General features: G+C 71.5%; 52 protein-coding genes and 1 pseudogene (2 of these 53 running past the window's edge). 34 read left to right on the forward strand and 19 right to left on the reverse strand.

All coding sequences use genetic code 11. The features are described 5' to 3' along the window. From IE265_RS04665 to rfbB, 4 genes are all read left to right on the forward strand, one after another. On the forward strand, positions 1 to 85 hold the 3' portion of the coding sequence (locus tag IE265_RS04665) for an SDR family NAD(P)-dependent oxidoreductase (protein WP_190034019.1). It extends 686 nt beyond the left edge of the window; 85 of the gene's 771 nt are visible here — the last part of the coding sequence; its start codon lies beyond the left edge, outside the window; the stop codon is at positions 83 to 85. A 22-nt stretch (positions 86 to 107) separates the two neighbouring features. Then, complete coding sequence (locus tag IE265_RS04670) at positions 108 to 1,430, forward strand: cytochrome P450 family protein (RefSeq protein WP_190034020.1); 1,323 nt, start codon at positions 108 to 110, stop codon at positions 1,428 to 1,430. A gap of 64 nt (positions 1,431 to 1,494) precedes the next feature. Continuing rightward, complete coding sequence (locus IE265_RS04675; protein WP_190034021.1) at positions 1,495 to 2,865, forward strand: activator-dependent family glycosyltransferase; 1,371 nt, start codon at positions 1,495 to 1,497, stop codon at positions 2,863 to 2,865. Then, entirely contained in the window at positions 2,853 to 3,821 is a 969-nt protein-coding gene (rfbB, locus tag IE265_RS04680) for a dTDP-glucose 4,6-dehydratase (protein WP_190034022.1), read from the forward strand. The genes IE265_RS04675 and rfbB overlap by 13 nt, the downstream gene beginning before the upstream one ends. Before the next feature lie 316 nt (positions 3,822 to 4,137). On the opposite strand, the gene IE265_RS04685 is transcribed toward rfbB, so the two are convergent. Next, positions 4,138 to 5,127 (reverse strand): Gfo/Idh/MocA family protein, encoded by a 990-nt coding sequence (locus IE265_RS04685; protein ID WP_229916029.1) that lies wholly within the window; start codon positions 5,125 to 5,127, stop codon positions 4,138 to 4,140. A 159-nt stretch (positions 5,128 to 5,286) separates the two neighbouring features. On the opposite strand from IE265_RS04685, the gene rfbH reads away from it, so the two are divergent. Next, the gene (gene rfbH / locus IE265_RS04690; RefSeq protein WP_190034023.1) at positions 5,287 to 6,591 is read left to right on the forward strand and encodes a lipopolysaccharide biosynthesis protein RfbH; all 1,305 of its coding nucleotides are present in this window, start codon (positions 5,287 to 5,289) and stop codon (positions 6,589 to 6,591) included. A 15-nt stretch (positions 6,592 to 6,606) separates the two neighbouring features. Here the strand turns inward: rfbH and IE265_RS04695 are convergent, their stop codons facing one another. Next, complete coding sequence (locus tag IE265_RS04695; protein ID WP_190034024.1) at positions 6,607 to 7,425, reverse strand: AfsR/SARP family transcriptional regulator; 819 nt, start codon at positions 7,423 to 7,425, stop codon at positions 6,607 to 6,609. A 263-nt stretch (positions 7,426 to 7,688) separates the two neighbouring features. Between IE265_RS04695 and IE265_RS04700 the strand changes: the two genes are divergently transcribed. The 3 genes from IE265_RS04700 (at position 7,689) to IE265_RS04710 (ending at position 11,629) form a co-directional block, all read left to right on the forward strand. Next, positions 7,689 to 7,868, forward strand: a complete 180-nt coding sequence (locus IE265_RS04700) for a hypothetical protein (protein ID WP_190034025.1) — start codon at positions 7,689 to 7,691, stop codon at positions 7,866 to 7,868. Further along, the gene (locus IE265_RS04705; RefSeq protein WP_190034026.1) at positions 7,865 to 10,132 is read left to right on the forward strand and encodes a TOMM precursor leader peptide-binding protein; all 2,268 of its coding nucleotides are present in this window, start codon (positions 7,865 to 7,867) and stop codon (positions 10,130 to 10,132) included. The genes IE265_RS04700 and IE265_RS04705 overlap by 4 nt, the downstream gene beginning before the upstream one ends. Before the next feature lie 234 nt (positions 10,133 to 10,366). Further along, the gene (locus IE265_RS04710) at positions 10,367 to 11,629 is read left to right on the forward strand and encodes a sensor histidine kinase (protein ID WP_190034027.1); all 1,263 of its coding nucleotides are present in this window, start codon (positions 10,367 to 10,369) and stop codon (positions 11,627 to 11,629) included. A 120-nt stretch (positions 11,630 to 11,749) separates the two neighbouring features. Here the strand turns inward: IE265_RS04710 and IE265_RS04715 are convergent, their stop codons facing one another. Further along, positions 11,750 to 12,355, reverse strand: coding sequence for a response regulator transcription factor (locus IE265_RS04715; protein ID WP_190034028.1), 606 nt, complete (start codon positions 12,353 to 12,355; stop codon positions 11,750 to 11,752). A 549-nt stretch (positions 12,356 to 12,904) separates the two neighbouring features. Here IE265_RS04715 and IE265_RS04720 point away from each other — a divergent pair. Beyond that, a pseudogene (locus tag IE265_RS04720) lies at positions 12,905 to 13,681 on the forward strand (IS5 family transposase). Positions 13,682 to 13,721: 40 nt separating this feature from the next. On the opposite strand, the gene IE265_RS04725 reads toward IE265_RS04720, so the two are convergent. Beyond that, positions 13,722 to 13,913 (reverse strand): hypothetical protein, encoded by a 192-nt coding sequence (locus tag IE265_RS04725; protein ID WP_190034029.1) that lies wholly within the window; start codon positions 13,911 to 13,913, stop codon positions 13,722 to 13,724. A 90-nt stretch (positions 13,914 to 14,003) separates the two neighbouring features. Here IE265_RS04725 and IE265_RS04730 point away from each other — a divergent pair, with 90 nt between their 5' ends. From IE265_RS04730 to IE265_RS04740, 3 genes are all read left to right on the forward strand, one after another. After that, a complete protein-coding gene (locus IE265_RS04730; RefSeq protein WP_190034030.1) occupies positions 14,004 to 14,489 on the forward strand; it encodes a very short patch repair endonuclease in 486 nt (161 codons plus the stop codon). A gap of 166 nt (positions 14,490 to 14,655) precedes the next feature. Continuing rightward, positions 14,656 to 15,327, forward strand: coding sequence for a DUF262 domain-containing protein (locus IE265_RS04735; protein WP_190034031.1), 672 nt, complete (start codon positions 14,656 to 14,658; stop codon positions 15,325 to 15,327). Then, entirely contained in the window at positions 15,281 to 16,669 is a 1,389-nt protein-coding gene (locus tag IE265_RS04740; protein WP_190034032.1) for a hypothetical protein, read from the forward strand. Before IE265_RS04735 ends, IE265_RS04740 begins: the two co-directional genes overlap by 47 nt. Before the next feature lie 45 nt (positions 16,670 to 16,714). Here the strand turns inward: IE265_RS04740 and IE265_RS04745 are convergent, their stop codons facing one another. From IE265_RS04745 to IE265_RS04755, 3 genes are read right to left on the reverse strand one after another with little or no spacing between them, the layout of a single operon-like run. Continuing rightward, the gene (locus IE265_RS04745) at positions 16,715 to 17,578 is read right to left on the reverse strand and encodes a protein NO VEIN domain-containing protein (RefSeq protein ID WP_190034033.1); all 864 of its coding nucleotides are present in this window, start codon (positions 17,576 to 17,578) and stop codon (positions 16,715 to 16,717) included. After that, positions 17,562 to 19,394, reverse strand: coding sequence for a DEAD/DEAH box helicase (locus IE265_RS04750; RefSeq protein WP_190034034.1), 1,833 nt, complete (start codon positions 19,392 to 19,394; stop codon positions 17,562 to 17,564). The genes IE265_RS04745 and IE265_RS04750 overlap by 17 nt, the downstream gene beginning before the upstream one ends. Then, positions 19,394 to 20,806, reverse strand: a complete 1,413-nt coding sequence (locus tag IE265_RS04755) for a ParB/RepB/Spo0J family partition protein (RefSeq protein WP_190034035.1) — start codon at positions 20,804 to 20,806, stop codon at positions 19,394 to 19,396. Before IE265_RS04755 ends, IE265_RS04750 begins: the two co-directional genes overlap by 1 nt. Before the next feature lie 126 nt (positions 20,807 to 20,932). Between IE265_RS04755 and IE265_RS04760 the strand changes: the two genes are divergently transcribed. The 4 genes from IE265_RS04760 to IE265_RS04775 all read left to right on the forward strand — a co-directional run bounded on the left by IE265_RS04760 (position 20,933) and on the right by IE265_RS04775 (position 24,090). After that, on the forward strand, positions 20,933 to 21,622 hold the full coding sequence (locus IE265_RS04760) for a KpnI family restriction enzyme N-terminal domain-containing protein (RefSeq protein ID WP_229916030.1): 690 nt from the start codon (positions 20,933 to 20,935) through the stop codon (positions 21,620 to 21,622). 240 nt (positions 21,623 to 21,862) lie between these two features. Next, a complete protein-coding gene (gene dcm, locus IE265_RS04765) occupies positions 21,863 to 23,221 on the forward strand; it encodes a DNA (cytosine-5-)-methyltransferase (RefSeq protein WP_190034036.1) in 1,359 nt (452 codons plus the stop codon). Between the two features lie 109 nt (positions 23,222 to 23,330). Next, the gene (locus tag IE265_RS04770) at positions 23,331 to 23,687 is read left to right on the forward strand and encodes a transposase (protein WP_373302902.1); all 357 of its coding nucleotides are present in this window, start codon (positions 23,331 to 23,333) and stop codon (positions 23,685 to 23,687) included. Between the two features lie 58 nt (positions 23,688 to 23,745). Further along, complete coding sequence (locus tag IE265_RS04775) at positions 23,746 to 24,090, forward strand: hypothetical protein (RefSeq protein WP_190034038.1); 345 nt, start codon at positions 23,746 to 23,748, stop codon at positions 24,088 to 24,090. Between the two features lie 10 nt (positions 24,091 to 24,100). On the opposite strand, the gene IE265_RS04780 is transcribed toward IE265_RS04775, so the two are convergent. The 3 genes from IE265_RS04780 to IE265_RS04790 all read right to left on the reverse strand — a co-directional run bounded on the left by IE265_RS04780 (position 24,101) and on the right by IE265_RS04790 (position 27,283). Then, a complete protein-coding gene (locus IE265_RS04780) occupies positions 24,101 to 24,646 on the reverse strand; it encodes a hypothetical protein (RefSeq protein WP_190034039.1) in 546 nt (181 codons plus the stop codon). A 517-nt stretch (positions 24,647 to 25,163) separates the two neighbouring features. Then, positions 25,164 to 25,751, reverse strand: coding sequence for a KpnI family restriction enzyme N-terminal domain-containing protein (locus IE265_RS04785; RefSeq protein WP_190034040.1), 588 nt, complete (start codon positions 25,749 to 25,751; stop codon positions 25,164 to 25,166). 95 nt (positions 25,752 to 25,846) lie between these two features. Beyond that, a complete protein-coding gene (locus IE265_RS04790; protein ID WP_190034041.1) occupies positions 25,847 to 27,283 on the reverse strand; it encodes a PIN-like domain-containing protein in 1,437 nt (478 codons plus the stop codon). A 617-nt stretch (positions 27,284 to 27,900) separates the two neighbouring features. Here IE265_RS04790 and IE265_RS04795 point away from each other — a divergent pair. Genes IE265_RS04795 through IE265_RS04805 form a run of 3 tightly spaced genes read left to right on the forward strand, consistent with a single transcriptional unit; the run spans position 27,901 to position 30,097 of the window. Next, positions 27,901 to 28,965: an aromatic ring-hydroxylating dioxygenase subunit alpha gene (locus IE265_RS04795; protein WP_190034042.1), complete on the forward strand. Its 1,065-nt coding sequence runs from the start codon at positions 27,901 to 27,903 to the stop codon at positions 28,963 to 28,965. Next, on the forward strand, positions 28,962 to 29,156 hold the full coding sequence (locus IE265_RS04800) for a hypothetical protein (protein WP_190034043.1): 195 nt from the start codon (positions 28,962 to 28,964) through the stop codon (positions 29,154 to 29,156). The genes IE265_RS04795 and IE265_RS04800 overlap by 4 nt, the downstream gene beginning before the upstream one ends. Next, positions 29,153 to 30,097: a PDR/VanB family oxidoreductase gene (locus IE265_RS04805; RefSeq protein ID WP_190034044.1), complete on the forward strand. Its 945-nt coding sequence runs from the start codon at positions 29,153 to 29,155 to the stop codon at positions 30,095 to 30,097. The genes IE265_RS04800 and IE265_RS04805 overlap by 4 nt, the downstream gene beginning before the upstream one ends. Here the strand turns inward: IE265_RS04805 and IE265_RS04810 are convergent. Further along, positions 30,048 to 30,863, reverse strand: coding sequence for an IclR family transcriptional regulator domain-containing protein (locus IE265_RS04810; protein WP_190034045.1), 816 nt, complete (start codon positions 30,861 to 30,863; stop codon positions 30,048 to 30,050). The two genes, IE265_RS04805 and IE265_RS04810, sit on opposite strands and share 50 nt — an antisense overlap. Positions 30,864 to 31,047: 184 nt before the next feature. Here IE265_RS04810 and IE265_RS04815 point away from each other — a divergent pair, with 184 nt between their 5' ends. The 4 genes from IE265_RS04815 to IE265_RS04830 are packed head-to-tail and all read left to right on the forward strand — an operon-like array spanning position 31,048 to position 34,455. Then, positions 31,048 to 32,022: an ABC transporter substrate-binding protein gene (locus tag IE265_RS04815; protein WP_190034046.1), complete on the forward strand. Its 975-nt coding sequence runs from the start codon at positions 31,048 to 31,050 to the stop codon at positions 32,020 to 32,022. Then, entirely contained in the window at positions 32,019 to 32,792 is a 774-nt protein-coding gene (locus tag IE265_RS04820; protein WP_190034047.1) for an ABC transporter permease, read from the forward strand. Before IE265_RS04815 ends, IE265_RS04820 begins: the two co-directional genes overlap by 4 nt. 8 nt (positions 32,793 to 32,800) lie before the next feature. Continuing rightward, on the forward strand, positions 32,801 to 33,580 hold the full coding sequence (locus IE265_RS04825) for an ABC transporter permease (protein WP_190034105.1): 780 nt from the start codon (positions 32,801 to 32,803) through the stop codon (positions 33,578 to 33,580). A gap of 20 nt (positions 33,581 to 33,600) precedes the next feature. Next, positions 33,601 to 34,455 (forward strand): ABC transporter ATP-binding protein, encoded by an 855-nt coding sequence (locus IE265_RS04830; RefSeq protein WP_190034048.1) that lies wholly within the window; start codon positions 33,601 to 33,603, stop codon positions 34,453 to 34,455. A 220-nt stretch (positions 34,456 to 34,675) separates the two neighbouring features. Here the strand turns inward: IE265_RS04830 and IE265_RS04835 are convergent, their stop codons facing one another. After that, positions 34,676 to 35,344: an MmyB family transcriptional regulator gene (locus tag IE265_RS04835; protein WP_190034049.1), complete on the reverse strand. Its 669-nt coding sequence runs from the start codon at positions 35,342 to 35,344 to the stop codon at positions 34,676 to 34,678. 276 nt (positions 35,345 to 35,620) lie between these two features. On the opposite strand from IE265_RS04835, the gene IE265_RS04840 reads away from it, so the two are divergent. Genes IE265_RS04840 through IE265_RS04850 form a run of 3 tightly spaced genes read left to right on the forward strand, consistent with a single transcriptional unit; the run spans position 35,621 to position 38,127 of the window. Continuing rightward, positions 35,621 to 36,283, forward strand: a complete 663-nt coding sequence (locus IE265_RS04840) for a helix-turn-helix domain-containing protein (RefSeq protein ID WP_190034106.1) — start codon at positions 35,621 to 35,623, stop codon at positions 36,281 to 36,283. A gap of 32 nt (positions 36,284 to 36,315) precedes the next feature. After that, positions 36,316 to 36,846, forward strand: coding sequence for a toxin-antitoxin system, toxin component (locus IE265_RS04845; RefSeq protein ID WP_190034107.1), 531 nt, complete (start codon positions 36,316 to 36,318; stop codon positions 36,844 to 36,846). Positions 36,847 to 36,861: 15 nt separating this feature from the next. Next, entirely contained in the window at positions 36,862 to 38,127 is a 1,266-nt protein-coding gene (locus IE265_RS04850) for an MAB_1171c family putative transporter (protein ID WP_190034050.1), read from the forward strand. A 23-nt stretch (positions 38,128 to 38,150) separates the two neighbouring features. On the opposite strand, the gene IE265_RS04855 is transcribed toward IE265_RS04850, so the two are convergent. After that, positions 38,151 to 39,173, reverse strand: a complete 1,023-nt coding sequence (locus IE265_RS04855) for an alpha/beta fold hydrolase (RefSeq protein ID WP_190034051.1) — start codon at positions 39,171 to 39,173, stop codon at positions 38,151 to 38,153. A 229-nt stretch (positions 39,174 to 39,402) separates the two neighbouring features. Here IE265_RS04855 and IE265_RS04860 point away from each other — a divergent pair, with 229 nt between their 5' ends. Next, a complete protein-coding gene (locus IE265_RS04860) occupies positions 39,403 to 39,630 on the forward strand; it encodes a hypothetical protein (protein ID WP_190034108.1) in 228 nt (75 codons plus the stop codon). Between the two features lie 18 nt (positions 39,631 to 39,648). Here IE265_RS04860 and IE265_RS04865 read toward each other — a convergent pair whose 3' ends face one another. Together IE265_RS04865 and IE265_RS04870 are read right to left on the reverse strand one after the other, a co-directional pair. Beyond that, positions 39,649 to 40,383, reverse strand: a complete 735-nt coding sequence (locus IE265_RS04865; protein WP_190034052.1) for a 4'-phosphopantetheinyl transferase family protein — start codon at positions 40,381 to 40,383, stop codon at positions 39,649 to 39,651. Continuing rightward, positions 40,331 to 41,275: a metallophosphoesterase family protein gene (locus IE265_RS04870; RefSeq protein ID WP_190034053.1), complete on the reverse strand. Its 945-nt coding sequence runs from the start codon at positions 41,273 to 41,275 to the stop codon at positions 40,331 to 40,333. Before IE265_RS04870 ends, IE265_RS04865 begins: the two co-directional genes overlap by 53 nt. 492 nt (positions 41,276 to 41,767) lie before the next feature. Between IE265_RS04870 and IE265_RS04875 the strand changes: the two genes are divergently transcribed. Beyond that, positions 41,768 to 42,946 carry an ATP-grasp domain-containing protein gene (locus tag IE265_RS04875; protein ID WP_190034054.1) on the forward strand — a complete coding sequence of 393 codons (1,179 nt, stop codon included), beginning with the start codon at positions 41,768 to 41,770 and terminating at the stop codon, positions 42,944 to 42,946. Positions 42,947 to 43,171: 225 nt separating this feature from the next. Here IE265_RS04875 and IE265_RS04880 read toward each other — a convergent pair whose 3' ends face one another. Next, the gene (locus IE265_RS04880; protein ID WP_190034055.1) at positions 43,172 to 44,509 is read right to left on the reverse strand and encodes a 6-phospho-beta-glucosidase; all 1,338 of its coding nucleotides are present in this window, start codon (positions 44,507 to 44,509) and stop codon (positions 43,172 to 43,174) included. 473 nt (positions 44,510 to 44,982) lie between these two features. Here IE265_RS04880 and IE265_RS04885 point away from each other — a divergent pair, with 473 nt between their 5' ends. Next, positions 44,983 to 45,735, forward strand: coding sequence for an IclR family transcriptional regulator (locus IE265_RS04885; protein ID WP_190034056.1), 753 nt, complete (start codon positions 44,983 to 44,985; stop codon positions 45,733 to 45,735). A gap of 63 nt (positions 45,736 to 45,798) precedes the next feature. Here IE265_RS04885 and IE265_RS04890 read toward each other — a convergent pair whose 3' ends face one another. After that, positions 45,799 to 47,493: an FAD-dependent oxidoreductase gene (locus IE265_RS04890; protein WP_190034057.1), complete on the reverse strand. Its 1,695-nt coding sequence runs from the start codon at positions 47,491 to 47,493 to the stop codon at positions 45,799 to 45,801. 51 nt (positions 47,494 to 47,544) lie between these two features. Beyond that, the gene (locus IE265_RS04895; protein ID WP_190034058.1) at positions 47,545 to 48,459 is read right to left on the reverse strand and encodes an AurF N-oxygenase family protein; all 915 of its coding nucleotides are present in this window, start codon (positions 48,457 to 48,459) and stop codon (positions 47,545 to 47,547) included. 301 nt (positions 48,460 to 48,760) lie between these two features. Between IE265_RS04895 and IE265_RS04900 the strand changes: the two genes are divergently transcribed. The 5 genes from IE265_RS04900 to IE265_RS04920 all read left to right on the forward strand — a co-directional run bounded on the left by IE265_RS04900 (position 48,761) and on the right by IE265_RS04920 (position 56,078). Continuing rightward, on the forward strand, positions 48,761 to 49,756 hold the full coding sequence (locus IE265_RS04900) for a pyridoxal-phosphate dependent enzyme (RefSeq protein ID WP_190034059.1): 996 nt from the start codon (positions 48,761 to 48,763) through the stop codon (positions 49,754 to 49,756). A 118-nt stretch (positions 49,757 to 49,874) separates the two neighbouring features. Next, the gene (locus tag IE265_RS04905) at positions 49,875 to 51,101 is read left to right on the forward strand and encodes a sensor histidine kinase (protein WP_190034060.1); all 1,227 of its coding nucleotides are present in this window, start codon (positions 49,875 to 49,877) and stop codon (positions 51,099 to 51,101) included. Then, on the forward strand, positions 51,098 to 51,781 hold the full coding sequence (locus IE265_RS04910) for a response regulator (protein WP_190034061.1): 684 nt from the start codon (positions 51,098 to 51,100) through the stop codon (positions 51,779 to 51,781). Before IE265_RS04905 ends, IE265_RS04910 begins: the two co-directional genes overlap by 4 nt. Before the next feature lie 543 nt (positions 51,782 to 52,324). After that, positions 52,325 to 54,439 (forward strand): MMPL family transporter, encoded by a 2,115-nt coding sequence (locus IE265_RS04915; protein WP_190034062.1) that lies wholly within the window; start codon positions 52,325 to 52,327, stop codon positions 54,437 to 54,439. Between the two features lie 256 nt (positions 54,440 to 54,695). Next, positions 54,696 to 56,078 (forward strand): glycoside hydrolase family 16 protein, encoded by a 1,383-nt coding sequence (locus tag IE265_RS04920; protein WP_190034063.1) that lies wholly within the window; start codon positions 54,696 to 54,698, stop codon positions 56,076 to 56,078. A gap of 126 nt (positions 56,079 to 56,204) precedes the next feature. Here IE265_RS04920 and IE265_RS04925 read toward each other — a convergent pair whose 3' ends face one another. Next, on the reverse strand, positions 56,205 to 56,255 hold the 3' portion of the coding sequence (locus IE265_RS04925; protein WP_190034064.1) for a helix-turn-helix domain-containing protein. It continues 966 nt past the right edge of the window; 51 of the gene's 1,017 nt are visible here — the last part of the coding sequence; the start codon falls outside the window, past its right edge — the gene reads right to left on this strand; its stop codon occupies positions 56,205 to 56,207.

Genomic DNA, 56,255 nt, shown 5'->3' on the forward strand with positions numbered 1-56,255 from the left:
GTGGGCCGTCCAGCTCACCGACCCGCGGGCCGCCTACGCGACCGGAGCGGTGCTCGCGGTCGACGGCGGCCTGTCCCTCACCTGAACACGTCCCGAAGGAGACTGCCGTGCAGACACGGACACCCGCGGAAACCGAAGAGGCCCAGCAGACCGACAGCGAACTGGGCCGACACCTCCTGACCGCCCGCGGCTTCCACTGGATCTACGGAACCAGCGGCGACCCGTACGCCCTGACGCTCCGCTCGGAGAGCGACGACCCCGCCCTGCTGGCCCGCCGGATCCGGGAATCCGAGGCACCGCTGTGGCAGAGCGCGGCCGGTGCCTGGGTCACCGGCCGGCACGCCCTCGCCGCCGAGATCCTGGCCGACTCCCGGCTCGGCCTGCGGCACGCCGACCTGCCGGGCCCGCAGCGCCACGTGTTCTCGGACGCGTGGAGCAATCCGCTGCTGTGCCACATCGTCCCGCTGGACCGGGCGTTCCTGCACGCGTCGAACGCCGACCACGCGCGCTGGGAGCGGTCGGCGGCCCCCGTGCTGGGCGCGACCGCCGCCGAGGGCCACCGCAAGCCCGCCGACCGCCTGCACCTGGAGGCGGCGGACGGACTCGGCGACGCCTTCGACCTGATGGCGGACTACTCCCGTCCGGTGGCCGTCGCGGCCGCGGCGGCGCTGCTCGGCGTGCCGACCGCGCAGCAGGCCCGCTTCTCCGCCGCGTGCCTGTCGCTCGGTGTCGCGCTCGACGCCGCGCTGTGCCCCCAGACGCTCGCCGTGACCCGCCGCCTCACCGCGGCGATCGAGGACGTACGCGCACTCGTCGGCGACCTCGTCGCGGCGCGGCGGGCCGAGCCCGGCGACGACCTGCTCAGCACGGTGCTGCGTGCCGACGCGTCCGCCGAGTCGGCCGCGCGGGACGCGCTCGCGGTGGGCGTGCTGACCGCCGCGGTGGGCGTCGAGTTCACCGCGGGGCTCGTCAACAACGCGCTGGAGTCGCTGCTCGCCGATCCCGTGCAGTGGGCGCGTCTCGGCGAGAGCCCGGAGCTGGCGGCCGGGGCCGTGGAGGAGACACTGCGGCACGCGCCGCCGGTGCGGCTGGAGAGCCGTATCGCGGCCGAGGACCTGACGCTCGGCGGCCAGGCCGTTCCCGCGGGAGCCCAGGTCGTCGTGCACGTCGGAGCGGCCAACCGGGACCCGGCGGCCTTCCTCGCCCCCGACCGCTTCGACCTCACCAGGCCCACCGGGCAGGGGCAGTTGTCGCTCTCCGGGCGGCACACCGCGCTGTTCGGGGCGTTCGCGCGCCTCCAGGCGGAGGCCGCGGTGCGCGCTCTGCGCGAGCGCCACCCCCGCCTGACGCCGGCCGGCGGGGTCCAGCGGCGGATGCGCTCCCCCGTCCTGGGCGGAGTCCTGCGGTTCCCCCTGACCACCTCCGCGTGACGGCCCGCCGGCCCGGGCCTTCACGGCCCGGGTCCTCGGCGGGACCGCACAGAAAGGACCGACCATGAAGGTTCTGCTCACGTCCTTCGCGATGGACGCGCACTTCAACGGGTCCGTACCGCTGGCCTGGGCGCTACGGGCCGCCGGGCACGAGGTACGGGTGGCGAGCCAGCCCTCGCTGACGGGGAGCATCACGGCGGCCGGCCTGACCGCCGTCCCCGTCGGCGCGGACCACCGGCTGGACGAGATGGTCAAGGGCGTGGGCGACTCCGTGCTGTCCCACCACGCCGACCAGTCCCTGGACCCCGACGAGCCCGGACAGCTCACCCCGGCCTTCCTCAAGGGCTGGGACACGATGATGACGGCCACGTTCTTCACGCTGGTCAACGACGACCCGATGGTGGACGAACTCGTGGCGTTCGCCCGCGACTGGGAGCCCGACCTCGTCCTGTGGGAGCCGTTCACGTTCGCGGGCGCGGTGGCCGCGAGGGCCACCGGCGCGGCCCACGCGCGGCTGCTGTCGTTCCCCGACCTGTTCATGTCGATGCGCCGGGCCTTCCTCGCGCAGATCGGCGCCGACCCCGCCGCCGACGGCGGGGCGGCCGGGATGAGCGGGATGAGCGGGACGAGCGGGGCCGACGGGAGGGCCCACCCCGAGGACTCCCTCGGCCAGTGGCTGGAGTGGACGCTCGGCCGCCACGGCCTGTCCTTCGACGAGGAGGCCGTGACGGGCCAGTGGTCGGTGGACCAGGTGCCGCGCAGCTTCCGCCCGCCCTCGGACGGCCCGACGGTGGGCATGCGGTACGTCCCGTACAACGGGCCGGTGCCCGCCGTCGTGCCCGACTGGCTGCGCGTCCCGCCGACGCGTCCGCGGGTCTGCGTCACGCTGGGACTGACGGCCCGGACCTCCGAGTTCCCGAACGCCGTCCCGGTGGACGTCGTGCTGAAGGCCGTCGAGGGGCTCGACATCGAGGTGGTCGCCACGCTCGACGCGCAGGAGCGCGCGCTGCTGACCCACGTGCCGGAGAACGTGCGGCTGGTGGACCACGTGCCCCTGCACGCGCTGCTGCCGACCTGCTCGGCGATCGTGCACCACGGCGGCGCCGGCACCTGGTCGACGGCGCTCGTCGAGGGTGTCCCGCAGATCGCGATGGGCTGGATCTGGGACGCGATCGACCGGGCGCGGCGCCAGCAGGAGCTGGGCGCCGGCCTCCATCTGCCCTCGCACGACGTGACGGTGGAGGGGCTGCGGAGCAGGCTCGTGCGGGTTCTCGAGGAGCCCTCGTTCGCGACGGCGGCGGCGCGGCTGCGCGCCGAGGCCGAGGCGGAGCCGACTCCGGCGCGGATCGTCCCCGTACTGGAGCGGCTGACCGCCCAGCACCGCGCCCACGGCGGCCTGCGGCCGGGAGGTGTGTCCGCGGCATGCGCGTCCTGATCACCGGCGGTGCCGGCTTCATCGGATCCCACTACGTCCGTGCCCTGCTGGGCGGCGACCTGCCGGGGCCCCGGCCGAGCCGGGTCACGGTCGTCGACCTCCTCACGTACGCGGGGGACATCGACAACCTGCCCCTGCCCGACCCGCGGCTGGACTTCCACCGCGTCGACATCCGGGACCTGGACGCGCTGCTGAAGGTGCTCCCGGGCCACGACGCGGTCGTGCACTTCGCGGCCGAGAGCCATGTCGACCGCTCGCTGACCGGGGCGGCGGAGTTCGTCAGCACCAATGTGCTGGGCACCCAGTCCCTGCTGGAGGCGAGCCTGCGCTGCGGGGTCGGGACGTTCGTGCACGTCTCGACGGACGAGGTCTACGGGTCGATCGCCGAGGGGACCTGGACGGAGGAGGAGCCGCTGCGGCCCAACTCCCCCTACGCGGCGTCGAAGGCGGGCAGTGACCTGATCGCACGGTCCTACTGGGTCACCCACGGGCTCGACGTGCGCACGACGCGCTGCGCCAACAACTACGGCCCGCGGCAGCACCCGGAGAAGCTCATCCCGCTGTTCGTCACCGAGCTGCTGGCCGGCCGCCAGGTGCCGCTGTACGGGGACGGCGGCAACGTGAGGGAGTGGCTGCACGTGGACGACCACTGCCGAGCCGTGCACGCCGTGCTGACCGGCGGCCGGGCCGGGGAGGTCTACAACATCGGCGGCGGCACGCATCTGACGAACCGTGAGATGACGGGCAAGCTCCTCGACCTGTGCGGAGCCGACTGGTCCCGGGTACGGCGGGTGCCCGACCGCAAGGGGCACGACCTGCGGTACGCCGTGGACGACTCGAAGATCCGCAGGGAGCTGGGCTACCGGCCGCTGAGGTCCCTGGACGACGGCCTGCGCGAGGTCGTCGAGTGGTACCGCGCCCGGTCGGGCCGGCCCGAGACGGCCGAACGCGTGTGAGCGGCGGGTCCCGTCGTGCGGAGGCGCACGGCGGGGCCCGTCCGCCCCTGTCGCCGGGGCCCGCCGGGGAGGGGCACGGGACGCGCCCGGCCGGCACCGGCGGAGGGGCCGGGCGCGCGGCCGCGGTGGGAGAGCGGGAGAGCCGGCCCCCGTCGGGGGCCGGCTCTCGTCACGAGGCAGCGGGCACGGCGGTACGGGCACGGCGCGCAGCCACGGCGGCGGGGCGGTGTGCCCGCGCGCGGGCCGTCCCACCCCGGCCCGAGGAAACGGCAGTTGCGCCCGGGGCGACAGGCGGGGCCGCCTCGCCTGGCCGGCCTCAGCGGCTGACGACGCGCGCCGCCTTGCGCACCTGCTCGACCAGGAGCGCCTGCCTCAGCAGGGCCTCTCCCAGCGCGGCGCGGCCGGTGCCGGAGAGCGCCGCCCCGGCGAACGCGTCCAGCGCGTTGCCGACCTGGTGGTCGGCGGGCAGCGTCACCTCCGTGAGCCGGTCCTGCTGCTCCACGCTGACGACCGGACGGTGTTCGCGCGGCGGGGTGAAGGACCGCGGCACGGTGAGCCTGCCGCGGCTGCCCCACAGGGCGTAGACGGACCGGTACGAGTGCTGGAAGCCGAAGTCGAGCTGCGCGGTCACCCCCGTCGCCGTGGACAGCAGCGCGCTTCCCGCGACGTCGACGCCGGTGGCCTCGTCCACCATCAGGCAGGCGCCCAGCACGTCGAGTTCGCCGGCGAGGTGGAGCTGGGCGGCGCGCAGCGGATAGACGCCGACGTCGAGCAGCGCTCCGCCGCCGAGCGCCGCGTCGTGCCGGAAGGACCCCGGGTCGGGCGGCGGCACCCCGAACGAGCTGGAGAACACCCTCAGTTCACCGATCTCGCCCACCATGGCCCGCACCGCCGCGTGCTGCGAGTGGTGCAGGAACATGAAGTTCTCGGTGAGCGCGAGATCGAGCCGGGCCGCCATCGCGACCAGTTCGGCGCTCTGCGCGTAGGTCGTGCTGAGCGGCTTCTCCACCAGGACGTGCTTGCCCGCGGTGAGGGCGTGCGCGACCCATTCATGGTGCATGCCGGGAGGCAGCGGCACATAGACGGCGTCGATGTCCTCGCGTGCCAGCAGTGTCCGGTAGCCGGTGACCGCCGAGCACCCGAACCGGGCGGCGATCCGTTCGCTCCTCGCCCGGTCCCGGCTCGCCACCGCCACCAGCCGCACCGAGGGATGCTCCACGAGCGCGGGCAGTATCCGGCGCACCGCGATGTCGGCGCAGCCCAGAACTCCCATGCGGAGTACGGGTCGTGGAGTGTCCTGGGGCATCTGCCACCTCACCTGTCGGCTACGTCGCCGATCACGCTAGCCACGGCGGGTCGAAACCTCCTGGAAGCCCGATGGAGCAGGCCCTTTCCGGCGGCTCCACGGCTCTTCGACCGCACGGCCCCAGCATGGTCCGGAGGAATTCCTTACGGAGGGACGGCTATGACGTCGGACACCAAGGCCCTGGTCCTGGAGCAGGTTCGCGAATACCACCGGCAGCAGGAGCCGGGGAGCTTCGAGCCGGGGGTGACGCCGATCCTCTCGTCGGGAGCGGTCCTGGACGAGGAGGACCGGGTCGCCCTGGTGGAGGCCGCCCTGGAGCTGCGGATCGCGGCCGGAGCCCGCTCCCGGCGCTTCGAGAGCAGGTTCGCGCGCCACATCGGCGTACGCAAGGCACACCTGGTCAACTCGGGTTCCTCGGCCAATCTGCTGGCACTGTCCGCGCTGACCTCGCCCCGGCTGGGCGAGCAGCGGCTGCGCCCGGGCGACGAGGTGATCACGGTGGCCGGCGGCTTCCCCACCACGGTGAACCCGATCATCCAGAACGGGCTCGTCCCGGTGTTCGTGGACATCGAGCTCGGCACGTACAACACCACGGCCGAGCGGGTGCGGGCGGCCATCTCGGACCGGACCCGGGCCATCATGATCGCGCACACCCTCGGCAACCCCTACGAGGTGGCCGAGATCCAGCAACTGGCCACGGACCACGACCTGTTCCTGATCGAGGACAACTGCGACGCCGTGGGCTCGACCTACCGGGGCCGTATGACGGGCACCTTCGGGGACCTGGCCACGGTCAGCTTCTACCCGGCCCACCACATCACGACCGGTGAGGGCGGCTGCGTACTGACCCGGAATCTCGAACTGGCCCGGATCGTCGAGTCGTTCCGCGACTGGGGCCGGGACTGCTGGTGCGAGCCGGGCGAGGACAACACCTGCCTCAAGCGCTTCGACTACCAGCTCGGAACCCTCCCCAAGGGCTACGACCACAAGTACATCTTCTCGCACATCGGCTACAACCTGAAGGCGACCGACCTCCAGGGGGCCCTGGCACTGAGCCAGTTGGAGAAGCTGCCCGAGTTCGGCGCGGCGCGGCGGCGGAACTGGCAGCAGTTGCGGGACGGCCTCGCGGACGTCCCCGGACTGCTGCTGCCCACCGCCACGCCGGGCAGCGACCCGAGCTGGTTCGGCTTCGTCATCACGGTGCTGCCGGACGCCACCTACAGCCGCCGCGACCTGATCGCCTTCCTGGAGGACCGGCGGATCGGCACACGACGGCTGTTCGGCGGCAACCTCACCCGGCACCCGGCGTACCTCGACACCCCGCACCGGGTGGCCGGCGACCTCCGGAACTCCGACATCATCACCGACCAGAGCTTCTGGATCGGGGTGTACCCGGGCATCACCGAGGAGATGACCGACTACATGCGGGAGTCCGTCGTCGAGTTCGTCACCAAGAACGGCTGAGCCGCCCCGGGACGGTCAGCCGATCATCCGGTCGAACATCACGTCCTCCCCGTACCCGGGCACGTCCAGCCACGGCTCGGCCGAGAGCACGGCCTGCTGGAGGCGCTGGAGGCGCGGGGACGGCGAGAGGCCCAGTTCCTCCGCGAGCCGGCGGCGCAGCCTCTGGTAGACGTCGAGCGCCTGCCAGGAGCGGCCCGCCCGGTAGAGCGCCGTGATGCACTGGGCGTGCAGGCCCTCGTGCAGCGGATGGCGCCGGGTGAGTTCGACGAGTTCGGCGAGCAGTTCCGCGTGGCGCCCGAGGCGCAGGTCCGCCTCCAGACAGCGTTCCAGCACGCCGAGGCGGCTCTCCTCCAGACGCGCCACCTCGATGCTGAGCACGGGGCCTATCCGCACGTCCACCAGCGCGGACCCCCGCCACAGCGCCAGCGCCTCCCGGAAGTGGGCCGAGGCCTTCTCCTGCCGGTCCTCCAGCGTCGCGGCGCGCCCGGCGGCGACGAGCCGCTCGTACCGCGGTACGTCGACGGCGTCGGCGGGCGCCCGCCAGCAGTAGCCCCCGTACTGCGTGACCAGGACGTCCTTGGCCGACACCCCGGCCTCACGGCCGTAGGCGGCGGTGAGTTGGCGGCGCAGCTTGAGGATGTACGTGTGCAGGGTCGCCAGCGCGCTCTGGGGCGGCTCGCTCCCCCAGATCTCCTCCATCAGGGTCCCGACGGGCAGGACGCGGTTGGCGTGGATGGCGAGCAGGGCGAGAATCTGGCGTGGTTTCGCCGCGGTCGGCACGATCGACCGTCCCCGAACCTCGGCCGTCAGCGGTCCCAGTAACCATATGTCCATGTTTCTCCCCCATGTGGTCGGCGAAGCACCGCGAAGAGCTCCTTGCCCGGGGAGTCTTGCTGGCCGGATCCACTCCCAACCAGTGCCATGGACCCGAACACGCATATGAGGAATGTATGCGCAAGATGTGTATATCTCATATGGACCCTGTGCCGGATGCACTGGTATCGACCTCTGTCGCCCGAAAGGATGGGCGGTGCGCGGATCCACCGGGGTCCGGCGCGCCCCATGGAACAGGCACTCGACAGCGACAAGGAGTCCACATGTCACGGATCTCGCCCCTTCTGGACGGCGACGCGGCGATTGCGAGGGCCGCCGACGATCTCGTGATCACCGAGTTCGGCCACGACCAGGGGGAGTTCCCGGACAGCCGCATCTGCATCTGTTGGACCTCCTCGCCCGACGCCCCGTCCGCCGCGGACGGCGGCCGTACGTCTCGATGAGTCGTCCCGCCCCGGGCAACGGGCTTCCCCTGCTGGGATTCGCACCGCATCTGCGGGTCGAATCGGCACCGGGGGAGCCCGTCTTCCTGCTGACCGAGGACCGCGTGACCACCCTCGGCGGTGAACAGGTCGCGCTGCTCGCCCCGTTGCTCGACGGCAGCCGCGACCTGCCCGGCATCGTCGCGGACGCCTCGCCCCGGCTGTCGGCCGAGAGCACCGAACGGCTCGTGGCCAGGCTCCTCGACGCGGGCCTGCTGCACACCTATCCCCCGGACGCCGCCGGCGGGCCCGAGCGGGCCTACTGGGCCCTCGCCGACCTGGACGTGCGCCCGGACGGCGGCCGGGAGCCCCTGCTGGCACCGGTCGACCTCACGGGTGACGGCGGAGCCCCGCTGCACGAGGCCGTGTCGGCCGCCGGCCTGCGGACCGCCACCGGGGGCGCGCCGGCCGATCTGACGCTGGCCCTGTGCCACGACTACCTCGATCCGCGGCTGAGCGCCCTGGACGCGGCGCACCGCGCCGAGGGGCGCAGTTGGCTGCCGGTGCGGGCCAGCGGCACCCACCTGTGGATCGGGCCCTTCTTCTCGCCCGGCGACGGACCCTGCTGGACCTGCCTCGCGGACCGGCTGCGGCTGCGCCGGCGCGGCGAGGCGTACGTCCAGCACCGGCTCGGGCACAGCGGTCCCGCCGCGCACCGGCCCTCGTACCTGCCCGCGGGCCGTGCCGCGGCCCTCCAACTGGCCCTGCTGGAAGCCGGGAAGTGGCTCGCCGGGCATCGCGACGCCGACCAGGGCAGCCTGTGGCGGCTGGACACCCGCACGCTGGAGAGCAGCCGCCATCCCGTGCGGCGCCGCCCGCAGTGCACCCGCTGCGGCGATCCGCTGCTCGTACGCGACCGGGTGTCGGCCCCGGTCGTCCTCACCCCCCAGCCCGTACGGGAGACGGGCGGCGGAGGCCATCGGACGTACGGTCCCGACCTGATGCTGGAGCGGTACGGCCATCTCGTGGACCCCGTCACCGGTCTCGTCGCCGAGATCCGCCGGGACCCGCGCGGGCCGGAGTTCCTCAACTGCTTCCACGCGGGCGCGCAGCCGCCCTGGGACCCGGCGCTGCCACCGCCCCCACTGAACACCCCGCTGCGCAGTCCGGGTTCGGGCAAGGGCGTGACCGAAGTCCACGCCCGGGTGAGCGCCCTGGCCGAGGCCCTGGAGCGGTACAGCGGCCACTTCCACGGCGACGAGCCGCGCAGGAAGGGGAGTTACCGCGACCTGGCGCCGCTCGCCGTGCATCCGGACACCGTCCAGCTCTTCGACCGCAGGCAGTTCGAGGACCGCGCGGAGTGGAACCGCGGGCACGGCCCCTTCCACCGGGTCACCGAACCCTTCGACGAGAGGGCCGCGATCGACTGGACGCCCGTGTGGTCGCTGACCGGGCACCGGCAGCGGCTCGCACCGACGAGCCTGCTCTACTACAACGCCCCGGACGCCGGGACCGGGTTCTGCCGGGCCACGTCCAACGGGGCCGCCGCCGGGACCAGCCTGGAGGACGCCGTCGTGCACGGCTGCCTGGAGCTGGTGGAACGGGACGCGGTGGCCCTGTGGTGGTACAACCGCACCCGGCAGCCCGCCGTGGTCCTCGACGAGCGCGACCCCTGGATCGCCCGGATGCGGGCCGTCCTGCGAGAACTGGGCCGGACGGTGTGGGCCCTCGACCTCACGTCAGATCTCGGCATTCCCGTGGTCGCCGCCGTCTCCGCCCGGATCGGCAGCCCCGCCGAGGACGTCGTACTGGGCTTCGGCGCGCACTTCGACCCGAAGGTCGCGCTGCGCCGGGCACTGACCGAACTCAACCAGATGCTCCCGCCGTTGACGGGCGGCACCGCAGACGGGACGACCGCCTACACGGGTACCGACCCGGAGGCCCTGCACTGGTTCCGGCACGCGACCACGGCCAACCAGCCCTATCTGCTGCCCGCGGCCCGGAGGTCGACCCGTCCGCCGGCGGCGCTGCGGCCCCCCGCCGACGCCGCCGCCCAGGTCGACGCGCTGGTCGGCCTGTTGCGCAGACACGGTCTGGAGGTGCTCGTACTCGACCAGACCCGCCCCGATGTGGAACTGCCCGTGGCCAAGGTGCTGATCCCCGGCCTCCGCCCGCATTGGACGGGCTTCGGACCGGGCCGGCTGTTCGACATACCGGTGGCGTTGGGCCGGTTGGACCGGCCGACGGACTTCGCGGACCTCAATCCGCTGCCTTTGCACCTATGACGGAATGATGTCTTCCTCAAATATCCCGGTGCCCGGGTAAACCATTCCGGGAGAGGAACCGTCTTCGTTCACAACGAGGGGAAAAGGCCCGCCACACCACGAAGTTCCGCTGCCCTCACCACCCGGATCCATTAAAATCGATGGTGTGTTCTCATCCTCCCCCAATGCCGTGAGAGGGTGGACCGCGGCACAACCCGACTCATTGATTCGTTCGGTTCATCCGGGGGAGAAGCGATGCGAGGTTCTGCTCTGCCCAATGACGCGCGCGCCGCACGGGAGGACGCGAGACGCCGGCACCTCGCCATCGGCACTTCAGCCGCCATCACCTTCGCGGTACTCGTGGCCTTCTTCGGGATCGCCGTCAGCTATCTGCTGGACGCCCGGCTCACGCCGGTCCGCTTCGGTGCGGGCATCGTGGCCCTGCTCCTCGTCTACTGCGTACAACTGGTGCACTCCTTCCCGCACCTGTCGCCCGGACTGGCCCGCCGGCGGTACTGGACCCTGGGATTCCAGGCACTCCTGACCTATCTGCCGTTCCTCGCGTTCACGGAGAGCTGGCTCGCCACTCCCGGCTTCCTCGCCGGTTCCGCCCTGCTGGTCCTGCCGTCCCGCTGGGCATGGCCCGCGTTCGCGGTGACCGTGGCGTCGTCCAGCCTGCTGGTGCTGGAGAGCGGCCTCGGCCGCGGCTCCCTCTGGTACGGGACCATCGCGACCGCGCTGACCGGCCTGGTGGTGTACGGACTCTCCGAACTGACCCGGCTCGTCCAGGAGGCCCACCACACGCGTGCGGAGCTGACCAGGATGGCACTGGAGGCCGAGCGGCTGCGCTTCTCCCGGGACCTGCACGACCTCCTGGGCATGAGCCTGACCACCATCGCCTTCAAGTGCGAACTGGCACGCCGGCTCCCGCCGTCCAAGCACGCCCGGGTCCACCAGGAGCTGACGGAGATCCTGGACACCACGCAGCGGGCGTTCGCCGACGTCCGCGCCGTCTCGCAGACCTATCGCGCCATGTCCCTGGCCACCGAGGTCGACACGGTCGTCTCCACCCTGAAGACCATGGGCATCCACACCGTGTTCCACGGCGGCGCCGAGTCCCTCCCGGCCGAGGTCGAGACGGCCCTCGCCACCGTGCTGCGCGAGGCGGTCACCAACATGCTGCGGCACAGCGGGGTCACCACCTGCGTCGTGCGGCTCGGCGTCGAGCACGAGGCGGTCACCCTGGCCGTGGCCAACGACGGGCTCACGGACCGGCCGTTCTCCCCGTTCGGCGGGGCCCGGCCGAGCGGCGGCCTCACCAATCTGCGCGAACGCGTGGAGGCCGTGAACGGCCGGCTCCGCACGGAGATCGTGGACGACACCTGGTTCTCCCTGACGGCGGTCGTCCCGCTGCCGCCGGCGAAGGCACCCGCCTTCGGGCGGCGCCTCCTCCGGTCGTCCGTGGAGGCGGTGTCCTCCTACGACCGGGACCTGCGCGACTCGGCGACCGTGGCCTGAGCCGGGCACCCGGGCCCCTTCGAGCGGGGGTGCCGGTGACACCGCCGGTCCGCGCCCCCGAGCGGGCCCGGGTCCACCCGGTCGCGGGCCGCAAGGGCCCGCGCGCCGTCGGGCGGCCGGTCAGATCCAGCGGCCCTCACGCGCGATCCGCACGGCGTCCATGCGGTTGCGGGCACCCAGTTTCACCACGGCGCTGCTGAGGTAGTTCCGCACGGTTCCCGGCGCGAGAAACAGCCGGCGCGCGATGGCGGCGGTGCCCTCGCCCTCCGCCGCGAGCCGCAGCACCTCCAGCTCGCGCGGGGCCAGCGGCTGCGTCACGTCCTCCAGGGCCGCGACCGCCAGTTGCGGATCGACGGCCCGCCTGCCGGCGACCACCGCCCTGATGCCGCCGACGAGTTGGGCCGGGTCCGCGTCCTTGCGCAGAAAGCCGGTGGCTCCGGTGGCCATTGCCCGGCGCAGGGTGCTGGGATTGCCGAGCCCTGTGAGGATCAGAATCCGGCAGTCGGGCAGAGCCGCACCGAGCGCGGCGGCGGCGGTGATGCCGTCCATACCGGGAAGCCCTATGTCGAGAACGGCCACATCCGGTTGGAGCGCCAGCGCTTTCGGCACGATGTCATCGCCGTGGTCGACTTCGGCCACCACTTGGAAATCCGCCTCGAGCTCCAGGAGTTCCGCCAGTGCTCGACGCAGCATCACCATGTCCTCGGCGATCAGAATCTTTATCATGGTCCCTCACATCACCGCCTTCGAGACGCCAGCGTCCCCATCCTCTCACCCGAATTGGCGTATCACCTCGTCGAACCACGCTTGCGGGCACGCGTGAGTGTTCTCTCCTGCCCGTTCGGGCGGCGGCGCGCGGGCGGAACGGGCACGGGCCCCCACCGCGCGACGGAAACGGGCATCCGGAACGCGCCGGCGACCCGGACGGGTGCCCTCCTCCACCTCCGCGCCCGAGGCCCGCCGCCTCGCGCGAACAGGCCGCCCCCGGCTGCCACTTCGGCAACCCGCTTCCGCTGGGCGGAAGGGCCGTTGCGGCCACCTCGCGTGCTCCCCGACGATGCGACCACGACGAGACACGGGAGCCGCAGCCATGCCCCACATGACCGCCTTCGCCAGGAACCAGTGGTACACCTAGCGTAACTTTCTGGCCTGCGCTTAGGCGAGGCGATGAGGCTGTGACCTGCTAGTACGGGTTCTCGAGGCGAGCGGAGTCAGCCAGAGGAAACCGCTCTAAGACGCCATTTCACTTGGCGTGATCTTGGGGCAGCCTGGGTGATGACTGTTGCCCTTGTCGAGCGGAGGGCGCCGGAGGAGCTGTGGACGTTGTTCCAGCGGGTGGTGACGCCGGCACCGGTGCGCCCTCAGGGTGGAGGTCACCGTCGGCGAAACCGCGAGGTGCTGGCGGCGATCGTCTTCGTGGCCACCTCGGGCTGCACCTGGAACCAGCTTCCGCCGGGTTTCGGGTTGTCGGGGGTCACCGCCTTCCGGCGGTTCACCGAGTGGACAGAGGCCAGGGTGTGGGCCAAGCTTCACCGCCTGGTCCTGGACGAACTCGGCGCCCGGGGCGAGCTCGACTGGTCGCGGTGCGCGATCGACTCGGTCAGCGTCCGGGCCCTCAAAGCGGGAATCTGGCAGGACCGAGTCCGACCGACCGCGGCAAGAGGGGTTCGAAAATCCACCTCATCGTGGACCGCCAGGGCCTGCCCCGGTCGGTCGGCATCTCCGCCGCCAACCTCCACGACGGTCAGGCCCTCATCCCGCTGGTCCGCGGCATTCCGCCCATCCGTTCCCATCGCCGCCCGCGGCGCAGGCGGCCCGGCAAGCTGCATGGCGACAAGGGCTCGCTGCCCGCGGCATCCGGCACCGTCTCGCCCGTAAGGGCGTCGAGTCGTCCCGACGCCTGGGCCGACACCGCTGGGTCGTGGAGCGGACCGTTTCCTGGCTGTCCGGCTGCCGACGTCTCCACCGTCGCGGCGAGCGCAAGCCGGAACACTCCCTTGCCTTCACGCCATCGCCGCGACCCTCATATGTCACCGCAGACTCACCAAATGACATGGCGTCTGAGGCGTACCCCGACCGCTAATTCTGGGAGTCAGGTCAAGGAACCCGTGGCCACCAACTCGGTCATGGCGTCGTCTGCTCTGCGAAGCACGATCCGGCCGTCGCCGGCGCTGTACGCGACGATGCGGGCCCTGGGGTTCAGGCCGGCCTCGACGGGCACTCCCATCGGGAGCTCGAGTCGGCCGTCCTCGCCGATCTCCAGTTCAGTCGGTTCGCGCAGCATGGCGGCAGCCTTCCACAAGGCTCGAACCCATGGGTGCTGCTCGGATCAGCGCCCATGGGTTCGAGCCGCATCCGCCATACTTGAGGGCTGATGAACAAACTGCCTCCTGAGCCAGCAGCCGACGGCTGGTCTCCACCGGACGGGTCCTGGGCGTCCTCTGCTGCGAACCGCCGCAGCATGCTGGGGAACCGCAACCGGGACACATCCCCGGAGCGTGCGCTGCGCTCCCTCGTGCATGCGGCTGGCCTCCGCTACCGGGTGGCCGCCAAGCCGCTCCCGAAGATGCGCCGTACAGCGGATCTCGTCTTCCGTCCGACCCGGGTCGCAGTCTTCGTCGACGGCTGCTTCTGGCACGGATGCCCGGAACACTTCGTGCTGCCGAAGACGAATCCCGACTACTGGCGGGAGAAGATCGGTAGGAACGTGCAGCGCGACAGGGATACGGATGCGCGGCTGGAGGAAGCGGGGTGGCTCGTACTCCGGTTCTGGGAGCACGATGCGGCTGAGGCGAGTTCAGCAATCGTCTGCGCTGCGGTCCGATCTCGCCGAGGCGCGGCGGCACTTAGAGACGAGTAGCAGGAGGAGTAGCCCCGCCGAGCCCGCGTTGTGTGGATGCGGATTCAACAGGCCGGGCGTGGGGCACCTCCTGGCTCGTCTACCGTATTGACCAGCGCAGTTGTGATCGCGCGGGCCAGGTCGAACGCGGCCTGGTGGGGAGCAGCAGGGGTGGGGGCACCAACGCATGGCAGTCGAACGCACGAACCGCGACATCAAGTCGCTGATCGGCCAGATCGCCGACGGGGAGATCATGCTCCCGGAGATCCAGCGGGGCTATGTCTGGCGGGCCTCGCAGGTCGCAAAGCTAGTGGAGTCGCTGTATCTCGGGTATCCGGCGGGGACGCTCCTGCTGTGGAAGACGGACGAGGGGGCCGAGACCCGCACGGCGGCGACGGGATCCGGGCAGGGCCTTCCCAGCGTCATGCCGCTGTACCTGCTCGACGGGCAGCAGCGGCTCACCTCTCTGTACCGCGTCTTCAACGACCATCCTGCAGCGCAGATCGTCTTCAACATCGAGACGGAGGCGTTCCAGAACCAGAGCAACGCCACGCTCCGGAGCCCGAAGTGGGTCAGGGTCTACGACGTTGTCGGCCCTGATGCCGACTCGTTCACGCTGCAGATGCAGCTCCGCTCGGCGGGGCTGTTCATCGACAACGCGGAAATCGGGCGCCGCCTCAAAGCACTTGAGGCGATCTCGCAGCGCGACTTCCACATGGAGGTCCTCCACGGCTTCGGCTACGAGGAGGTCACCCAGATCTTCGTCCGAGTCAACAGCGGCGGCCGCCCTTTTGAAGACGACGGACCTTGCGATGGCGACGCTCTCCGCCCGGTCGCCGGGGTTCCTCGGAGAACTTGAGAAGGAGTCGGCGCGGTGGGCGGAACACGGCTACCGCGCCGTGGACACCAATTTCCTGATCAAGGCGATCACGCTCAGCCTGTCCATCTCAGGCAAGCGGACCTCGTCCGTCTCCAGGCTGACCACAGCGAGCCGGGAGTCCGTTGCGGAGGGTTGGGAGCGGGTGCGCCGCGGGCTCGAGCGTGTCGTCCCGCTGCTCTCCGAGCAACTGCTCGTTCCGACCTCTGCGCTCCTCTCGTCCGTCTCGGTACTGCACCCGCTGATCGTCTTCTACGGTCGGCTGCCTGTTGGCGCCCGGGTTGATCCTGAGGTGGAGAAGGGCCTGCTCTACTGGTTCCTGGCCGCGTCCGGAAGCAACCGCTACGGCGGTGCGACGGACAGCGCTCTGACCCAGGATGTCAACGCCCTCGACTCCGACGAGCCTGTCCGGGCACTCCTCGCCAACCTCCGCCTGGACGAGAACGGTTTCCGTGTCACCGCCCGCGACCTGTCGGGGCGCAACATCCAGAGCCCGTACATCATGCTCTCCTACCTGGCAGCCGCTCATTCCGGCGCGGAGGACTGGTGGGCTGGCGGGCCCATCTCCGTTGTTGCCGAAGGGACCGACAAGCTGCAGTACAGCAGCCTGCACCCAGCTGCGCAGCTGCGGAACCACCGCAACAAGTACTCGTCGGCGGAGATCAACGAGTTGGCGAACATCGTCTTCGTCTCACCGCATACAGCCAAGAACATGATCGGTAACCGGTCCCCCGCCGAGTACATCAAGGAAGTGCAGGCCGACGATCTGGCCGCTCATGCTGTCCCGACGGCCGACCCTCGGGTCTTGGAATCCGACGGGTTCCGGGAGTTCCTCGTCGCTCGCCGCGCACTCCTTGCGGGAAAGATCTCCGCCCTCCTCGAGCGCTTCCGCCCTTCCTTCATCGACGCGGGCGGTGCCAGCAGCCCGGCGTCCGAGGCGCCCCGCCGATCGCTTGTCCTTACGGGGTACGGTGCGGGAAGCCGCACCTTGCTGCTCGCGGAAGCGCATGCGGGGACGCAGCACTGGGTCGGCCGGATTGACACCGCTGAGCTGGATGCAGCCCTCGACGCAGCTGCAAGCGGCCTCGACAGCGACGTCACGGTGGCTGGTGAGACAGCTCCGCTGACGGTCGACGAGGACGGCACCACACTGCCCGTCGGCCCCTTCCGACTCCGCGGCACTGCGGACCAGTGGCGGCTGGCCCTGAAGGAAGCTTTCTCGGATGCCCTGCCCGCGGCCGACTGCCCGGAGGGGGAGTCGCGGGCGTGGGTCGGCGACGCCGAGGAGTTCCTGCTGGCTGACCTCGGCGTCCAGCGGGCGTAAGCGCGGTTGAAACAAGGCGGGAGCAGTGGCGTAAGGCTCCCGCCTTCAGCCGCCCACGCCGCCCACGCCGCCGCGAAGCATTGCCCCGGTCGTCCCTGCCCTGAGTAAGGGGGCCAGCCGCGGGATGCCAGGTACGACCGCGTCCGGAGGTACGTCGAGCCGGCATGCCTCCCAGCGCCCGAAAGGGCCTCCGTCTTGCGGCACTTGGGCGCTGATCCACTCGGCGGCGACGGACGCGACTGCAGCGATTTCGTAGCCCTGCGTGAGCTGTACGGCCACGAGCTGCCATGCCGGGTCGCGGCGCATGGTCTCGTACTCGTGCCGGGACAGGTAGAAGGCCAGCCTTCCGCGCCGCACGGTGCTCTTCGCTTCGATGTGCAGCGGGCGCCCTCTCGCGTGTACGGCGATGTCGTATCCGAAACCGTCGGAGTGCGCGGCTACGTGCTCGACGCGTGCGTCAACCGCTTCGGCGAGGAGGGCAACGAGGGCCAGTTCGCCGACGCTGCCGATGAGGGCCCGCGCCTCCGTATCAACCTTGCCCCAGACTGCGCTGACCTGCTCGTACGCCTCGCCCTCTGAGAGGCGCAGTGCCTCTGCGGCCCGCAGGGCGTCGTCCGGGAGCTCCTCAGGGCCGCGCACGAGGACGTCGGCGTCCTGGAGCCACGGCGCACCGCTGGAGGCCAGGGCGGCGCGGAAAACGAGCTCGCCCACTGCGGCGCTGCGGTCCAGGTCCTCGAGCAGGCCGTTCTCGCCGAGCCACGTGTAGGCCGCTTCGTACTGTGTGGGGGTGAGGTCGCTGTAGTCGGCGTGATGGATGAACAGCGCGCGGCACCGCGCGGGGCTGGAGGCCGGGAGCCGCTCCAACCACCGCGCTGCGGCGCGCAGGACGGGGCTAGGCGGGACGGGCACGGAGGTGGCCCATTAGCGCCTGAATGTCCCTCTGGTCGAGGCCGCCGCCGACGGCCGGCTCCTCGTCGAGGTCGGCGAGCTCTTGGACAGCGGGGTCGTCGAGAATGCGCCCCATGAAGAGCAGTTTGTCACTCAGCCGCTGCTCGACGACCTCGTCGAGGCTCCCTTCGGAGGCGAGCACGGTGATGCGGGTCTCCGCTTCGGGCGCGAGGCCTAGGCGGTGGATCCGGTCGAGGCTCTGCAGGAACCGCCCGGCCGCGAAGTCGCGGTCGACGTAGACCGCGTCGTGGCAGTCGTGGTGCAGGCTGATGCCCTCGCCGAGCGTGGCCGGGTTGGACAGCAGCACCATGCAGTCCGGGTCCTTCCGGAAGCGCTCGATCTCTGCTTCGCGGTCTTCCGTGCCTCCATGGACCATGGCCGGCCGGAACTCCCTGAGGACCCTCTCCAGGGTGTTCAGGCTGCGGATGAACGTGGACCACACCAGGGTCTTGCGGCCCTGGGCAGCGTTCATCGCGACGATGGCCAGGACCTCGCGGTACTTTGGGGACATCTCGTAGCTGGGGAGGTCCCGCATGAGGTCGAAGAGCGGGCTGCCCTCGGGCACGGCCAGGGGCGGGACCTGGTAGTTCAGCGGTTCGTAGCGGGTTGTGCCGACAGCGAGCAGGGCCGGGCTGGTCGCCGCCATCAGCATGTAGACGATGATCTTGCCGAGTGCCTGGAAGTCGCCTTCCGATCCGGCGGCCCGGGCCGAAAAGCGGCCGATGAGGGCTTCGTACACCTCCTGGTGCAGCGGTGGCATCGGAAGCGTGCGGAGCGTCATCGTCACCGGGGGCAGCCCCAGTTCGTGCTTGGTCGTGCGGGTGAACAGTGGGCGCAGCACCTGGCTGGCCTTCGCGAGGTCGCCGCCGGCTACGGCCTGCGTCACCTTCTGGCGGCCGTACCCGGGCCACACGAACCCGAAGAGGTTCTCGATGTCCTTGACCCCGTTGGGAGCCGGGGTGCCGGTCAGGATCAACCGGTGGCGCGCCCGCGGGCCCAGGGCGAGGCAGGCCGCCCCGTACGTCCCCTCGGCGCCGAGCTTCATCCGGTGCGCCTCGTCGAGGAGGAGCATGGAGGGCCGGGCGCTCAGCCACTGGCCGAGCTCCTCGACGGACTGACTGAGGCGCTCGTAGTTCACGATGCGCACGTCCGCTGCCGGATCGGCGACCCGGGACAGCACCTCCATGCGCAGCGGCTCGCTGAGGCACTGGGTGTTCTCGTACTGCCACGACTCGTAGCAGGACTTCGGACCGACGATCAGCAGACGCTCGACACCCTTGGTAGTGCGCAGTGCCTGGAACACAGCAAGTCCGACGCGCGTCTTGCCGGCCCCCGGGACGGAGAAATTGGCCCCGTGGCGCAGCGAGAGGAGCTTGGCGATGTCCCGGCGCTGGAAGGAGGTGAGGCCGGCGGTCCACCCAGGTCCGAGCAGCCCGTCGACCTCGTCCTCCTGCACCTCGCCGGCTCCGCCGGATACCGGGTCGAGGCGTTCGGACACCGTTTGGGCGTCCGCGGCGGAATCTGTCGCAAGCGCGGCCAGCTGCGGATCCCACGAGACGCTCGACTGCGCGGGCCATGCCGCAAGTGCCACGAGGTTCGTCAGCAGGTCGTCAAGATCGACTTCCATGCTCCCGGGAGAGCGCTGCACACCGCTGCGGAAGCGCAGGGCGAGACGGCGCAGATCTGCCTCGTGCCCCGCGCCGGCCCGCAAGCGCGCCTTCGCCACGCTGTCTCCGAAGCCGATCTCCAGGCTCGCCGCGGAGGCGGGCAGTCCCATCAGCTCTCCCGGGTGGCGTTGAGCAGCCACTCGACGCCGTCACCCGGCGAGCTGAACGTGCGGCCCGCCTGCTTGGCAAGGCGCGCGAGGCTCGCACGGAGCGTGAGCAGCGCGTCGTCGAAGGAGTCCTCATCGAGCGCGCGCTTCGCCTTCGCCTCGGCGAACTCCGCCGCGCACTGGTTCACGTAGTCCGCGGCATCCGTCAGGCGCTCGGGCACCGCGATCTTCCGCTTCTGCAGCTGAGCGTTCTGGCCGGCCAACTTCACAGCGACGTCGAACGTGCCGCGGGCCGACTTGATCTTCGCAGCGGCCTGTGTCACCTCCGCGGGCGTGAGCTTGTCGCCCGCGAGGGTCGCAGCCTTGGCCTTCAGCAGGTTGTCGGTGAGGGCCCGCGTCGCCTTCACCACGGCGGTGCCGTCCGGGACCGCGACGCCGGGCAGGCCGGGGATGAACACTGCGGCGGACTCCTGCGCGGCAGGGCGCAGGTCGTCCGGCAGCCGCTCATCGAGGAAGCGGGTGTGGAAGTCGGCTTCAGCAAGGCGGACCGAGGTCTTCGGGTAGTTCAGGACGACCATCGCGAGCCGGGACTCCTTCAGCTGCTCGGCTGCATCCGGGTCCGTCTTCGCGAGCTTGGTGTAGTCGCGCTGCAGCTCGCGCAGCTTCTCCTGGTGGTCTTCGAAGTCGACCAGCCTCAGTCCGACGCCGCTGGCCGGATCCTTGCTGCGATCGATGGCGTCGTTCACGAGCTGGTAGACCCAGCGGTCCTGGCGGAGCGTGGTGGTCTTGATGTTGAAGTCCCGTGCCACGTCCTCCGGCCGGCGCCCGTTGGCCAGCTCCTCCTCGATCGCGATCAAGCGGTTGATGTAGGAGTACTCGCGCCGCTTGTCCTTCCTCAGCTGGAGGGCAAGCTCGACGTTGTTGATGTCCCGTCGCGAAGTGTCCGCCGGCAGGACCCCAACGCGGATGTCCTTGATCCCGAGCTTCCGGAGGGCCGCGCAGCGGGTGTTCCCGTCGACGAGGATGCCGTCGGGGCTGATGATGCCGGGCTCCTTCTGCCCGAAGTCGTCGAGCTCGTCCTGGAGCGCAGTGAAGTCCGGGTCGGTCTGGGTCGGATTCGCCGGGCTCCGGCTGAGGAGGAGGGCGAGGTAGTCCTGCGCGGATTCGCTCCAGGGCTCCTCCTCCAGCACCTGGTTCTGCTCGGGGTCCAGCGTGCGCTGCGCGCGGATGCGGTGGGTGTCGGGGTTGAGGTAGAGGAGGTCCACCGGCATGGAGATCACGCTCAGATGCTTCTGCTCACCGCGCCACTCCACCGTGACCTTGGCGCCGTTCTCAGCCATAGCCTGCTTCACCCGCTCCTCGACCATGGGCCGGATCCGCTCGCCCTCGGGCGGAACACCGAACTTCACAGCCATAGCCAAGCCTCTCCTAGGTGGGTAAGCAGCCGTACGCGCTCGTCAGGAATAATGGCAGGAGCCACTGACAAGGGGCTGGTGATCACCCAGACTTGCACGTCTGACGACCTGAGAAACGGAGCAGACGTGACCCTCCCCGCCTGGAACGACCCGTCCTTCAAGGGCGGAACCATGATCAGGGGCGCGCTGTGGCTCGTCCAGGAGATCGGTGAGGGCCACACCTTCACCAAGGAGCGGCTCCGCAACGCGTTCCCCGGCGTCTCGCAGGCGGACCGCCGACTCCGCGACCTCCGGTCCTACGGGTGGGTCATCCACACGAACACCGAGGACGCCTCGCTCATGGCCGAGGACCAGCGTTTCGTGAAGGCCGGGGTCGCCGTGTGGGACCCGGCCGCCCGCCGGGCAGCTGCACCCGAGAAGACGATCACGGCCAAGCAGATCCAGGCCGTACTCGCCCGCGACCACTACATGTGCACGGTGTGCGGCATCGGCAGCGCAGAGCCCTACCTGGATGACTCGAACCAGACGGCAGTGCTTTCGGTCACCCGTCGTGTCTCCGTTCTCCTCGAGGGACGTGAGGAGGAGCACCTGGTCACGGAATGCAAGCGCTGCCGTGCAGGTGGCGGCGGGCAGGCGGCACGCGCCGACGGAACCCTCGCGGAGATCAAAAGCTTGGACCCAGAAGATCGGCGGCGGCTGGTCCGGTGGGCCGAGCGGGGTCGCCGCGGCTCGACATCGCTCGAGCGGGCATGGAACGCCTACCGCCGCCTCCCCGCAGCGGCCCAGAAGGAAATCCTCAAGGCACTTGGCTCCTGACCAGCACTGGAGACGCCTTCCTCGCCGGATGATCACGCTGGAAGCCGTCACTGGCGCCGCGTAGACTCCCCACGTCTTGCCCGGTTAAGAGAGGCTGATAAGCGCCCATCGGCCGCCACCTGCGACTATGGTGCTGGCGCGGAGCCTGTGCTGCCGGATACCTGTGTGTTCATTTGGGTGGTTGCAGAAGCACCGCCGCTTCTGCGCTGGAGAGCCTGGCGTGCCTGGAGGGAGATCGCTATGTCGGCTGTCGGGCCTGAGAGGCCGCTTGAGGTCGTCGAGATCTGCGCGGGCGCGGGCGGCCAAACCCTCGGCCTGGAGCGGGCAGGTTTCCGCCACCGCCTCGCCATCGAGCTCGACGACAAGGCTGCCGAGACGCTGCGCCGCAATCTTGTGGAGTTTCTCGGATACAGCGAGGACGAGGCACGCGACTCCGTAAAGGTCGGGGACGTCGCGGACCCGGCTGTCTGGAACCCGGTGCTCGATGCCGAGGACCTTGACCTCCTCGCCGGCGGAGTGCCCTGCCCCCCCTTCAGCATCGCGGGCAAACAGCTGGGGTCGAGCGATGAGCGCGATCTCTTCGCCTGGGCCGTCGAGCTCTGCGGCAAGGTGCGTCCGAAGGCCCTGCTGCTGGAGAACGTGCGCGGACTCAGCGCCAACCGCTTCGCTGGCTACCGCCAGCATGTCCTCGACCGACTCAAGGACTACGGCTACATCGCAGACTGGCAGCTCCTCCAGGCGGACGACTTCGGTGTCTCTCAGTTGCGTCCGCGCTTCGTGCTAGTTGCGCTCCAGGAGGAGTTCGCCCCGTACTTCGTTTGGCCGGAGCGCAGGCCGGGGACGGCCAAGTCCATTGGTGAGCTCCTGGTAGACCTCATGGCGAAGAACGGCTGGACGGGCGCCCATGAATGGGCCGAAGCTGCATCCGGTATCGCGCCCACCATCGTCGGCGGATCCAAGAAGCACGGGGGCGCCGACCTCGGCCCGACGCGTGCTAAGCGCGCGTGGGCGGAAAAGGGCGTCGACGCGATGGGCGTGGCCAACGAGGCGCCCTCTGCAGCGGGTCCCCCTGTCATCGAGGGCCGCCCCCGTCCGAAGCTGACCACAGCCATGGTGGCCCGCATCCAGGGCTGGCAGGACCCAGACAGCGAGGTGAACGCCGACGAGGACGACTTCCGCTGGCGGTTCCACGGCCGGAAGACCAGCGTGTACCGGCAGATCGGCAACGCGTTCCCCCCGCCCGTCGCCAAGGCGCTCGGCGACTCGATCAGGAACGCGCTGAACAAGGTCGGCGAGCCCCACGACCTAGTCGAAACCGCGGATGTCGTCACCGACCCCGTTTACAAGCTGCTGCGCAGCAGTACGCGAGCACTCTCAGTCGACCAGATCATCGCCAAGCTCGCGGCCGCGGGCACTGCCATGGACCACCCGACGGTGGAGCGGCACCTCAACCACCTCATGCACGACTTCGAAGTGTCCACGGTGACGCGAGCTAACGGGGCCGCCGCGTACAGCATCGGCGAGTTCAAAGCTTTCGTCGGTCAGGACGACCATCAGCGCCACGATCTCTTCACCCAGCACCGATCCAAGATCAGCTGACCCTTATGGTCGCGAACCCGGCGGGATCAGAGAGCGCTTCCACCGGTGTGGGTCAAACCGGCGCCTGGGGGACGCCGTTGACGGTGAGCGCTGAGTCGAGGCGAGGGCTATCCTCGACACCGGCGACCGCGCCGCCGCACAGACCCTGCTCGCGCGGGTTGTCGACGCGCACCATCGGTTGGAGCTGGTCTGGGCCGACGGCGGCTACACCGGCAGCCTGATCGAGCACTGCCTCACCGCGTTCGCCCTGGTCATTGCGGTCGTCAAACGCAGTGACAACATGCGCGGCTTCGTGGTCCTGCCCAAGCGGTGGATCGTCGAGCGGTTCTTCGCTCACCTGATGCGCACCCGCCGCCTGGCGCGCGGCTTCGAGCGCCGCACCAGCAGCGCCGAGGCGATGATCTACTGGTCGATGACCCTGCTCGTGACCCGCCGCCTTGCCCGGCCACGCCCCTCGCGAGGGTGAACCGGTCCGCCGCTGGGCTTCTGGCCCAAGCCAGGTTGGCACCTGAGATCATTCGCCCATGAGCTACGACCTGGCCGTGTGGGACGGAGAGCAGCCGCGCGGCGACGACGCCGGCGCTGCCTTCGACGAGCTTTACGAGCGCTACCTCGATTCTGACGACGAGATCGCCGAGCTGTCGTCGCGCATCGTGGCCTACGTTGAGGCACTCGTCGAGCGGTATCCAGACGATGTCGCCAGCAGCCCCTGGGCGTCACCGCCCGTCATGGGAGAGGCCTCGGGCCCGATCGTCTATCTGCTCATGTCCTACAGCAGGGCGGAGGAAGTCTCCGAATATGCGGCTGCCCTGGCACGCGAGCACGGACTCGTCTGTTACGACCCCCAGGGAGAAACCCTGCGGGTCTGACGGTCGCCGTTCACAATTCCTCGCCTTGTCCGGCCACGCACTGCGAGAGCGAGAACCGACCCGGCACCGGCTCGACCAGCCACCCCCGGGCCACCATCCGCTTCGCCTTCGACCGCAACGCCTCCACCTTTGCCGGCACCACCTCGAGGCCGAAGCAGACGGCCATCTCCTGGCAGGAAAGCGGACCTTGACCAAGTCGGTCGCGGTCGGCAAGGACTCGCAGAATGCGCTGATAGTCCACCGACAGCACTGACCGAGCCAGCCCCGCACGCCACATCGGCACCACCGACTTCGACTTCGCTGATTCCGAAGCCCCGGCAGCCACCGGCTGTTCACCGCCATCCGGCAGGTCCACAGCGACATCAGGACCGGCGACGTCACCTTCGCCTGGGGCCAGTACCTCGCCGACACGCGAGCAAGCGATGACCCACTCGTTCCAATCCCGCTCGGCTACGGCCAGCTCCGCCTGGATCCGATCGGCCTCCTCCCGCAGTTCATCCACACGACGGCGAGCGGCGCATTCGCGCTGTTCCAGCAGTCCCACGACCGACGGCATCCCTGACCTCCACCGGAGCGACGACACAACAGGTCACCACTGCAACGGAACCGCCACTCCTATGCCTGACCAGCGGAAATGAAGTCCTCAAGCTCGGAAAGACAACGGCTTCTTAGCCAGCCCAGCCGTCGGCTCTCGAAGCGCACGAGCAGCTCCCCACGCAGAGAACCGTGCGGCCGTCACCACCACATACGGACGGCTGGCCGTTGTACCGAGGGTGACCTCGGCTCACAACATGGTCATCCTAGAGGCCGCTGACCTCGCGATCTTCAGAGCAGACCGGTCTAACCCGACCGAGCTACGCGTCTATGCCTCAGACCGGGGCGACGGACGGGCGCGAGGGTGCCCGCAGGCTGCAAGCCTTCGACCACAGCTGGGCGTTGCAGAGGAGGGATGCGGACGGGCCGTTCACCCTTCCGACTGCTTCAACCTCTCGGCACCAGCGCCCTGGCGGCAACTCCGCAGCCAGCACTCCAAGATCACCTGCTGCGCGGTCAGGGCCCGCGCAGCAGCCAAGTCATGCGTCGAGGGCAGCGATCAACTGCTTCTGCTCGGCTTCAGTCAGGGAGGCCTTCTTGATCGCCTTGGCAACGAGTGCCGACATCTGGGCGGGATCGAGATCCAGCGACGCCAGCAGGTAGCAGCCGACTCCGTCGCGCTTCACCGAATCGATGCGGAGACCGAGCTCTCGCAGTTCGCGGATGCGCCGTTCAGTGTGGACGTCATCCGCGTTGAGGGCACGCAGGACCGCCGTATCCACCGGCTTGCCCATGTTCTCGCGCAGGAGCCCGAACAGGTCCTGGCAGGCAACGGAGTCGTACGGGACGGCCAAGTACTTCTCGGGGATCCGGTCGCCGAAGCGCTCTTGCAGTGACTCACGGACGCGCGAACGCAGCTCCTCGAAGCCAGGACGGGACAGCGGCAGGGTGGCGCGAAGCAGTTCCTGCATCGAGCGGGCCAGGTCCTTCTTCGCGAACAGGTAGGCGCTAAAGACAGCCTCGGCGGACTCATCAGCGGCTCCAAGCAGAGTCGCCAGCTCGTCCACAGCGAACTTGGTACTGGGCTTGTGGCGCCCCCAGGCGGCGTACGCTTCCTCGTTCTCCATGGCTCCTCTTCAGCACACTGCTCCGCAGCAGGGCGCGGGTTGCTAGCTGGGATGTGCACGGGGACCGTTTCGGGGCCCTGCGGCGGTAGCCCGGACTACTTAGAAGGCGACCGGTTCGCTTCGGCCTGCTGCGCGGCGAGGCTTCGGAGGACGTCATGGTCGGACTTCGGCAGCTCGCTGAGGAGCCGGATGAACCAGGACGCGATCCAGCAGGAATCACGGTGGACCCAGTCTCCTGGCCTGAACACGGTCGCAGGTTCCCACGAGCCGCGCGGGGGCTCATCGCCCCGGACAGCGGCAGCGATATCGATCTTGAACTCAGCCGCGGAAACCTCTCGCCGCCCCAGCTGCGCGGTGACACCGATGATCCACCACTGGAAAATGCGGAACGACGGCGCCGCCGACTCCAAAGCAGTCCGCGTCCCCATCGTGGTAAGCCCGACGGAACGGGCTGCTTGGGTAGCGAGGCCTCGGGGCGGCGCCAGATGGGCCGCGCTCTGCACGGTGACGAGGCTGCTCTCCTCGTCACCGTCGACCGGAGGATCCAGGGCTGAGGAGACCCGCTCGATCTCTTCGTACGTAGTGACGTCCAGATCAGTGTGAAGGAACTGCTTGATGCCGGCGTAGAAGAGGGAGGGGGTCTCGATGCGAAGTTCCGCACCAGCCCTCGTGCGCACTTCGTCAAAGAGCCTGGGCCAGGGTCGCTGGGCACCCCCGGCGCCCTTCCTGGTCTCGTACCAGTCCTCCTTCGTATCGTTGGAGACGAAGAGGATGCGGGATCCGGCTGGAAGGCTCTGTGCGTACTCGACCACTTCCTCCCAGAGTAGGAAGTCACCTGCGGCCTTCACGGGGGTTTCCTTGCCGAAGTCCCGGTAGCCCGGGGGGATCTCATTGGGGAAGCGAAAACCGACGGCCTCCTCGATCCGCTCCCGCAGTACGGAGTCGGCCGGCTGAGTACCGATGCGGTCGCCGTACATGCGAGCCACGCGGAGGAGGACGGGGTCATTGGCCTCGGCAACGTTCGCCGGCAGCCCGTGCTGCAACTTGAGCCCGTCGAGGTGCTTCTTGAGCAGGGCGCGGTTCTCCTGCAGCAGGTCGCTCACCGATGAATCGCTGATGAGCAGCGCCAGCTCCTCGCCAACGTCGAGCGCTGCTCCGTACTTGGCAAGGTGCCTGATCACGACATTGCGTGCCGCAATGACCGATGCCACCGCCTGCGTCAGATGCTGGTTGACCTCCTTGGCAGCACCAGTGAGGGCGGCCTTGCGGGACTCCAAGGTGCTCCGCCGACCGCGTACGAACTCCAGGCCCACCTGATGCGGCATCCAGAGCCGATCCGAGACAGCCTCCAATGCCGTGAACACGTCCTCGCGAGCCGACTCGGTGTACTCGTACAGGCTGAGCAGGATGTTCGTGTCGAGGACGACGAGACCGCTGGTGAAGAACTGCTCCCGAGCGGCGTCCTCCGCCGAAGGCGCTGGCTCGAGCCAGGACCTGAAGCGCTGGATCAACGGGGGTTCACTCGGATCCACTTGCTCTCCTTGGAGCTCGCCACCACCTTTTCGGAGGATCATGCTGTCATGAGATCGGGCCTAGCAACGATAGGTATTGGTGCACCCGTCCATTGGCAGTGCAGCTCTGCCGGTCTCGTCCACCGGCTACCAGCGGCCTAGAGGATGGCCGCCCCAGCCTTGTTGAGCTGCAGCGCCTCCGCGGCCACGGAAGCGGGCGCACGACCAGACTCCAGGCCCGACATCCCCCTTCGACGGCCCGGGGCGCCCGACCCCCTCCCCAGCCACATGCGACCCGGCTCCGGACCCTTGCTTCTCCCACGGCCCGGCCCTGCATGGTTGATCTGCGGCGATGCAATTGCTGCTCCTATACAGACAGTTGGCGGCGCAATAATCGATGCAAAAGAATCAGACCTTCCATGTCTCGCAAAGCGGGAGCGCCAAGCTCGACGCGACCATCATCGGAAAACGGTCAGCAAGGTCGCTGGTTCAGCGCAGCCCTGACCTCGCTCCCCCAGACGAGCACCCACCCTGAACAGGCTTTGCATCTGTCCCTTCCGTGAGATGGAAGAGGTATTGCGCCCCGGTGACGCCGTTCCGGACGATGTCCCCACCGCCCAACCACGGGAGCCGCAGCCATGCCCCACATGACCGCCTTCGCCAGGAACCAGTGGTACGTCGCCGCCCATGCCCCGGAGGTGGGACGGGAGTTGCTCGGACGGACCGTGCTCGGGGAGCCGCTCGTCCTCTACCGGACCGAGGACGAAGGGACGGCCGTCGCGCTGTCCGACCGGTGTGTGCACCGCCGGTTCCCGCTGTCCGCGAGCCGGCTCGACGGCGACCGGATCGTATGCGGCTACCACGGCTTCACGTACGACACCACGGGCGCGTGCGTGTCCGTGCCCGGACAGAAGCGCGTACCCCGCACGGCACGCGTCGCCTCGTACCCGGTGGTGGAGCTGGACTCCCTGGTCTGGGTGTGGATCGGCGACCCGGCGCTCGCCGACCCGGCGGCCGTCCCGCGGGCCCGGCACCTCGACTCCCCCGGCTGGGTCACCGTCCGGGGCATGGAGCCCGTGGACGCCGACTACGGGCTCCTCGTCGACAACCTCCTCGACCTCTCGCACGAGACGTACCTGCACGGCGGGTACATCGGCACCCCCGAGGTCGCCGAGACGCCGATCACCACGGAGGTCGACGAGGACGCGGGCGTCGTCCGGGTCAGCCGGCACATGGACGACGCCGCCTGCCCTCCTTTCTACGCCCGTTCGACGGGGATCGAGGGCCGGATCACCCGCTGGCAGGACATCGAGTACCACGCGCCGTGCCTCTACCTGCTGCACAGCCGCGTCGCCCCCGTCGGGGTGCTGCCCGAGGCGGACGGCAGCGACCCGGACGCCTTCCACACGGAGATCACGTACGCGATCACACCGTCGGCCGAGGGCCGGGTCTACGACTTCTGGGCGGTCTCCCGGGACTTCGCGCGGGACGACGACGAAGTGAGCACGATCCTGCGGGACTTCAACCACACCGTCGTGATGCAGGACGTCGACGCGCTCAACCTGCTGCAACGCGCGCTCGGCACCGAGCGTGCGGGCTACCAGGAGCTGAGCATCAACATCGACACCGGCGGCCTGGCGGCCCGCCGCATCCTCGCCCGGCTGGTCGAGGAGGGCGACAAGCCCGTGGAGCGGGCGCCGTGACCACGGCCGCCGGCCGGGTCCACCGCGTCGACTGGCTGCCGGGCACGGACGTGCTGCGCGGCACCTGCCACTGCGGCGCCGAGCACACCGCGCCGGACCCGGTCGCGATGTGGGAGTGGCTGTTCGCCCACCCCGAGGGCCACTCCCCCGCGGACGGTCCCCCCGGGTCCGGCCGGGGGAGGCCGCGATGACGCCGTACGAGGCCGAACTCGTCGTCGACGCGCTGCACCCGGAGGCCGACGGGGTCCTCGTCCTGACCCTGCGCCGCCCGCTCGGCGGGGAACTGCCGCACTGGGAGCCCGGCGCCCACATCGACGTCGTCCTGGCCCCCGGGCTGGAGCGCCAGTACTCCCTGTGCGGCGATCCCGCCGACCGGGGCGCGTGGCGCGTGGCCGTGCTCAGGGAACCCGCGGGGCGCGGCGGTTCGGAGCACGTGCACCGGCGCATGGCCGTGGGCGACCGGGTCGCGGTGCGCGGCCCCCGCAACCACTTCGCCCTGCTGCCCGCCCCCCGCTACCTGTTCGTCGCAGGCGGCATCGGCATCACCCCGATCCTGCCGATGCTGGCCGCGGCCGACACGGCCGGCGCCCGCTGGTCGCTGCTCTACGGCGGTCGCACCCGCGCCTCCATGGCCTTCACCGGGGAGTTGGGCGCGTACGGGGACCGGGTGCGGATCGCGCCGCAGGACGAGACCGGGCCGCTCGACCTGGACGGCGTCCTCGGCACCCGGGAACCGGGCACCCTCGTCTACTGCTGCGGTCCCGGTCCCCTGTTGGACGCGATGGAGGAGCGGTGCGCCGGACTGCCGGAGGGCACACTGCACGTCGAACGCTTCCGGCCGGGCGCACAAGAGCGCAACGGGCAGGCGGAGTTCGAGGTGGTGCTGGAACGCTCGGGACGCACACTGACCGTCCCCGCCGGGGTCTCCGTGCTCGACACCGTGCGGGCCGCCGGGGTCGAGGTGCTGTTCTCGTGCACCGAGGGCACCTGCGGAACGTGCGAGACCGACGTCGTCGACGGCACCCCGGACCACCGGGACTCGGTGCTCACCGACGAGGAGCGGGCCGCCGGCGGGACCATGCTCATCTGTGTGTCCCGGTCCCTCGGGCGGTGCCTCGTGCTGGACCTGTGACCCTCAGGTCCGCCTCGATCCGGGCGACCGTGGCCAGCAGATGCGGCAGCAGGTCGCGGCGCACGGACTCCACCGAATTGCGGCTGGCGTGCACCGGGATGTTGACCGCCGCCACCGCCGCGCCGTCCCGGTCGCGCACCGGGACGGCCACCGAGCGCAGCCCCTCCTCCAGTTCCTGGTCGACGATCGCGTACCCCTGGCGGCGGACGCGGCGCAGCTCGGCCCGGAGCGCGGCCGCCGACACCAGCGTGCGGGCCGTCAGGCTCCGCAGCTCGGCCCGGGCCAGACGGGCGTCGATCTCCTCGTCGGGCAACTGCGCGAGCAGCACCCTGCCCACGGAGGTCACATGGGCGGGGAAGCGGGTTCCGACGGTGATCGTGGCGGTCATGATGCGGTGGGTGGGCACCCGTGCCACGTACACGATGTCGTCGCCGTCCAGGACGCACAGCGACGACGACTCCCGCACCTGCGCGACGAGTTGCTCCAGATGCGGCTCCGCCAACTCGGGCAGGGTGAAACTGGACAGGTACGAGTAGCCGAGTTCCAGGACCCGGGGGGTGAGCCGGAACATCCGCCCGTCCGTCTGCACGTACCCCAGGTCGACGAGGGTCAGCAGGAAGCGGCGGGCCGCGGCGCGGGTCAGGTCGCCGTGCCGGGCCACGTCGCTGAGGGTCAGTTCCGGATGGTCGGCGTCGAAGGCGCGGATGACGGCGAGTCCGCGCTCGAAGGACCGGACGAAGTGCGGTTCGCGAGCTCCAGCAGCCATCAGCGCCTCCACGAGGACGCACGGGAGTGCGCTCTGCGCACGCTAGGAGCACACTTCCGCAACTGTCAACGTCCTTGCGTGTCAAGGGCATTGACCCCGAACGGGCCTCAGCCCTACGTTCCCGCTGAGCACTTCCGTTCGGTCTGCGCACATCCGTCGAAGGGCTGTCCCACTAGGGGGAGACATGCGTCGTCTGCTCATCGGCCTCGCGGCCGGCACGTTCCTGGTCGCCGCCACGTCCTGCGGTTCGTCGGACGGCTCCGACGGGTCCGGGGACGGGGGCAAGGCGTCCGGCGGCACCACCACGGTGAAGGTCGGTGTCATCCCCATCATCGACGTCGCCCCCCTCTACCTGGGCCAGAAGAAGGGCTTCTACGCCGAGCGCGGCATCAAGCTGTCGCTGACCGCCGCGCAGGGCGGGGCGGCGATCGTGCCGGGCGTCGTCTCCGGCCAGTTCCAGTTCGGCTTCAGCAACACGACGTCGCTGCTGGTCGCGCAGTCCAAGGACCTGCCGATCGAGGCCGTGGTCAACGGAGTGGCCTCCACCGGCAAGGAGGGCGCCGACTTCGCGGCGATAGCCGTGCGCAAGGGCAGCCCCCTGAAGTCCGCCAAGGACCTGGAGGGCAAGAAGGTCGCGGTCAACACGCTGAGCAACATCTGCGACACCTCGGTCAACGAGTCGGTCCGCAAGGACGGGGGCGACCCGTCCGGGCTGAAGTTCGTGGAGATGCCCTTCGACCTGATGCCGGCCGCCGTCGCCAAGGGCCAGGTGGACGCGGCCTGTGTCGTGGAGCCCGCGCTCGCCACCATCAAGGCCGCGGGCGGCACCACCATCGCGTCGAACTTCTACGACGTCTCCCCCGACCTCACCGTGGCCATGTACTTCACGTCGCGGGAGTACGCGGGGAAGAACCCGGAGCTGGTGAAGAAGTTCCGTGAGGCGACGGCCGAGTCCCTGGAGTACGCCGACAGCCACCCCGACGAGGTGCGCGAGATCATCACCACGTACACGAAGATCCCCGCCACGCTGCTGGAGAAGCTGGTCCTGCCGCGCTGGCCCGCCGAGCCGGACCGCGCCTCCATCGAGCGGCTGGCCGAACTGGGGCAGCAGGACGGCCTGTTCAAGAAGACCCCCGACCTGGACAAGCTCCTTCCGTGAGGGGTGAGGGCGCGCTTCTCGGCGCGGCCGGGCTCGCGGGCCTCCTCGCGCTGTGCGAGGCGGTGCCGCGGCTCGGCCTCGTCGAGGACGAGTACTTCCCGCCGGCCAGCCGCGTCGCGGACGCGCTCGCGACGGAGCTGGCCGACGACGCGTTCTGGACCGCTCTGCGGGACACCCTCACCGGCTGGGCGATCGGCCTGGCCGTCGCGGTCGCCGCGGGCGTCCTCGTGGGTGTGCTGATCTCGGTGGTCCCCCTCCTGCGGGAGGCGACCGCGTCGACGATCGAGTTCCTGCGCCCCATCCCCTCCGTGGCCCTGATCCCGCTCGCGGTCCTGCTGTACGGCACGGAACTGCGCTCGGTCCTGCTGCTGGTGGTCTACGCGTCCTTCTGGCAGGTGCTGATCCAGGTGCTGTACGGCGTCCAGGACGTCGACCCCGTGGCCGACGAGACGGCCCGGTCGTACGGACTGGGCAACTGGGCGCGGATCAGGCACGTGGTGTGGCCGACCGCGCTGCCGTACGTCATGACGGGCGTCCGGCTGGCCGCCGCGGTGGCGCTGATCCTCGCCGTCACCGCCGAACTCGTCATCGGAGCACCCGGGTTGGGCGCCCGAATCGCCGTCGCCCAGTCCTCGCAGGCGGTCCCGGAGATGTACGCCCTGGTGGTGGTCACCGGGCTGCTCGGGCTGGCCGTCAACGTGGGCGCGCGCACGGTGGAGCGCCGGGCCCTCGCCTGGCACCAGTCGGTGCGCGGGGAGGTGGCGGTGTGAAGGGCGGTGTGAAGGACTGGCCCCTGAGGCTGTTCCTCGCGCTCGCGCTGCCGTCCGTGCTCCTCGCGGTGTGGTGGTTCGCCTCGGACGACAGCACGGACGTGTACTGGCCGCCGCTGCGCACGATCCTGACCGCGTTCCCCGACGTGTGGACGGGTGATCGGTTGCGCGAGGACGTGCTGCCCAGTGTGCTGCGGCTGTCGGCGGGCTACGCGTGCGCCGCCGCCGCGGGCGTGGGGCTGGGGACGCTGATCGGCTCCCACCGCCGGGTGCGGGCGGTGTGCGAGCCCGCCCTGGAGTTCGTGCGGGCGGTGCCGCCGCCCGTGCTGGTGCCGGTCATCATGCTGTTCGCGGGCATCGGCGACACGATGAAGATCGCGGTCATCGCCGCGGGCTGCGTCTGGCCGATCCTGCTGAACACGGTCGAGGGGGTGCGGAGCCTCGACGCCGTGATGTCGGAGACGGCCCGCTCGTACGGGATCACCGGGGTCGCACGGCTGCGGCACCTGGTGCTCCCGGCGGCGGGTCCGCAGATCTTCGCGGGGCTGCGGCAGGCGCTGTCCATCGGCATCATCCTGATGGTCATCAGCGAGATGTTCGCGGCCGACAACGGCCTCGGCTTCACCATCGTGCAGTTCCAACGCGGCTTCGCCATCGCCGACATGTGGACCGGGATACTGCTGCTCGGCCTCCTCGGGTTCGCGCTGTCGGTCCTGTTCCACACGGTCGAGCGACGGGTGCTCGGTTGGTACCACGGTCTGCGCGACGCCACCCGGCGGTCGTCGTGACCCTCTCGAAAGGGCGGCCCATGCAGGCGCTTCTCGATGTGTCCGGCCTCCGGAAGGTGTACGAGGGCTCGGGACGCCGCGTGGAGGCGCTGCGCGACCTGACCTTCTCCGTCGACGCGGGCGAACTCGTGTGCCTCGTAGGGCCGTCGGGCTGCGGCAAGACGACCCTGCTGAAGTGCGTGGGCGGTCTGCTCGCGCCGACCGGCGGGGAGGTGCGCCTCGGCGGGCGTCCCGTGACGGCGCCGCCGCCCGGGATGGCCGTCGTCTTCCAGGAGTACGGGCGCAGCCTGTTCCCGTGGATGCGGGTGCGGGAGAACGTCGAACTGCCGCTGCGGCAGAAGCGGCTCGACGCGGGGCGGCGCCGCGAACTCGTCGCCGACGCCCTTGAGTCGGTGGGGCTGGCCGACGCGGCGGGCGCCTATCCGTGGCAGCTCTCGGGCGGTATGCAGCAGCGGGTGGCGATCGCCCGGGCGCTCGCGTACGAGCCCGAGGTGCTGCTGATGGACGAGCCGTTCGCGGCGGTGGACGCGCAGACGCGGGCCGACCTGGAGGACCTGGTGCGCGGCCTGTGGCAGCAGCGGGGCATCACGATCCTGTTCGTGACGCACGACATCGACGAGGCCGTCTACCTGGGTGAGCGGGTCCTGGTGCTGTCCTCCTCGCCCACCGTCGTGCAGGAGGAGCTGCGGGTCGACCTCCCTTCCGGCCGCGACCAGTTGCACACCCGGGTGTCACCGCGCTTCGCCGAGTTGCGGACCCATGTGTACGAGCAGGTGCAGGCGGCCAAGCGCGGTGCGCCCGGGGTGCCCTGGCAGCGCGGTGTCCCGCTGCACAAGGACACCGTGTCGGACACACCGCCGTCCCCGACGGGCTGACCCCGTCCGACCCGATGGCCCCTTTCCGCCGGACGGTTCGGCCGGGCGGTTCGGCCGGGGTGCCCGACCAGACCAGGGCTCAGGAGCGGCTCGCGGTCGCGCGGACCGCCTCGTACGACGGGATGCGGCTGCTTCCGTGCCACGGCGTCCCGCTCGTGCTCGTGGTGGCCGGATGATGACCCCGGCGCCGTCGACGACCTGAACCCCGACGGTGCCGGGGTCATGCCTCGGGCGCGGGCACCACGCTGAGATGGGCCGCCGCGCGCCGCGCCTGCCCCGGGCGGCGGACCGCCGTCGGCCGGCGAGTCTCGCGCAGGACCAGCGTCAGCCGCGTGTAGCCCATGTCCGCGAGGGTCTTGGGGGTCTCCTCGACGATCCGGCAGTCCGTACGGCCCCAGCGGGGGTCGGGATGCAGCAGCGGCCGCACCGCGCCGTCGTGCTCGACGGACTCCGGGCCGACCGCCCGGATCCAGTGCGGCAGCCCGTGCCGGTAGGCGGCGTCCATGATCGGGTCCTGCGCGATGTCCCTCAGGACCGACTGGAGTCCGTGGTCCGGTCCGTGCCGCTCCACCGCCGCGGCGAAGTGCGCGAGCATCGGCAGGCACCAGCTCGACTCGTGCTCGCCGAGGACCGTCGCCGCGTCGGGGTGGAACAGCACGAACCGCAGGAAGTTGTCGCCCGGCATGGCGGTCGGGTGCGGGCCCACACCGCGGAAAAGTGTCTCGAAGGCACCGTTCGCGAGGACGACGTCCCAGCGGTGGTCGACGATCACGGAGGGAAAGGACACGGCCTCCAGGAGCAGGGCGTAGTCCTGCAGGTACGCCTGGGCCTCAAGGCTCTCGGGAACGGGTCGCGGCTGTGGCCGCTGCCCTCCTGCCTGGTATGCCATCGGGAGGTCCACCCCTCTTGCCTATGCGGGCTTCACGCGGCGTCGTGATCCTGCTATCCCGGGCCGAGCGGTGTCAACTATCGTGGCATTTGGCGACCGTTGACGGCTGAATCCCGCCACAGTTGTGGCGAGACCTGGATGTGGGTTCGGCCCAAGGGCTACTCTCCGGTCTCCGGGCGATTCACGCCGCACTTCCCGGATTCCCACAGGGACTTCACTACCGAGGGATCCGGTTCCCCGGAGCGCGGCGTCGACAGAGACGTAGGAGACGTGTCGGTGACGGGTGGCTTCGAGGTTCCGGGCGCCGCGGCGACGGGTCTGCTGCCGGCCGTCGTGGCACGCGTGTCCGGACTCGCCGACCGGCTCGGCGCGTCGCGCGACGAGGTGTTCGACGTACGGCGCCTGTCCGCCGCGTCCGGTGTGCCGGAGATCGTGGCCAGGTCCCTCCTGAACGGGCTTCCCGCGGGCGAACCCGACCTCCAGGCCCGCTTCCTGCAACGCCTCGACCTGCTGCGCCGCACCCGCCTCAAGCCCAACGGCCGCCGCTACACCCAGCAGGAGATCGCCGACGGGGCGGGCATGTCCCGCCAGCAGGCCGGCGCGCTCATCAACGGCGACCGCCGCCCCACGATGGAGCACTGCGACGCGATCCAGCGCTTCTTCCGCGTGCACGCGGGGTTCCTGACCGCCGAGGACCCCGAGGCGCTCGCGGGCGCCCTCCAGCGCACCGAGCAGGAACTCCTCCAACGGCTCGCCGACCGGGAGCGGCAGGCGGCCTCCCCGGGGACCGCCGACGACCCGCTGGAGCGGCTGCTGCAGGACCACGGAGTGCGGGGCATCGCCTGGCGGGCCGCGCAACTTCCCACGGACCAGCACCGGGACAAGGTCGCCGAGTGGCTGGACATGCTCCTGGAGAGCGTCAAGCGGCCCAAGTCGTGAGCCGGGGGAATTCTGTGGGCATCGGAAAGGACATGCGCCGGCTGTGCGGCGAGCTGGTCGACGGACTGTCGTTGTCCGCGCCGGCTGCCGCCGCCGACCTCTGCACGGCCCTGTGCGACGCGATGAGCAGGCGCCGCGGCCGTCCCGTGAGGTTCCGCGCCGCCTCGTTCCCGCCGGGCACGGCGAGCGGACTGTGGCTGGACATGGCCGACCAGGACGTCGTGGTCGTCGAGGAACGCACGGCGCCCGACCACCAGTTGGTGATCCTCGGCCACGAGCTGTGGCACATGAACGCCGGACACTGCGGGCGGCACGTGGCGGGCGCCGCCGTCGCCGCCCGGCTGCTGTCGGACGACGCCGACCTGCGCAGCGCGGTGCTGGCCGTGGCGGCGCGCACCCGCTTCGACCTGGCCGACGAGAAGGAGGCCGAGAGCTTCGGGCTGCTGCTGGCCAGCAAGTGCCGTGGCTGGCTGTCGGGTTCACCGCCGCGGGCTCCGCTGGGGCGCGACGGACTGGCCGGGCGCATCGAGGCCTCCCTGGGCTACCGCGGGCCGCGAAGCTGAGGGCGCCGACACACCATGGACGGCTCCAGCTACTACGTTCCCGCGGTCGCCATGACGATCGCCCTCGCCGTCAAGGGCCCCTCGCTGCTGCGGTCCTGGCGCGACCCGCTGCTGCGGTCGGTGTGCACGCTGATGGCGCTCTCGGCGCTGGTCTTCCTCTTCGCGGCGCCGCCCACCATCGCCGAGGTCAACGAACTGCTGGGCGTCACCAACATCTCCGCGCCGCTCGTCTACTGCCTCCTGAGCGCCTTCAGCGGGGCCTGCCTGGTGCTGATCGTCAACTGGCGCGGCGGGCCGGTGGAGTCGACCCGCAGGACCTCGCGCCGCTGGATCGTCGCGTACGGGTGCGTGGTCGTCGCCGTCCTCGTGCTGTTCGCCCTGGGCGACACACCCGTGGAGCGGCTGCGGGACTTCGACACCCACTACGCGCGTGAACCGTTCGTCCGCGAGATGATCGTGCTGTACCTGGCGGCCATCGCCGTGGCGGGCGTCGCGATGAGCGTGATGTGCTGCCGCTGGGCGCTCCAGGTACACGGCACACTGCGGGTCGGCCTGCTGATCATCGTGGCCGGGTACATGCTCAACCTGGCCTATGTGACGACCAAGTTCACCGCTGTCGCCGCACGCTGGAACGGCGTCGACCTCGACCGTCTGAGCACGGACCTGGCGCCCGTGCTGGCCTCCGCGGGAGTACAGGTCAGCGCCGTCGGCTTCTGCTTTCCGCTGGCCTGCCAGCGCCTCGGCGGAACCTGGGCCACCTGGTCGACGTACCGCCGACTGGGACCGCTGTGGCGCGAGTTGGAGTCGGTCTCGCCGCCCGCGCACCGGTCGGTGCGGATGTCGTGGTGGTCGCCCGTCGAACTCCAGGTCACCCGGCGCGAGTCGGACATCCACGACGGGATGCTCAGTCTTTACCCCTACTTCGACGCGGCCCTGCGCGCCCGCGTCCACGACGCGGCCGTGGCGGCGGGCTCCGGTCCCGCGCAGGCCCGGGCCGAGGCGGACGCGGCGATGGTGGCGGCCGCCGTACGAGCTCGGGCCGCCGACCCGGAGGGGCACGCCCTGGACACCGCCGGACGGGCGGGCTCCGGCGGCTCCCCCTCGGGGGACGCCGAACGCCCCGGGCCCCTCCCGTCCCCCGAGGGGCCCCGCGACCTCGTGGGGATGTCCGTGGCCCTGCGCCGGTCGTCCGTGGTCGCCGCCGCCGTCCGGGGCCGCTTCCCGGAGCCGGACACCGGCGCGGACACCCACGCGCGGTCCCGCGAGCCGCACACCGGCTGAGCGCCGGACACCGCGCAGCCCCCTCAGGTCGCGCTGCGTTCGCTCGCCTCCCTGAGTTCCCGCTCCCGCACGCGGTCGGGCGCGGTGCCGGGCCGGCCGGCACACAGCAACTCGCTCCAGTGCTCGCGGCTCCAGTCGGCGGGCGCCGTCGTACCGGTGAACTCCTCGACGAGGGAGGCGAACCGGGCCGCGTCGCTGTGGAAGGGGAAGTGCCCCGCGCCCTCGAAGATCTCCAGCCGGCTGCCGGGCATCGCCTCGTGGGCCCCGTACGCGTGCCGTACCGGGACCACGCTGTCCCGGTCGCCCCAGATGAGCAGCGTGGGCATGCCTGCCGTGAGGTAGCAGCGGTCGAGCATCGTCACGACCTGGCCGCGCCAGTCGACGACGGCCCGCAGCGTACGGATGAAGGCGCTGCGCGAGGTCTCGTCGGGCAACGCGTCGACGAGCGTCAGCAGTTCGGCCGCGTCCTGCCCCAGATCGGTGTCGAGCCACCGCGTCAGGTGCGCGAACATCCGCGCCTGGAGCGCCATGCCCGGCAGTCTCAGCGCGGACAGTGCCAGGTGGGCGCCCGGCAGCGACACCGCCCTCAGCACGGGGTTCACCTCCCGGCCCACCCCGCCGGCGCTCACCAGGACCAGCCGCTCGGTGCGCTCCGGGAACTGGTAGGCGAACTGCATCGCCACGCCGCCGCCCAGCGAGTGCCCGAGCAGGGTGGCCCGCTCGATGCCGAGGGTGGACAGCAGGTCCCGCAGGCCGTTGGCGTAGGCGGCCACCGAGTAGTCGGCACGCGGCTTGTCGGAGGCGCCGTGGCCGAGCAGGTCGGGCGCGACGACGGTGTGGGTGCGCGCGAGGCGCGGCACCAGCTCGGCCCAGGTCGCCGAGGAGTCGCCGATGCCGTGGACGAGCACGAGCGCCGGGCCCTCGCCGGCCATGCGGTACGCGCGCCGGTAGCCGTGCACCGTCCGGTGGCGCAGCCGCAGTTCGCCGTCGCCGACCGGACGCAGCCTCGCGCCGCGCCGCGGGCGCCGCCCTGGTACGTCGACCACCGGCCCGCCTCCCCTCACCGGCCCGCCGGGGTACGGCCGCGGCCCTCGGTTCCAGCGTAGGACGCTTGTCCGACGTGGGGTTTCCGTGAGGTTTCGTTTCCGCTGACCGGGCGAACCGATCGGGACGGAAAGGGCATTGTCAGTGGCGGACGGCAAGCTGGACCCAGCGCCACCGCTGTGCGGCGGCGCGCGCACCTCCGAAGCCGAGCCGAACCGGGAGAGCCGTCCGATGCCGACCGCCGTACTGACCGATCACGAACGCACCGCCGTGCAGGCCTATCTGCGTCTCCTGCAGACGGTACGGGCCGCGCTCGACGCCCCGCCCGGCTCGGGACGACCACCCGTCGTGCCGCCCGGCGCCCTCGCCGAGGCGGAGCGCGCGTTGGCGGCGGCGGGCCTCACCGGCAACGAGGAGGCGTTCTTCCGGATGCTGCGCTCGTGGTGCCCGGAGGTGTGACGAGCCCGCTTCCGGGCCTCACCCCGGCAGGCCCGGGCCCGCGGCACCCGTCGCTCCCGGGGCCGTCCGGCCCGGTCCGCGCGGCACGGCCACCGAGGTCGCCACGAGACCGCGGCCCACCGTCCAGCGGCCCTCGAAGCGGCCGACACGACGGCCGTCCACCACCGGGCCGGGCACGAGGAGCCGTGCGCTCAGCCGCCCCGACGGAGTCGGTCCGGGCTCCATGGAGAGGTCGATGTCGGCCTCCGAGAAGTCGAGCCACTTCCCGGTCAGGGGGAACCACGCCTTGTAGACGGACTCCTTGGCGCTGAACAGCAGCCGGTCCCAGTGGACCGAGGGGTGCTCCCCGGTGAGCCGGTCCAGCCGTCGGACCTCGTCGGGCAGCGCGACGGCTTCGAGGACGTACTCCGGGAGCGGCAGATGCGGCTCGGCGTCGATGCCGAGCGAGGCCAGGTCGCCGGTCCGGGCGAGTGCCGCCGCGGCATAGCCGTCGCAGTGCGTCATGCTGCCGACCAGCCCGGCGGGCCAGCGGGGCGCTCCCCGGTCGCCGTGCGGGACGGCCTGCGCGGGCACGCCCAGCTTCTCCATGGCACGCCTGGCGCAGCCGCGTACGACCGCGAACTCTCGGCGGCGCTTGGCGACGGCGCCGACGATCAGCTCCGGCTCCCCCGGATACAGCGCCGTGTCCCCGGGCACGTCGTCACCGTGTGCCTCCACGGCCACGACCGGATCCGGGAGCAGTTCCTCGATCACCGGATCCGACCTCCATCGGCAGAATGACACGCGGTGTGCCCGGCGGTTCCGGACGCTTTCGCCACTCGCGGGGGTATCCCACCGAGACCTCTTCGAAGCGGACACCGTCGAGCCTGGTGCTCCGGGGGATGTGCAGGTGCCCGTAGACCATGGCGGTCGCACGGTGGGCGCGGTGCCAGTCGGCGGTGAGCCGGGTGCCGCACCACATGGCGAACTCGGGGTACCACAGGACCTCGGTCGGATGCCGGTCCAGCGGATAGTGGTTGACCAGCACGGTGGGCAGTTGGTCGGGCAGCTCCGCGAGCCTGCGCTCCGTCCCGGTCACGCGGGCCCGGCACCACGCCTCGCGGCTGGGGTACGGGTCGGGGTGCAGGAAGCGCTCGTCGGCGCAGACCACGCCGGTTCCCCTGGCGTACGCGAGCCCCTGCTCCTTGGTGGTGCAGCCCGCCGGGAGGAACGAGTAGTCGTACAGGAGGAAGAGCGGGGCGACCGCGACCGGTCCGCCCTCGCCCTCCCACACGGGGTACGGGTCCTCCGGGGTGGTGACGCCCAGTTCGCGGCACATCTCGACGAGGTGCCCGTACCGGGCCGCGCCGCGCAGGGTGACGGTGTCGTCGGGATGGGTCCACAGCTCGTGGTTGCCCGGAGCCCAGATCACCTTGCGGAACCGCGAGGCGAGCAGCCCGAGGGCCCAGCGGATGTCCTCGACGGTCTCGGCGACGTCGCCGGCGACGATCAGCCAGTCCTCGTCCGTGCCGGGCCGCATGTCCTCGACGAGAGCGCGGTTCTCGGGATGGGCGACGTGCAGGTCGCTGATGGCCAGCAGGCGGCCCGGTCGGTCGGCCGTCGTCACCCTCGCCCCCTCCACGCACCGTGCGGCCTCCGCGTCCATGGGCGGAGCGCGGGACGGATGTCGGCTCCACGGTACAAGAGCGACATCCTCCGGCGGCGCCCTCGCGGCCTCCCGCACTCAACTCCCCCTGTAGGGCGAATTGTTCGCCGATGGATACGGGTCCCAGGAGCCGGGTGCCCTTGAGTCCCGGGGTCCGGGGCCCGGGTCGCGGGGATCTCCCGGGGTCGCCGGGGTCCGGTTTCCAGGTGTCCCGTCCCGGCGGCCGCACGTGCGCCGGATCGGCCGCACGTGCGCCGGATCGTCGCGGAACGTTGAATTCCAAGGTCCTGACAGGTCCGGGGAGGCGCCGCGGGCCCGTCCGGGGAATCCGTAACACGCACGTAGCAGCAGAGCCGCTCGGGAAGCCCTATGATCGGCCCAACACAACCGCCACGGACTCCCGTTTTCGGACGGCGGTTTTGTGTACCTCCCTACTCCTAGGCCGGGCACGGCCTGCTTCGCCGTGCCCGCGAACCCTGAAAGGTGGCCTGCATGGTCTCTCGCGTACGCGTATGGCTCAACCGCACGTACGCGGAGAACGTGTTCTTCATGGATCAGCTGCGGAGAAATCCGTGCGGCCGTGCGGTCGAGATCCATGCCACCCACGGCGACCCCGACTCCCCCGTGCTGGCCGCCGCGGACACCGCCGCCATGGAACCGGACGGCCTGTCCCCCGCCGCGTACGTCGAGTACGCGCTCGACCAGTGCGCCCGGCGCTCCGTCGACGTGTTCGTCCCGCGCCTGCACCAGTCGGCGCTCGCCGAGCACCGGGCGGACTTCGCCGCGGTCGGCACGGCCCTGCTCGCACCGCCGGCCGAGGCCGTGCAGGTCTTCGAGGACAAGGTGACCGCGTACGAGGCGGTCGAGAAGTTCGGCATCCCGGCGCCGCCGTACCGACGGGTCCGGTCCGCGGACGAGCTGATCGCAGCGGTGGACGCGCTGGAGGCGGACGGCCACAAGGCGTGCTTCAAGCCGGCCTCCGGGGCGGGCGGCGTCGGCTTCCGCATCATCACGCGCACCCCGTTCTCCCTGCTGCACCTCACCGGCTTCCCGGGCCCCTACGTGTCGCTGGACATGGTCGTCGAGGCGCTGCGGCAGGCCGACGAGCCGGTGGACTGGATCGTCATGCCCCGCCTGGAGCAGCCCGAGGTGTCGGTGGACTGCCTCACCGGTCCGGACGGCCGGGTGCGGATGGCGGTGGGCCGGACCAAGAACGGACGGCGGCGCGGCTTCACCCTGCACCCCTCGTGGATCGAGCCGGCGCGGCACCTCGCGGAGTCGTTCTCGCTGCACTACCTGACGAACATCCAGTTCCGGATGCTCGGCGACGAGCCCGTCCTGATGGACGTGAACACGCGCCCTGCGGGCGGCCTGCACCAGCTGTCCCAGTGCGGCGTCAACGCCCCGTGGGCCGCCGTGCGGCTCGCGCTCGGCGAGGAGCCCGGCGACGTGGTCCCGCCGTTCCTGGGGCAGGACTACGCGGTGGTCTCCGGGCCGCGCGCCCTGCGACCCGTGCCGCTGCCCCAGCAGCGGCCGGAGCCGGAGCCCGCTCCGGCCGCGACGGTGCCGGAGACCGTGGCCGCGGACCGTCCCGGGCCGAGTGCGCCGGTGGCTCCACCGGCGCAGGCGCCCCGGACCGCTCACGCCTCCGACAGCCCGCTGACCGTCTGATCCGGCGGCCCGTCCCTTCCCTGCCGCCAGTGCCCCGTCCGTCCCGTCCGTGCTGGACGGCGTCGCGGCGGGGCCGGTGCGTACGAGGGGCACGTCGCGGGGCGGAGGGTCCCCGCGGTGGAGCCCGTGGCGGTCACGGTGGCCGCACGCCCACCGCGATGGCCGCGGTCGTGGCGGCCGCGGCGGTCGTGCGCCGGCCTCGGCGACCGGGCGCCGGCGGGAGCGTCACACGAGGTAGGCCAGACCGGGATGCGCCGCTGTGTATCCGTCCAGCAGCCTGCGGGCGACGTTCACCGAGTCGACGAGCGGATGCAGCGCGAAGGCCTTGACGGCCGTCGCGCGTGAACCCGACTCGGCGGCGGCCAGCACCTCGCGTTCGACCGCCTTCACCGCGCAGACGACACCGGTCGCGTGGTCCGGCAGCGGGGCGACGGCGACCGGGTGCGCGCCGTTGGCGTCGACGAGGCAGGGCACCTCGATGACGGCGTCCGTGTCGAGCACCGAGAGCGTGTTCCGGTTGCGGACATTGAGGATCAGCGTGGCGCGCTCGTCGCGGGCGATGGCCCGCATCAGGGCGAGTGCGACCTTCTCGTAGCCGCCGGACAGGTCGTCGGCCTCGCGTTCGCCCGCGCCGGCCGTCTCCCGGTTCTCCGCCATGTACGTGGCCTCGCGCTCGGCGCGGGTGCGGTCCCAGGCGGCCAGCGCCGAGCCGTCCGCGCGCCGCGCCTCCTCGTAGAACCCGGCCTGCTGGTCCCGCAGGAAGGCGCCGCGGGTCTTCTCGGCCTCGCGGTAGGAGCGGACGGCCTCCCGGTTGAAGTAGTAGTAGTGCAGGTACTCGTTCGGGACGGCGCCCAGGGAGCGGAGCCAGTCGGCCCCGAAGAGCCTGCCCTCCTCGAAGGAGCCCAGCAGTTCCGGGTCGGCGAGCAGCCGCGGCAGTTCGTCGCGCCCGGCCACCCGCAGTCCCCGGACCCAGCCGAGGTGGTTGAGTCCGACGTAGTCGATCCACGCCTCGCGCGGGTCGGCGCCGAGGACGCGGGCGATCCGGCGGCCGAGTCCGACGGGTGAGTCGCAGATGCCGATGACGCGGTCGCCGAGGTGGCGGGACATGGCCTCGGTGACCAGGCCCGCCGGATTGGTGAAGTTGATCAGCCAGGCGTCGGGCGCGATCCGGGCCACCCGCCGCGCGATGTCGACCGCCACGGGGACCGTGCGCAGTCCGTAGGCGACACCGCCGGCGCCGACCGTCTCCTGGCCGAGGACGCCCTCGTCGAGCGCCACCCGCTCGTCGGCCGCCCGGCCCTCGAGACCTCCGACGCGGATCGCGGAGAAGACGAAGTCGGCGCCGCGCAGCGCCTCGTCGAGGTCGGTGGTCGCGGTCACGGCGGGCGCGTCGGGCACTCCGGCGGCCTGCTCGGCGAGCACCCGGGCGACGGCGGAGAGCCGTCCGGCGTCCAGATCGTGCAGCACCACGTCGGTGACGCGGCCCTCGGCGCGGTCCCCGAGGAGCGCCCCGTACACGAGCGGCACCCGGAATCCGCCGCCGCCCAGAATCGTCAGCCTCACGCAACTGCCCTTCCGGCGCACCCGGCGCCCACCGGCTCCTCGTCGACGCCTGTCGTTCCGCCGACTCCACGTGAACAGTAATCGCCGGGGTCCGCCGGCCCGCGCCGCGGCGGACCCGTGGCGCCCGACGGCCGACGCGGGCGGCGGGCGGGGCCGCGAACGCCACTGCCCCGAGGCCCTTCGGCGAACCCGGCGGACCGGTCCGGCCTCCCCGGCGGACCGGTCCGGCCTCCCCGACGGGCGCCGGCTCCCGAGCGGATGCGTCCGGAAGGGCACGCACGGCTGCCGCCCCCTCCCCCGAGCACCGCCGCGGCCGTATCGTCGAGCTCACCGAGGACGGCCTCGCCCTCCCTTCGCGACTCCGACCAGGCGGGACCGCGTGTGACGAACGACCTGCTCCGGCCACCCGGGTCCGCCGGCGCGGCGGACCCGCGCACCGCGTGCCGTCGCCTCGCGGACTCCGGACCGGCGTCATGAGCGCGCGGTCGGCACCGGCCCGGCTGCTGGCCGTGCTCGCCGCCTTCGACCACGCGCACCCGGCGCTCACCCTCACCGACATCAGCCGCCGGGCCGGACTCCCCCTGACGACCGCCCACCGGCTGGTGGGCGCGCTGCGCGAGTGGGGCGCCCTGGAGCGCGACGCGTCGGGGGTCTACCACGTGGGGCTGCGGCTCTGGGAGATCGCCGCGCTCTCCCCCCGGAGCCTCGCCCTGCGGCAGGTCGCGCTGCCCTTTCTGGAGGACCTGTACGAAGCCACGCACGAGAACGTGCAGTTGGCGGTCCGCGACGGCTTCGAGGTCGTGTACGTCGAGTGGCTGTCCGGCAGGTCCGCGGTCGGGGTGCGCATCCAGGTGGGCGCGCGCTGGCCGCTGCACGCCACGGGGGTGGGGCTCGCGCTCCTCGCGCACTGCGAGGCAGCCGTCCAGGAGGAGTACTGCGGGCAGCAGCTCGCCGCGTTCACCCCGCACACCATCACGGACCCGGCCGTCCTGCGCCGCGTACTCGCCGAAGTGCGGCGCTCCGGCGCGGCGGTGAGCAGCCGTCAGGTGACCGACGACGCGCTGTCGGTGGCGGCACCGGTGCGGGGCGCGGACGGATCGGTGACCGCCGCGGTGTCCGTGGTCGTCCCCGAACACGGAGCCAGGACGACGGCGTTGGTCCCGGCGGTACGCCTCGCCGCGCTGGGCATCTCACGGGCGCTGGGGTGGCAGCCGGGGTCGCCCTGAGCGGGCGGGCGCCCGGCCGCCTCCGGGCCCCCGCGCGCGCGTGCCGATGTGAGAGCGGAAATGTCAGAGCGGGAGGCGACGGCGACGGGCGGCCGCGACGAGTTCCGGCACCGTGGCCAGTTTGCCGCGCGGTCTTCCCTCGTCCCGCCCCAGGGCCAGTTCGGCGCGGTCGATGGCCCGCATCCCGCGTGCGTCGACGACCTGCCGGTTGCGGCGCCGGGCCAGTCGCAGGAAGGCCTTCGCCGACCGGCCGGGGTCGGGAAGGAGGCCCTCGACCGCGTCCGCGAGCAGGGTGCCCACGGTCTCGGCGGCGCAGGCGCGGTTGGCGCCGATGCCTCCGGAGGAGCCGCGTTTGATCCAGCCGACGACGTACGTGCCGGGGAGTCCCGCCACCCGGCCGTCCTCGTGGGGGACGGTTCCCGTGGCCTCGTCGAACGGCAGCCCCGGCACCGGGACGCCCCGGTAGCCGATCGCCGTGAGGAGCAGCCCGGCGGGCAGGACGGTCCCGCCGCCCGCCCCGGTGACCCGCACGGCCCCGACAGGCCCACCACCCGTGCCCCTGCCACCGCCGTTCGCGGTCGGGTCGCCGGCGCGGCCGAGCACGTCGACCGGCTCCGAGTGGAAGCGCAGCACCACGCGCCGGCCCTCGGCGGGAGGCCGCGACCAGTCGGTGCCGAGGACACGCGGGGCGTCCCGGAGCAGGGCCGCCAGGTCGTCGGGCCCGGCCGCGTCGATGGCGGCGCCGGTACGGGGGTCGTGGTCGTCGACGACCAGGTCCGCACCGGGCAGCCTGGTGAGGGCGAGCAGTTCGGCCCTCGTGCAGGCCGCGTCCGCCGGGCCCCGCCGCCCCAGCAGGACGACCTCGCGGACCTTGGAGGCGCGCAGTGCCGTGAGCGCGTGCCCCGCGATGTCGGTTTCGGCGAGGTCCTCCGGGTCCGAGACCAGGATGCGGGCCACGTCCAGGGCGACATTGCCGTTGCCGACCACCACGACCCGCTCCGCCGACAGGTCGACCGCGTCCGGCTCGGCATCGGGGTGGGCGTTGTACCAGGCGACGAAGTCCGTGGCCGAGAGGCTGTTGGGCCGCTCCTCCCCCGGCACGCCGAGCCGCTTGCCACGGGACGCCCCCACCGCGTAGACGACCGCGTCGTGGTGCGCGGCGACCTCCTCGGCCGTCACGTGCTCGCCGAGCCCCAGTCCGAGGAGCATCCGCACCCGAGGGTGGGCGTGCAGACGCGCGAAGGTCTCGCCCGCCCTCCGCGTACCGGGGTGGTCGGGTGCCACGCCGTACCGTACGAGCCCTCCGGCGGCCGGCAGCCGGTCGATCAGGGTGACCTCGGCGCCGGTGTGCAGGAGCAGGTCCTCGGCCGTGTACATCCCGGCCGGACCGGTGCCGACGACCGCGACCCGGAGCGGACCGAAGTCCGCGGGCAGGATGCGCTCGAACGCCGGCCGGTCCCAGGCGTGGAAGTTGGGGCTGTCCTCGGACACCTCGGGCGACGGGGCCCGTTCGAAGTACGAGGCGTTGATCGCCGCGTACTCCCGCTGGACCCCGGTGAGTTGGTCGACGGGAAGGATGGCGTCGACCGGGCAGGCGTCGGCGCAGGCACCGCAGTCGATGCAGGTGTCCGGGTCGATGTGCAGCATCTCGGTGCTGCCGAACGCCCGTTCCTGCGGGGTCGGACGGATGCAGTTGACGGGGCACACGGCCACGCAGGTGGCGTCGCTGCAGCACGTCTGGGTGATGGCGTAGGTCATGGTGTCCGCTCTGATCGGCGAGGCGTCCGGTCGACGCGGCGGCCGGATGGGTCAGATCAGGTGGGCGCGCCGGTAGAACGCGAGGGCCGGCTTGGTGAGGAGTCCGGCCGAGGCCAGGAACTCCATCAGGCCCGAGCAACTGGACCGCAGCATCGCCTTGTGGTGCTCGTTGTCCCGCGCCTCGGCGAGGGCCCGTTCCGGGTCGAGTCCCGCGTTGGCGTAGACGTCCCTGCTCACCATGCTGGTGACGATCACGTGGGCGGCCACCGCGATGACGAGCGCGTGGATCCGGCGGCGGACGCGGCCCGCACCCGCCAGCCTCTTGCGCGTCTCGTCGCGGGCGAACTTCATGTGGCGGGACTCCTCGACCACATGGATGTTGTTGATGGTCCGCACGAACGGCACCACCCGTTCGTCGCGCATCCAGTCCCGCTGCATGACGTCCAGGACCTCCTCGGCGACGAGGATCGCCGCGTAGGCGGCCTCGCCGAACGCGAGGGTCTTGAAGGCGCGGCCGAGTTCGACGGCGGCGCGGCGGGGACGGTAGGCGGGCGCCCCCAGTTTCCGGGCGCCGCGGGCGAACATGATCGAGTGGCGGCACTCGTCCGCGATCTCGGTGAGCGCCCACTGGACCGTCTCGTCGCCGGGGTCCTTCGCGTAGATGTCGCGCAGGATCAGCTGCTGGAGGATCATCTCGAACCAGATGCCGGTGCTGGCGACGGAAGCGGCCTCCTGGCGCGTCAGCTCCTTGCGCTGCGCGTCGGTGAGCTCGTTCCAGTACGCCGTTCCGAAGAGGGTGCTCCACTCCGGGCTCGCGCCGTGGAAGTCCTTGTCGAGGGGCGTGTCCCAGTCCACCTCCGTCAGAGGGTCGTAGGAGAGCTTCGCGGACGAGTCGAGCAGGCGGCCGGCGACACCGGTCCCCCGAGTGCCTGTGCCGGCTCCCGCCCGCGCGGTGCTGCTTGCCATGCTCCCAACTCCTCAGTCCGAGTGATCGGTCGAGCGTCCTCCGAGGCCAACAGCCCATCTCTGGGCGGGCCTTGGACCCGGGCGCGCGCGGCGCCCCCGGCCCGGCTGCCGTTCGGCACGCCGTACGACGGACTCGGCGAGTGCCCCGCCGCGCCCTTGTTAGACGGACTGTATAACAAGGGATCGGCGGGGCCTACCCTCCAGTAGCCACGATCCCGAGCGGCGGTCCACGCCCCTGCGTGCCCCGGCGGAGCGCGCCGCCTGACCCGCTCGGGCTCCCCGATCGGCGACGATTCACCCTGTGACGACTACCGACACCGCCCTCGAACCGCCCGCCCCCGTCGCCCTCGGTACGTGGCCGACACCCGTGGAACCGCTGCCCCGGCTCGCGTCGGCGCTCGGCCTCGGGGAGAACGACCTGTGGATCAAACGCGACGACCTGACCGGCCTCGGCGGCGGCGGGAACAAGGTGCGCAAACTCGAATGGACCGTGGGCGCCGCGGTCGCCGAGGGGGCCGACACCCTGGTCACCACGGGTGCCCCGCAGAGCAACCACGCCCGCCTGACCGCCGCCGCCGCGGCGCGCCTCGGACTGCGTGCCGTCCTGGTCCTCCCGGGCGCCGAGGGCGCCTCCCGGTCGGGGAACCTCGTCCTCGACGGGCTGCTGGGCGCCCGCGCGGTGTGGACCGGCGTCTCGGGACGGGCGGCGCTCGACGAGGCCGCCGCCGACGTCTGCGCCCGCCTCGCCGCGCAGGGGGCCCGGCCGGCCCTCATCCCCTTCGGGGGGTCCAGCGCGCTCGGGTCCCGCGGTTACGTGGAGTGCGGGGAGGAACTCAAGGAGCAGGTGCCCGATCTCGACTGCGCCGTGGTGGCGCTGGGTTCGGGCGGGACCATGGCGGGACTCGTGACCTCGCTCGGCCCCGAACGGGTCCTCGGCATCGACACCGGCGCCCTCGACGACCCCGCTCCCGTCGTGGCCGCGTTCGTGGCGGACCTCCTCGACCGTGAGGCGCGGCCGGCGGCACTGCGGGTGCGCGGTGACCAGATCGGCGCCGGGTACCCGGTTCTGACGGAGGCCGTCGAATCGGCCCTGACCCTCACGGCACGCACGGAGGGGATCATCCTGGACCCGATCTACACGGGCCGCGCGATGGCGGGCCTGATCGCGGCCGTACGGGACGGCGACATCCGGGCGGGCCGCGAGACGGTGTTCGTGCACACGGGGGGCCTGCCCGGCCTGTTCGGCCATCAGGACGCGGTCGCGTACGGCGAGAGGGGCCTGACCGCCCAGGCGTGACGGTCCGGCGGGCGCGGGCCTCCCCGTCGCCCGGCCCACACGGATATCCCTCGCACCGGTGAGGACGCGGCCCGCCGATCGCCGGATATTGGGACGGCCCTTGCCCGAGGAGCCGCCCATGTCCGCCCGGTCCCGGGTCGCGCCCGCCGTCGACCGGCTGCGCGCGGCCAATCCGTACGCCGTCGACGCCGCGCTCGCCGCGCTGGTGCTGTTCGCCGCCTCGCTCCAGTGGATGTTCCCCGACGAGGGTGACGACCGGCTGAGCTGGCAGGGGTTCCTGCTCGGCGCGGGCACGGCCGTGCCGCTCGTGTGGAGGCGGCGATCGCCCTTCGGGGCCGCCTGCGCGGTCTCGGTGTTCACCCCCGCCATGGCCGTCCACCACGCGCCGCCGCCCGACGTCCTGTACGGCGGCCTCGTCGTGCTGTACACCCTGGCCGCGGTCGCCCCGCCCGCACAGCGTCGCTTCATGCTGGTGGGGTGGCTGGTCGGAACGTCGATGACCATGACTCACAAGGAGGGCGCCGAGCCCTTCGAGTACGCCTTCCACCTGCTGAGCTGCCTGAGCGCGTACGGGTTCGGGATGCTCGCCCGTCTCCAACGCGCCTACACCGCCGCCCTGGAGGACCGGGCCCGGCGCCTTGAACGCGAGCGGGCCGCCGACACCGCCCGGGCCGCGGCGCTCGAACGCGCCACGATCGCGCGGGACATGCACGACATCCTCGCCCACGCGGTGAGCCTGATGGTCGTGCAGGCGGAGGCCGGACCCGTCGTCGTGCGCAGTGACCCCGAACGCGCCGAGGCCGCGTTCGACGCGATCGCCACGGCGGGCCGGGACGCGATGACGCAGTTGCGGCGCATCCTCGGAGTGCTCAAGGACGCCCCGGTAGAAGGGGGTTCGGCCCGGCTTCCGCAGCCCGGCGTGGACGCGCTCGACGGCCTGCTCCGCCAGGTCGGCGACACCGCGGGACTCCGCGTCGAACTGCGCACGAACGGTGAGCCGCGCCCGCTGGACGCGGACACGGAGATCGCCGTCTACCGGGTGGTCCAGGAAGCCCTGACGAACACGGTGAAGCACGCGTACGCTTCCCGGGCCCGGGTCGAACTGCTTTGGGGGGAGGCCGAGTTGACGCTCACCGTGACGGACGACGGGCAGGGTCCGGGAGGCCGCGGCGCGGGTGGCGGAGGTGGTGGCGACGGCGGGACCACGGGTCACGGGCTGATCGGAATACGCGAACGGGCCGCCGCCTGCGGGGGAACGGCCCGTACGGGACCCGGGCCCGGCGGAGGCTTCCGGGTGGCCGTGACGCTGCCCGTGGCCGCGGACCGGAAGGCGGCCCTCGGGTGAGCATCCGGGTGGTGGTCGCCGACGACCAGGAGCTGGTCCGCAGCGGCTTCAGCATGATCCTGGAGGCGCAGCCCGACATCGAGGTGGTCGCCGAGGCCGGGGACGGCGTCGAGGCGGTGGCCGCGGTGCGGGACCACGCGCCCGACGTCCTGCTGCTCGACATCCGGATGCCGCGGATGGACGGGCTGGAGGCGGCCCGGCTGGTGTGCGCGGAGTCAGGGTGCCGGGTCGTCATGCTGACGACGTTCGACCTGGACGAGTACGTGTACGAGGCGCTGTACGCGGGCGCCAGCGGATTCCTGCTGAAGGACGTGCGCCGGGACGACCTCGTGCACGCGGTGCGGGTGGTCGCGGGCGGGGACTCGCTGCTCGCGCCGTCGGTGACGCGGCGGCTGGTGGCCGAGCTCGTCGAGCGGAGGCGGCGGCGGTTGCGGGCGGAAGGGGCCGGGGTGGCCGATCCGGCGGTACGGCTCGACGTGCTCACGGCGCGTGAGGAGGAGACCCTGCGGTTGCTGGCCCGCGGGTTGTCGAACGCGGAGATCGCGAGGGCGCTGTTCGTCAGTGAGCACACCGTGAAGACGCATGTCAGCAATGTGCTGGGCAAGTTGGGGTTGCGGGATCGGGTGCAGGCCGTGATCTGTGCGTACGAGTCCGGGCTTGTGGCGCCCGGGGCGGGGTGACGTGGCCCTCCGGGGGTTGGGGGCGTCGGGGTGGGTGCCGATGTGGGTGCCGGGGCGGGTGCGGGTCCGTGGGGGCTTGTCGCGCAGTTCCCCGCGCCCCTGGGTGATGGGCCCTGGCCCCTTGCCCATCCAGGTCCGGGCATCGCGCGCCTGAAGTGACGGGCCCTGGCCCCGTGCCGCCAAGGTGTGCGCATCGCCGTGCCTGGTGCGCAGTTCCCCGCGCCCCTGAGGGGTGACCTGCCCCGGCCCCGTACTCACAAAGGCCCTCGCATCCCCATGCCCGAGTGCGCAGTTCCCCGCGCCCCTGAGGGGTGACCTGCCCCGGCCCCGTGCTCACAAAGGCCCTCGCATCCCCATGCCCGAGTGCGCAGTTCCCCGCGCCCCTGAGGGGTGCCGGGGCCCTGGGCGCGGGCCCGCGGAGGTCCGGGGCGGGGTTCTCGCTCGCTCGGGGGATGTGTCGAAACCGCTCTCACCGGCGATCCGCCGGGGCCGTGGCCGACGCGAGGCTGGGCTCGACCGACCTCGACCCGCCGGGAGGCACCCGTGCTCACCACCATCGCCAGGGCGTCGACCCGCCGCCCGTTGACCGTGATCTGTCTCTGGCTGATCTTCCTGCTGCTGGGCTTCGGGCTGGGGACCGGTGTCTTCGGCCGGCTCAGCGACTCCGTACCGGAGATTCCGGGCACCGAGTCGGAGCGGGCCGCGGAGTACCTCGACGGGACCGACCCCGTCGGAGAGTCCGTCACCGCGGTGGTCGGCGGCACCGACGTGTCCGCGCCACGCGTGCGCGCGCAGGTCGAGGCCGCCGTCGCCGACCTGCGCGACCTCGTGGACATCGCCGCCGTCCCCGACCCGTACACCACCCGCGGCCTGGTCTCGGAGGACGGCCGGGCCCTGATCGTCCCGGTGACTCTGGAGGGCGGGCTCGACGACGACGCGGAGGAGCGGGCCCTGGACGCGGCGAGCACGCGGGTCCACGGGATCGACGCTCCCGAAGTGCACGTCAGCGGCGGCCCGTTGCTCGGGCAGCAGCTCGGCGAACGGGCCCAGGAGGACGTGGCACGTGCCGAGATGGTCTCCCTCCCCGTCGTGCTCGTACTGCTGTTCCTGGTCTTCGGCGGGCTGCGTGCCGCCGGGCTGCCCCTGCTCGTCGCGGTCAGCGGTGTCGCGGGCGCGTTCCTCGCCCTGTTCGGCTTCAGCCAGGTCACCGACATCTCCGTGCACGCGATCCAGGTGACGACGATGCTCGGCCTCGGGCTGGCCGTGGACTACGCCCTGTTGATGGTGGTCCGGTTCCGGGAGGAACGCCGGACCACCGGTGACGTCGTCGAGGCGGTGCACCGCACGGTCGACCGCGCCGGGCGCACGGTCCTGTTCTCCGGGCTGACCGTGGCCGTCTGCCTGACCGGCCTGCTCGTGTTCCCGAGCACGTTCCTGCGCAGCATGGGACTCGCGGTGGCCGCCGTGGTCGTGGTCGACATGCTGGCCGCGCTGACCCTGCTGCCCGCGCTGCTGGCCAGGTTCGGCGGCCGCATCGCCCCGGCGCGCACCCGGCCCGCGGTCGAGGAAGGGAGGGTCTTCGCCCGGCTGGCGCGGTTCGCCGCCCGCCGTCCGGTCGCCGTGACGGTCACGTCCGTGCTCGCCCTGCTGGTCCTCGCGCTGCCCGTCGCCGGCCTGCGGATCAGTATCGGCGACGCCCGGCAACTGCCGTCGAGCACGGAGGCCCGCCGGCTGCACGACACGGTGGAGGCCCACTTCCCGCCCGGCACCGGGGTCTCCCCGGTCACCGTGGTCCTGCGGCCGGGCACCGCACCCGGCACCGCCGAGCGCATCCGGGCCCTCGCACCCGACGCCGGCTCCCGCGGCCTGCCGGGCGGGGCGACCGTACTGGAGTTGCGCCCGGGCGGCAGCGCCGACGGCAGGGCGGCCACGGACCTGGTCGAGCGCGTACGGGACGTGCGGGGCGACGAACCCGTGGAGGTCACCGGGGTCGCGGCCCGACTCGTCGACTTCCGGGCGATGCTCGGCGACCGCGCGCCCTGGGCCGCCGTCACGGTCCTGGTCGGCATCCTCGTGCTGCTCTTCGCGTTCACCGGCTCGGTCCTGATCCCGCTGCGCACGGTCCTCACCACGCTGCTCAGCCTGGGGGCCGCGCTCGGTGCGGTGGTGTGGGTGTTCCAGGACGGCCACCTGGCCGGAGTCCTCGGCGCGGAGGGGCTCGGCGCGCTGAGCCTGACGGCACCCCCACTGATCATCGCGATCGCGTTCGGGCTGGCCATGGACTACGAGCTGTTCATCCTCGCCAGGATGCGCGAGACCTGGCTGCGGACGGGCGACGCCCAGGACGCGGTGGTCACGGGCCTGCGCCGCTCCGGTCGCGTCGTGAGCTGCGCCGCACTGCTCCTCGCGGTCGTCTTCGGCGCGTTCATGACCGGCGGCTTCTCGCCCATCCTGCAGATCGGTCTCGGTCTCACGCTGGCGGTGCTGATCGACGCCACGCTCGTACGGATGCTGCTGGTCCCGGCGACCATGGCGCTGCTCGGGAGCCGCGCCTGGTGGGCCCCGCGACCGCTGCGCCGCGCGCACGACCGGTTCGGGCTGCGCGAGGAGGCGCCGTCCGCCGCGAGCGACGACCACGAACTCACGCCGCAGCACTGACCGTTCGCCGCGCCCGGGCGGGGGCGGCCTGAACTGCCCGAACTTCTTCTGAACGATCCCGGGCACAGGAAGCGCTCTCTTCCCCCGACCCCGCCCGCTCCTTCCTTCATGGTGTGAACTCCCCATCCCCGTAAGGACTTTCTCGGCTTTACCTCTTGACGACCGGAGTGCCGAAGAGCACATTGGCCGCGCAACAGCGTTGAGAGCGCTCTCAGCAACACCCGCGCACCCCACTCCGTACTCGAAGAGGCAACCCATGAGGGAAACTTCCGGCACACCCGTAGGACGCGGTCGAATACGACGCGCGCTCATCGCCGCCGTCGGCGTCCTGAGCCTGGCGGCGGCCGGCGCCACGGCCGCCTCCGCGGACCCCCCCACCCCGCCGTCCGGCTGGACACAGGTCTTCGTCGACGACTTCAACGGCTCCGCGGGAACCGGCGTCAACACGTCCAACTGGCAGTACGCGACCGGCAAGGGCTATCCCGGCGGCCCCTCCAACTGGGGCACCGGCGAGATCGAGACGATGACCTCCAGCACCAGCAACGTGGCGCTGGACGGTTCGGGCAACCTCCGGATCACTCCGCGCCGGGACGCCTCGGGCAACTGGACCTCGGGCCGCATCGAGACCAACCGCACCGACTTCCAGCCTCCCGCCGGAGGCAAGTTGCGCGTCCAGTCCCGCATCCAGATGCCGAACGTGACGGGCACCGCCGCCCGGGGCTACTGGCCGGCGTTCTGGATGCTCGGCGCGCCCTACCGCGGCAACTACCAGAACTGGCCGAGCGTCGGCGAGCTGGACATCCTGGAGAACGTCCAGGGGCTCAACACCGTGTGGGCGACCATGCATTGCGGCACCAACCCCGGCGGCCCCTGCAACGAGACCACCGGCCTCGGCGGCTCCACCCCGTGTCCCGGCACGACCTGCCAGTCCGGCTTCCACACATACGGCATGGAGTGGGACCGGTCGACGAGCCCGGAGCAGATCCGCTTCTACGTCGACGGCACCAACTACCACACGGTGCGCGCGAACCAGGTGGACGCGACGACCTGGTCCAACGCCACCAACCACGGCTTCTTCATCATTCTCAACGTGGCGATGGGCGGCGGTTTCGTGGACGCCTTCGGCGGCGGCCCCGACGGCGCCACCGTGCCCGGAAACCCGATGGTCGTGGACTACGTCCAGGTCCTCCAGTCGGGCGGCGGCACCACGCCTCCCCCGTCGGGCAACCGTGACGCCTACAGCGCGATCCAGGCGGAGTCGTTCGACGGGCAGAGCGGCACCATGACGGAGGCCACCACCGACGCGGGCGGCGGCCAGAACATCGGGGCGCTCGCCAACGGCGACTGGGCCCAGTTCAAGGGGGTCAACTTCGGCTCCACGGCAGCCAGGCAGTTCAACGCCAGAGTCGCGAGCGGCGCGGGGTCCGGGGTCAGCGGTCTGGTGGAGGTACGCCTCGACAGCCGCACCAGCACCCCGATCGGCAGCTTCTCACTCGCCAACACGGGAGGCTGGCAGAGCTGGCGGACGGTACCGGCGAACATCGGCAACGTCACCGGCACGCACGACGTCTACCTCACCTTCACCAGCGGCCAGCCCGCGGACTTCGTGAACGTGAACTGGTTCAGCTTCGGCCGCTGAGGCCGGAGCCCCGCGGCCCGTCCGCCGACGCCCCGTCACCTCCCCCGCACGGAGGCCGACCCGGGGCACGGGCCGCGGGGTCACCCGGGGAGGCGCGGACCCTTCCCCCGCGCCTCCCCGGGCCCGTCAGCGCAGGTCGGCCCGGAAGGCCACCGGCGTGGCCCCGGTGTGCTGGTG

Origin of the sequence: Streptomyces fructofermentans, assembly GCF_014651055.1 — a bacterium.
Taxonomy (GTDB): domain Bacteria; phylum Actinomycetota; class Actinomycetes; order Streptomycetales; family Streptomycetaceae; genus Streptomyces; species Streptomyces fructofermentans.

Coding starts and splice junctions, on each gene's coding strand:
- IE265_RS04700 (WP_190034025.1), top strand. CDS start 7,689: ATGTCACGGATCTCGCCCCTTCTGGACGGCGACGCGGCGATTGCGAGG.
- rfbB (WP_190034022.1), top strand. CDS start 2,853: ATGCGCGTCCTGATCACCGGCGGTGCCGGCTTCATCGGATCCCACTAC.
- dcm (WP_190034036.1), top strand. CDS start 21,863: ATGTCGGCTGTCGGGCCTGAGAGGCCGCTTGAGGTCGTCGAGATCTGC.
- IE265_RS04675 (WP_190034021.1), top strand. CDS start 1,495: ATGAAGGTTCTGCTCACGTCCTTCGCGATGGACGCGCACTTCAACGGG.
- IE265_RS04805 (WP_190034044.1), top strand. CDS start 29,153: ATGACGCCGTACGAGGCCGAACTCGTCGTCGACGCGCTGCACCCGGAG.
- IE265_RS04775 (WP_190034038.1), top strand. CDS start 23,746: ATGAGCTACGACCTGGCCGTGTGGGACGGAGAGCAGCCGCGCGGCGAC.
- IE265_RS04845 (WP_190034107.1), top strand. CDS start 36,316: ATGCGCCGGCTGTGCGGCGAGCTGGTCGACGGACTGTCGTTGTCCGCG.
- IE265_RS04685 (WP_229916029.1), bottom strand. CDS start 5,127: ATGCCCCAGGACACTCCACGACCCGTACTCCGCATGGGAGTTCTGGGC.
- IE265_RS04905 (WP_190034060.1), top strand. CDS start 49,875: ATGTCCGCCCGGTCCCGGGTCGCGCCCGCCGTCGACCGGCTGCGCGCG.
- IE265_RS04795 (WP_190034042.1), top strand. CDS start 27,901: ATGCCCCACATGACCGCCTTCGCCAGGAACCAGTGGTACGTCGCCGCC.
- IE265_RS04740 (WP_190034032.1), top strand. CDS start 15,281: ATGGCGACGCTCTCCGCCCGGTCGCCGGGGTTCCTCGGAGAACTTGAG.
- IE265_RS04730 (WP_190034030.1), top strand. CDS start 14,004: ATGAACAAACTGCCTCCTGAGCCAGCAGCCGACGGCTGGTCTCCACCG.
- IE265_RS04750 (WP_190034034.1), bottom strand. CDS start 19,394: ATGGGACTGCCCGCCTCCGCGGCGAGCCTGGAGATCGGCTTCGGAGAC.
- IE265_RS04835 (WP_190034049.1), bottom strand. CDS start 35,344: ATGGCATACCAGGCAGGAGGGCAGCGGCCACAGCCGCGACCCGTTCCC.
- IE265_RS04755 (WP_190034035.1), bottom strand. CDS start 20,806: ATGGCTGTGAAGTTCGGTGTTCCGCCCGAGGGCGAGCGGATCCGGCCC.
- IE265_RS04890 (WP_190034057.1), bottom strand. CDS start 47,493: ATGACCTACGCCATCACCCAGACGTGCTGCAGCGACGCCACCTGCGTG.
- IE265_RS04715 (WP_190034028.1), bottom strand. CDS start 12,355: ATGATAAAGATTCTGATCGCCGAGGACATGGTGATGCTGCGTCGAGCA.
- IE265_RS04850 (WP_190034050.1), top strand. CDS start 36,862: ATGGACGGCTCCAGCTACTACGTTCCCGCGGTCGCCATGACGATCGCC.
- IE265_RS04875 (WP_190034054.1), top strand. CDS start 41,768: ATGGTCTCTCGCGTACGCGTATGGCTCAACCGCACGTACGCGGAGAAC.
- IE265_RS04920 (WP_190034063.1), top strand. CDS start 54,696: ATGAGGGAAACTTCCGGCACACCCGTAGGACGCGGTCGAATACGACGC.
- IE265_RS04705 (WP_190034026.1), top strand. CDS start 7,865: ATGAGTCGTCCCGCCCCGGGCAACGGGCTTCCCCTGCTGGGATTCGCA.
- IE265_RS04810 (WP_190034045.1), bottom strand. CDS start 30,863: ATGGCTGCTGGAGCTCGCGAACCGCACTTCGTCCGGTCCTTCGAGCGC.
- IE265_RS04780 (WP_190034039.1), bottom strand. CDS start 24,646: ATGCCGTCGGTCGTGGGACTGCTGGAACAGCGCGAATGCGCCGCTCGC.
- IE265_RS04860 (WP_190034108.1), top strand. CDS start 39,403: ATGCCGACCGCCGTACTGACCGATCACGAACGCACCGCCGTGCAGGCC.
- IE265_RS04695 (WP_190034024.1), bottom strand. CDS start 7,425: ATGGACATATGGTTACTGGGACCGCTGACGGCCGAGGTTCGGGGACGG.
- IE265_RS04815 (WP_190034046.1), top strand. CDS start 31,048: ATGCGTCGTCTGCTCATCGGCCTCGCGGCCGGCACGTTCCTGGTCGCC.
- IE265_RS04870 (WP_190034053.1), bottom strand. CDS start 41,275: ATGGACGCGGAGGCCGCACGGTGCGTGGAGGGGGCGAGGGTGACGACG.
- IE265_RS04725 (WP_190034029.1), bottom strand. CDS start 13,913: ATGCTGCGCGAACCGACTGAACTGGAGATCGGCGAGGACGGCCGACTC.
- IE265_RS04895 (WP_190034058.1), bottom strand. CDS start 48,459: ATGGCAAGCAGCACCGCGCGGGCGGGAGCCGGCACAGGCACTCGGGGG.
- IE265_RS04885 (WP_190034056.1), top strand. CDS start 44,983: ATGAGCGCGCGGTCGGCACCGGCCCGGCTGCTGGCCGTGCTCGCCGCC.
- IE265_RS04735 (WP_190034031.1), top strand. CDS start 14,656: ATGGCAGTCGAACGCACGAACCGCGACATCAAGTCGCTGATCGGCCAG.
- IE265_RS04710 (WP_190034027.1), top strand. CDS start 10,367: ATGCGAGGTTCTGCTCTGCCCAATGACGCGCGCGCCGCACGGGAGGAC.
- IE265_RS04785 (WP_190034040.1), bottom strand. CDS start 25,751: ATGGAGAACGAGGAAGCGTACGCCGCCTGGGGGCGCCACAAGCCCAGT.
- IE265_RS04830 (WP_190034048.1), top strand. CDS start 33,601: ATGCAGGCGCTTCTCGATGTGTCCGGCCTCCGGAAGGTGTACGAGGGC.
- rfbH (WP_190034023.1), top strand. CDS start 5,287: ATGACGTCGGACACCAAGGCCCTGGTCCTGGAGCAGGTTCGCGAATAC.